The organism is Mycolicibacterium aubagnense (assembly GCF_010730955.1).
Classification (GTDB): Bacteria; Actinomycetota; Actinomycetes; order Mycobacteriales; family Mycobacteriaceae; genus Mycobacterium; species Mycobacterium aubagnense.
Window position 1 is genome coordinate 5,479,945 of sequence record NZ_AP022577.1, and the last position, 56,385, is coordinate 5,536,329.

The 56,385-nt window shown below is 65.6% G+C and carries 53 protein-coding genes and 1 pseudogene (2 of these 54 cut by a window edge); 25 read left to right on the forward strand and 29 right to left on the reverse strand.

Going from position 1 to position 56,385, the window contains the following annotated elements; all coding sequences use genetic code 11:
• Both G6N59_RS26190 and G6N59_RS26195 read left to right on the forward strand, forming a co-directional pair.
• Positions 1-289 carry the 3' portion of a DUF4126 family protein gene (locus G6N59_RS26190; RefSeq protein WP_138229834.1) on the forward strand. 212 nt of this gene lie to the left of the window's left edge, so only the last 289 of its 501 coding nucleotides appear in the window; its start codon lies off the left edge, out of view; its stop codon occupies positions 287-289.
• Positions 279-1,652 carry an FAD-containing oxidoreductase gene (locus tag G6N59_RS26195; protein WP_138229835.1) on the forward strand — a complete coding sequence of 458 codons (1,374 nt, stop codon included), beginning with the start codon at positions 279-281 and terminating at the stop codon, positions 1,650-1,652. The genes G6N59_RS26190 and G6N59_RS26195 overlap by 11 nt, the downstream gene beginning before the upstream one ends.
• On the opposite strand, the gene G6N59_RS26200 is transcribed toward G6N59_RS26195, so the two are convergent.
• From G6N59_RS26200 to G6N59_RS26210, 3 genes are read right to left on the reverse strand one after another with little or no spacing between them, the layout of a single operon-like run.
• Positions 1,636-2,271, reverse strand: coding sequence for a flavodoxin family protein (locus G6N59_RS26200; RefSeq protein WP_138229836.1), 636 nt, complete (start codon positions 2,269-2,271; stop codon positions 1,636-1,638). The genes G6N59_RS26195 and G6N59_RS26200 overlap by 17 nt on opposite strands.
• 9 nt (positions 2,272-2,280) lie before the next feature.
• Entirely contained in the window at positions 2,281-2,808 is a 528-nt protein-coding gene (locus G6N59_RS26205) for an SRPBCC family protein (protein WP_138229837.1), read from the reverse strand.
• Complete coding sequence (locus G6N59_RS26210) at positions 2,795-3,121, reverse strand: ArsR/SmtB family transcription factor (protein WP_138229838.1); 327 nt, start codon at positions 3,119-3,121, stop codon at positions 2,795-2,797. The genes G6N59_RS26205 and G6N59_RS26210 overlap by 14 nt, the downstream gene beginning before the upstream one ends.
• A gap of 142 nt (positions 3,122-3,263) precedes the next feature.
• Here G6N59_RS26210 and G6N59_RS26215 point away from each other — a divergent pair, with 142 nt between their 5' ends.
• Positions 3,264-3,644, forward strand: a complete 381-nt coding sequence (locus G6N59_RS26215) for a DUF6264 family protein (protein ID WP_138229839.1) — start codon at positions 3,264-3,266, stop codon at positions 3,642-3,644.
• 724 nt (positions 3,645-4,368) lie between these two features.
• Here the strand turns inward: G6N59_RS26215 and G6N59_RS26220 are convergent.
• Entirely contained in the window at positions 4,369-4,794 is a 426-nt protein-coding gene (locus G6N59_RS26220) for a helix-turn-helix transcriptional regulator (protein WP_170212381.1), read from the reverse strand.
• A gap of 688 nt (positions 4,795-5,482) precedes the next feature.
• Here G6N59_RS26220 and G6N59_RS26225 point away from each other — a divergent pair.
• The 3 genes from G6N59_RS26225 (at position 5,483) to G6N59_RS26235 (ending at position 7,154) form a co-directional block, all read left to right on the forward strand.
• Entirely contained in the window at positions 5,483-5,653 is a 171-nt protein-coding gene (locus G6N59_RS26225) for a hypothetical protein (RefSeq protein WP_163911780.1), read from the forward strand.
• Between the two features lie 38 nt (positions 5,654-5,691).
• Positions 5,692-6,156 (forward strand): zinc ribbon domain-containing protein, encoded by a 465-nt coding sequence (locus tag G6N59_RS26230; protein ID WP_163911783.1) that lies wholly within the window; start codon positions 5,692-5,694, stop codon positions 6,154-6,156.
• 611 nt (positions 6,157-6,767) lie between these two features.
• The gene (locus G6N59_RS26235) at positions 6,768-7,154 is read left to right on the forward strand and encodes a hypothetical protein (protein ID WP_138229842.1); all 387 of its coding nucleotides are present in this window, start codon (positions 6,768-6,770) and stop codon (positions 7,152-7,154) included.
• Positions 7,155-7,601: 447 nt separating this feature from the next.
• Here the strand turns inward: G6N59_RS26235 and G6N59_RS26240 are convergent, their stop codons facing one another.
• From G6N59_RS26240 to G6N59_RS26255, 4 genes are all read right to left on the reverse strand, one after another.
• Positions 7,602-8,876 carry an MFS transporter gene (locus G6N59_RS26240; protein ID WP_138229843.1) on the reverse strand — a complete coding sequence of 425 codons (1,275 nt, stop codon included), beginning with the start codon at positions 8,874-8,876 and terminating at the stop codon, positions 7,602-7,604.
• A gap of 65 nt (positions 8,877-8,941) precedes the next feature.
• Entirely contained in the window at positions 8,942-10,141 is a 1,200-nt protein-coding gene (locus G6N59_RS26245; protein ID WP_138230061.1) for an acyl-CoA dehydrogenase family protein, read from the reverse strand.
• A 2-nt stretch (positions 10,142-10,143) separates the two neighbouring features.
• Positions 10,144-11,277 carry an LLM class flavin-dependent oxidoreductase gene (locus G6N59_RS26250; RefSeq protein WP_138229844.1) on the reverse strand — a complete coding sequence of 378 codons (1,134 nt, stop codon included), beginning with the start codon at positions 11,275-11,277 and terminating at the stop codon, positions 10,144-10,146.
• Positions 11,278-11,281: 4 nt separating this feature from the next.
• A complete protein-coding gene (locus G6N59_RS26255) occupies positions 11,282-12,496 on the reverse strand; it encodes an acyl-CoA dehydrogenase family protein (protein ID WP_138229845.1) in 1,215 nt (404 codons plus the stop codon).
• Between the two features lie 425 nt (positions 12,497-12,921).
• Here G6N59_RS26255 and G6N59_RS26260 point away from each other — a divergent pair, with 425 nt between their 5' ends.
• Positions 12,922-13,392, forward strand: coding sequence for a hypothetical protein (locus G6N59_RS26260; protein ID WP_234884168.1), 471 nt, complete (start codon positions 12,922-12,924; stop codon positions 13,390-13,392).
• A 185-nt stretch (positions 13,393-13,577) separates the two neighbouring features.
• Positions 13,578-14,804, forward strand: a complete 1,227-nt coding sequence (locus tag G6N59_RS26265; RefSeq protein ID WP_197907894.1) for an NRAMP family divalent metal transporter — start codon at positions 13,578-13,580, stop codon at positions 14,802-14,804.
• 118 nt (positions 14,805-14,922) lie between these two features.
• Here the strand turns inward: G6N59_RS26265 and G6N59_RS30920 are convergent.
• Positions 14,923-15,108: pseudogene (locus G6N59_RS30920) on the reverse strand (DUF5709 domain-containing protein); the annotation flags it as partial.
• Between the two features lie 171 nt (positions 15,109-15,279).
• On the reverse strand, positions 15,280-16,104 hold the full coding sequence (locus G6N59_RS26275) for a hypothetical protein (RefSeq protein ID WP_138229846.1): 825 nt from the start codon (positions 16,102-16,104) through the stop codon (positions 15,280-15,282).
• A gap of 155 nt (positions 16,105-16,259) precedes the next feature.
• On the opposite strand from G6N59_RS26275, the gene G6N59_RS31680 reads away from it, so the two are divergent.
• Complete coding sequence (locus tag G6N59_RS31680) at positions 16,260-16,388, forward strand: hypothetical protein (RefSeq protein ID WP_280109132.1); 129 nt, start codon at positions 16,260-16,262, stop codon at positions 16,386-16,388.
• 667 nt (positions 16,389-17,055) lie between these two features.
• On the opposite strand, the gene G6N59_RS26280 is transcribed toward G6N59_RS31680, so the two are convergent.
• The gene (locus G6N59_RS26280; protein WP_138229847.1) at positions 17,056-17,847 is read right to left on the reverse strand and encodes a thioesterase family protein; all 792 of its coding nucleotides are present in this window, start codon (positions 17,845-17,847) and stop codon (positions 17,056-17,058) included.
• On the reverse strand, positions 17,844-18,680 hold the full coding sequence (locus G6N59_RS26285) for a RecB family exonuclease (protein ID WP_138229848.1): 837 nt from the start codon (positions 18,678-18,680) through the stop codon (positions 17,844-17,846). Before G6N59_RS26285 ends, G6N59_RS26280 begins: the two co-directional genes overlap by 4 nt.
• A gap of 107 nt (positions 18,681-18,787) precedes the next feature.
• Here G6N59_RS26285 and G6N59_RS26290 point away from each other — a divergent pair, with 107 nt between their 5' ends.
• Positions 18,788-19,645 (forward strand): tRNA (adenine-N1)-methyltransferase, encoded by an 858-nt coding sequence (locus tag G6N59_RS26290; protein WP_138229849.1) that lies wholly within the window; start codon positions 18,788-18,790, stop codon positions 19,643-19,645.
• Positions 19,646-19,724: 79 nt separating this feature from the next.
• Here the strand turns inward: G6N59_RS26290 and G6N59_RS26295 are convergent, their stop codons facing one another.
• Positions 19,725-20,252 (reverse strand): lipoprotein LppK, encoded by a 528-nt coding sequence (locus G6N59_RS26295; protein ID WP_138229850.1) that lies wholly within the window; start codon positions 20,250-20,252, stop codon positions 19,725-19,727.
• A gap of 17 nt (positions 20,253-20,269) precedes the next feature.
• Positions 20,270-20,776, reverse strand: coding sequence for an MTB12 family secreted protein (locus G6N59_RS26300; protein ID WP_138229851.1), 507 nt, complete (start codon positions 20,774-20,776; stop codon positions 20,270-20,272).
• Between the two features lie 167 nt (positions 20,777-20,943).
• Here G6N59_RS26300 and arc point away from each other — a divergent pair, with 167 nt between their 5' ends.
• Positions 20,944-22,782, forward strand: coding sequence for a proteasome ATPase (arc, locus tag G6N59_RS26305; protein ID WP_407665911.1), 1,839 nt, complete (start codon positions 20,944-20,946; stop codon positions 22,780-22,782).
• Between the two features lie 55 nt (positions 22,783-22,837).
• On the opposite strand, the gene G6N59_RS26310 is transcribed toward arc, so the two are convergent.
• Complete coding sequence (locus G6N59_RS26310) at positions 22,838-24,022, reverse strand: hypothetical protein (protein WP_138229853.1); 1,185 nt, start codon at positions 24,020-24,022, stop codon at positions 22,838-22,840.
• Positions 24,023-24,135: 113 nt separating this feature from the next.
• Between G6N59_RS26310 and dop the strand changes: the two genes are divergently transcribed.
• The 4 genes from dop (at position 24,136) to prcA (ending at position 27,555) form a co-directional block, all read left to right on the forward strand.
• Positions 24,136-25,644 carry a depupylase/deamidase Dop gene (gene dop, locus G6N59_RS26315; RefSeq protein ID WP_138230064.1) on the forward strand — a complete coding sequence of 503 codons (1,509 nt, stop codon included), beginning with the start codon at positions 24,136-24,138 and terminating at the stop codon, positions 25,642-25,644.
• A gap of 74 nt (positions 25,645-25,718) precedes the next feature.
• Entirely contained in the window at positions 25,719-25,913 is a 195-nt protein-coding gene (locus G6N59_RS26320; protein WP_061001614.1) for a ubiquitin-like protein Pup, read from the forward strand.
• Positions 25,910-26,776 (forward strand): proteasome subunit beta, encoded by an 867-nt coding sequence (gene prcB, locus G6N59_RS26325; RefSeq protein WP_407665786.1) that lies wholly within the window; start codon positions 25,910-25,912, stop codon positions 26,774-26,776. The genes G6N59_RS26320 and prcB overlap by 4 nt, the downstream gene beginning before the upstream one ends.
• Entirely contained in the window at positions 26,776-27,555 is a 780-nt protein-coding gene (gene prcA / locus G6N59_RS26330; RefSeq protein ID WP_138229854.1) for a proteasome subunit alpha, read from the forward strand. The genes prcB and prcA overlap by 1 nt, the downstream gene beginning before the upstream one ends.
• Here prcA and G6N59_RS26335 read toward each other — a convergent pair whose 3' ends face one another.
• Positions 27,556-28,170: a TetR/AcrR family transcriptional regulator C-terminal domain-containing protein gene (locus tag G6N59_RS26335; RefSeq protein ID WP_138229855.1), complete on the reverse strand. Its 615-nt coding sequence runs from the start codon at positions 28,168-28,170 to the stop codon at positions 27,556-27,558.
• A gap of 83 nt (positions 28,171-28,253) precedes the next feature.
• Between G6N59_RS26335 and G6N59_RS26340 the strand changes: the two genes are divergently transcribed.
• Together G6N59_RS26340 and G6N59_RS26345 are read left to right on the forward strand one after the other, a co-directional pair.
• Positions 28,254-29,249, forward strand: a complete 996-nt coding sequence (locus G6N59_RS26340) for a nitrilase-related carbon-nitrogen hydrolase (protein ID WP_138229856.1) — start codon at positions 28,254-28,256, stop codon at positions 29,247-29,249.
• A gap of 11 nt (positions 29,250-29,260) precedes the next feature.
• A complete protein-coding gene (locus G6N59_RS26345; RefSeq protein WP_197907930.1) occupies positions 29,261-30,283 on the forward strand; it encodes an agmatine deiminase family protein in 1,023 nt (340 codons plus the stop codon).
• A gap of 25 nt (positions 30,284-30,308) precedes the next feature.
• Here the strand turns inward: G6N59_RS26345 and G6N59_RS26350 are convergent, their stop codons facing one another.
• The gene (locus tag G6N59_RS26350; RefSeq protein ID WP_138229858.1) at positions 30,309-31,529 is read right to left on the reverse strand and encodes a serine hydrolase domain-containing protein; all 1,221 of its coding nucleotides are present in this window, start codon (positions 31,527-31,529) and stop codon (positions 30,309-30,311) included.
• 92 nt (positions 31,530-31,621) lie between these two features.
• On the opposite strand from G6N59_RS26350, the gene G6N59_RS26355 reads away from it, so the two are divergent.
• Positions 31,622-32,209 carry a TetR/AcrR family transcriptional regulator gene (locus G6N59_RS26355; RefSeq protein ID WP_234884169.1) on the forward strand — a complete coding sequence of 196 codons (588 nt, stop codon included), beginning with the start codon at positions 31,622-31,624 and terminating at the stop codon, positions 32,207-32,209.
• 47 nt (positions 32,210-32,256) lie between these two features.
• Here the strand turns inward: G6N59_RS26355 and G6N59_RS26360 are convergent, their stop codons facing one another.
• The 4 genes from G6N59_RS26360 to G6N59_RS26375 all read right to left on the reverse strand — a co-directional run bounded on the left by G6N59_RS26360 (position 32,257) and on the right by G6N59_RS26375 (position 38,831).
• Positions 32,257-34,824 carry an NAD-glutamate dehydrogenase domain-containing protein gene (locus tag G6N59_RS26360; protein ID WP_138229859.1) on the reverse strand — a complete coding sequence of 856 codons (2,568 nt, stop codon included), beginning with the start codon at positions 34,822-34,824 and terminating at the stop codon, positions 32,257-32,259.
• A gap of 62 nt (positions 34,825-34,886) precedes the next feature.
• Positions 34,887-36,341 carry an NAD-dependent succinate-semialdehyde dehydrogenase gene (locus G6N59_RS26365; protein ID WP_138229860.1) on the reverse strand — a complete coding sequence of 485 codons (1,455 nt, stop codon included), beginning with the start codon at positions 36,339-36,341 and terminating at the stop codon, positions 34,887-34,889.
• Positions 36,338-37,678 carry a 4-aminobutyrate--2-oxoglutarate transaminase gene (gene gabT / locus G6N59_RS26370; protein WP_138229861.1) on the reverse strand — a complete coding sequence of 447 codons (1,341 nt, stop codon included), beginning with the start codon at positions 37,676-37,678 and terminating at the stop codon, positions 36,338-36,340. Before gabT ends, G6N59_RS26365 begins: the two co-directional genes overlap by 4 nt.
• A gap of 139 nt (positions 37,679-37,817) precedes the next feature.
• A complete protein-coding gene (locus G6N59_RS26375) occupies positions 37,818-38,831 on the reverse strand; it encodes a helix-turn-helix transcriptional regulator (protein ID WP_138230067.1) in 1,014 nt (337 codons plus the stop codon).
• Positions 38,832-38,951: 120 nt separating this feature from the next.
• Here G6N59_RS26375 and G6N59_RS26380 point away from each other — a divergent pair, with 120 nt between their 5' ends.
• Positions 38,952-40,973, forward strand: a complete 2,022-nt coding sequence (locus G6N59_RS26380) for a fatty acid desaturase (RefSeq protein ID WP_138229862.1) — start codon at positions 38,952-38,954, stop codon at positions 40,971-40,973.
• A gap of 58 nt (positions 40,974-41,031) precedes the next feature.
• On the opposite strand, the gene G6N59_RS26385 is transcribed toward G6N59_RS26380, so the two are convergent.
• The 4 genes from G6N59_RS26385 to G6N59_RS26400 are packed head-to-tail and all read right to left on the reverse strand — an operon-like array spanning position 41,032 to position 46,852.
• Positions 41,032-42,573, reverse strand: a complete 1,542-nt coding sequence (locus G6N59_RS26385; RefSeq protein WP_138229863.1) for an APC family permease — start codon at positions 42,571-42,573, stop codon at positions 41,032-41,034.
• Positions 42,566-43,417 carry a universal stress protein gene (locus G6N59_RS26390; protein WP_138229864.1) on the reverse strand — a complete coding sequence of 284 codons (852 nt, stop codon included), beginning with the start codon at positions 43,415-43,417 and terminating at the stop codon, positions 42,566-42,568. Before G6N59_RS26390 ends, G6N59_RS26385 begins: the two co-directional genes overlap by 8 nt.
• Before the next feature lie 3 nt (positions 43,418-43,420).
• Positions 43,421-45,364, reverse strand: a complete 1,944-nt coding sequence (locus G6N59_RS26395; RefSeq protein ID WP_138229865.1) for a primary-amine oxidase — start codon at positions 45,362-45,364, stop codon at positions 43,421-43,423.
• A gap of 57 nt (positions 45,365-45,421) precedes the next feature.
• Positions 45,422-46,852, reverse strand: coding sequence for an aminobutyraldehyde dehydrogenase (locus tag G6N59_RS26400; RefSeq protein ID WP_138229866.1), 1,431 nt, complete (start codon positions 46,850-46,852; stop codon positions 45,422-45,424).
• 147 nt (positions 46,853-46,999) lie between these two features.
• Between G6N59_RS26400 and G6N59_RS26405 the strand changes: the two genes are divergently transcribed.
• A complete protein-coding gene (locus G6N59_RS26405; RefSeq protein ID WP_163912139.1) occupies positions 47,000-48,535 on the forward strand; it encodes a PucR family transcriptional regulator in 1,536 nt (511 codons plus the stop codon).
• A 15-nt stretch (positions 48,536-48,550) separates the two neighbouring features.
• On the opposite strand, the gene G6N59_RS26410 is transcribed toward G6N59_RS26405, so the two are convergent.
• Both G6N59_RS26410 and G6N59_RS26415 read right to left on the reverse strand, forming a co-directional pair.
• A complete protein-coding gene (locus G6N59_RS26410; protein WP_163911786.1) occupies positions 48,551-51,391 on the reverse strand; it encodes an MMPL/RND family transporter in 2,841 nt (946 codons plus the stop codon).
• A complete protein-coding gene (locus G6N59_RS26415; protein WP_138229869.1) occupies positions 51,388-51,831 on the reverse strand; it encodes an MmpS family transport accessory protein in 444 nt (147 codons plus the stop codon). Before G6N59_RS26415 ends, G6N59_RS26410 begins: the two co-directional genes overlap by 4 nt.
• 238 nt (positions 51,832-52,069) lie before the next feature.
• Here G6N59_RS26415 and G6N59_RS30635 point away from each other — a divergent pair, with 238 nt between their 5' ends.
• Together G6N59_RS30635 and G6N59_RS26420 are read left to right on the forward strand one after the other, a co-directional pair.
• Positions 52,070-52,225 carry a DUF8730 family Cys-rich protein gene (locus G6N59_RS30635; protein ID WP_170212377.1) on the forward strand — a complete coding sequence of 52 codons (156 nt, stop codon included), beginning with the start codon at positions 52,070-52,072 and terminating at the stop codon, positions 52,223-52,225.
• A gap of 104 nt (positions 52,226-52,329) precedes the next feature.
• Positions 52,330-52,599, forward strand: coding sequence for a metal-sensitive transcriptional regulator (locus G6N59_RS26420; RefSeq protein ID WP_163911789.1), 270 nt, complete (start codon positions 52,330-52,332; stop codon positions 52,597-52,599).
• Positions 52,600-52,605: 6 nt separating this feature from the next.
• Here the strand turns inward: G6N59_RS26420 and G6N59_RS26425 are convergent, their stop codons facing one another.
• On the reverse strand, positions 52,606-53,277 hold the full coding sequence (locus G6N59_RS26425; RefSeq protein WP_138230069.1) for a cupin domain-containing protein: 672 nt from the start codon (positions 53,275-53,277) through the stop codon (positions 52,606-52,608).
• Between the two features lie 245 nt (positions 53,278-53,522).
• Between G6N59_RS26425 and G6N59_RS26430 the strand changes: the two genes are divergently transcribed.
• The gene (locus G6N59_RS26430) at positions 53,523-53,729 is read left to right on the forward strand and encodes a hypothetical protein (protein WP_138229870.1); all 207 of its coding nucleotides are present in this window, start codon (positions 53,523-53,525) and stop codon (positions 53,727-53,729) included.
• Positions 53,730-53,788: 59 nt separating this feature from the next.
• Here the strand turns inward: G6N59_RS26430 and G6N59_RS26435 are convergent, their stop codons facing one another.
• Positions 53,789-54,625, reverse strand: a complete 837-nt coding sequence (locus G6N59_RS26435; protein ID WP_138229871.1) for an alpha/beta hydrolase — start codon at positions 54,623-54,625, stop codon at positions 53,789-53,791.
• A 111-nt stretch (positions 54,626-54,736) separates the two neighbouring features.
• Between G6N59_RS26435 and G6N59_RS26440 the strand changes: the two genes are divergently transcribed.
• Entirely contained in the window at positions 54,737-55,303 is a 567-nt protein-coding gene (locus G6N59_RS26440) for a TetR/AcrR family transcriptional regulator (protein ID WP_138229872.1), read from the forward strand.
• A gap of 53 nt (positions 55,304-55,356) precedes the next feature.
• Positions 55,357-56,385 carry the 5' portion of a Pup--protein ligase gene (gene pafA, locus G6N59_RS26445; protein ID WP_138229873.1) on the forward strand. 330 nt of this gene lie beyond the right edge of the window, so the window shows 1,029 of its 1,359 coding nt (coding positions 1-1,029); its start codon is at positions 55,357-55,359; the stop codon falls past the right edge of the window.

Genomic DNA, 56,385 nt, shown 5'->3' on the forward strand with positions numbered 1-56,385 from the left:
GACACCGCCCCGGACCGTGCCGGCCCAGTTCGGGGCTCGGCTATTCACCGGCGCGTTCGCGGGTGCGGTCATCGGCGCCGGCTGGCACCACACTTTCATCGGCACGGGTGCCGGAATGATCGGCGCGGTTATCGGGACTATGGCCGGTTTCCACGCTCGCCGAATCCTGGTGGCGCGCAATGGTGGACACGACCTGCCGGTGGCGATTGCGGAGGACGTCATCGCGGTCGCCGGCGGCTTCGCGGTAGCAGCCTTCACCCTGAGTGCGATCGGTCCGTATGTCGGCTGAGATCAAGGCATTCGACGCCATCATTGTCGGCGCAGGGCAGGCCGGGCCGCCGCTGGCCGGCAGGCTGGTCGACGCCGGCCACACCGTCGCCGTTGTCGAGCGAAAGCTCGTCGGCGGCACCTGCGTGAACTACGGCTGTATCCCGACCAAGACGCTGGTCGCGAGTGCATATGCCGCACACCTGGCCCGTCGTGGTGCCGAATACGGCATCAGCACTGGCGACGTGACCGTCGACATCGCAAAAGTCATGGGCCGCAAGGATGGGATCGTCACCGCGGACCGCGAGGGCGTCGAAAGCTGGCTCGAAGGCATGGACGGCTGCACGCTGGTCCGCGGACACGCACGTTTTCTCGACCCGCACACACTCCAGGTCGGCGACCAGAAGCTCACCGCCGAACGGATATTCCTCAACACCGGCGGGCGTGCGACCGCCCCCGACATCCCCGGACTCGCCGACGTCGAGTACCTGACCAATGTCGGCATCCTCGAACTCGACACGGTGCCAGACCATCTGGTGATCATCGGCGGAAGTTACATCGGTCTCGAGTTCGCGCAGATGTTCCGCCGGTTCGGCGCCGAGGTCACGGTGGTCGAACGCGGACCGCGGCTGGCCTCGCGCGAGGACGACGACGTCTGCGCCGCGATCAAAGACATCCTCGAACGTGAGGGCATCACAATCCACCTGGACGCCAACGACATCCGGGTATCGCGCGACGGCGACGGCGTGGCAGTCAGCACCGGTAGCGCCGTTGTGTCCGGATCGCACCTACTGGTCGCCGTCGGGCGCGTGCCCAACACCGACGACCTCGGCCTCGAAAAGATCGGGGTGGCAACGGACTCCAGGGGATACGTCACCGTCGACGATCAGCTTCGGACCACCGTCGACCACATCTGGGCCATGGGGGACTGCAACGGCAAGGGCGCGTTCACCCACACGTCGTACAACGACTTCGAGATCGTCGCGGCGAATCTGCTCGACAATGAACCGCGCCGGGTCAGCGACCGCATTCCGACCTACGCGCTGTACATCGATCCGCCGCTGGGCCGGGCCGGGATGACCGAGGCTCAGGTCCGGGCGTCAGGACGAAAAGCGTTGGTGGGTAAGCGTCCGATGACGCGCGTCGGCCGGGCGGTCGAAAAAGGGGAGACCCAGGGCTTCATGAAGGTCGTGGTGGACGCCGAGACCAACCAGATTCTCGGCGCGTCCATTCTCGGCGTCGGCGGCGACGAGGTGGTGCACTGCATCCTCGACCTGATGGCCGCGAAAGCCCCATACACCACCATGACGCACACCGTGCACATCCACCCGACGGTCGCCGAGCTGGTGCCCACCATGCTCGAGGGGCTCAGGCCCCTGCCGTAACTGCTTCCGTAATAGCCTGCGCCGCAGCGCGTCCGGCGACCAGTTGTTGGGTGACCTCGGCGACCCGCCGGCCCAGGTGCTCGCACGTCGCGACATCGGAGGGGTGCACTTCGTCGGGGTTCGCGTCGACGTCCGTTGCTGCCGCAGCGCCCAACCAGAAGCCCAACCGGTTGAGGTCACTCTCACTGGCAGCGGAGTGATTCCACCCGGGGCCCAGGCCCAAATTCACCCAGTGCATGTGATGCTGTGCGGCGAAAATTGCCAGTGAGACAAGCGAATTGAGTTTGTCGCCACTCTTGGAACCCGAGTTGGTGAAGCCTGCTGCGACCTTGTCGCCCCACGTGCCCTGCTGGCAGCGCCGGCCCGTCTGCTCGGCGAACATCTGGAACCCCGCCGACACATTGCCCATGTAGGTGGCGGTTCCGAAGATGATCGCGTCGGCCGCATCGAGGGTCTGCCAGTCGTCGTCTGTGAGATCGCCCAACCGGATGGGGGTGACGACCGCGCCCGTGGCCCGGGCTCCAGCCGCGACTGCCTCGGCCAGAACCGCGGTGTGTCCGAATCCGGATTGGTAGGCGATCACCACCGACGGGGCGGCGTGAAAAACATTGTCCGACATCATGTTCTCCTAAGCGTTCGGGTTTGTGGGCGGGGCGTCGAGCGGGCTGTGTCCGGCGATCTCTGCATATCGCTCCAGCCAGCCGGGGAGTGGCGTGCCGTCAAGTAGTGCCTGCAGCCGGTCCAGGAAAGCCTGCGTGCCGGGCCGGAATCCGTTGGCGTTGGGCACGCCGAGGCCGCGATGCGTCATCCGGAGCAGCGTGCCGCTGCCGTCGGCGGTGAGTTCGTAACGGACGACGCCGGGTTCGACGATCTGCTGGTGCCATTCGTGCTCGAATACGTGCGGCGGATCCCAGACGAGGATGCGACCCGTCATGCGCTTCATCTCCGGCGGCACGGGCGGCCCGGAGGCGACCGTCTCGATCGAGCCGCCCACGCGGCCGTCGATTGCGGTCTTGCCCATCCAGATGTCACGATGCGCGGGCTCGGTGATCGCGGCCCATACCCGCTCGACGGGATGGCGCAGGCGCCGTTCGAATGTCAGTGTCGCGCGGTCGCCCTCGACGGTGACGACGCCCTCGAGTTCAGCGGCTGCCATGTTCCTCCTCGAATGTCGAATCCAGATGACGCTCAATGGCGTCCAGATGGCTGGTCCAGTACCGGCGGTAGCGTTCGATCCACTGGTCCATCGCGACGAGGCCGTCGGCCCGCAGCGCGTAGATACGTCGTTGGGCGTCGGGCCGCACCTCGACCAGCCCGACCTCGCGCAACACCCGGAGGTGGCGGGAGACCGTCGGTTGGGTCAGTCCGGGGAGGGTGGCGACGAGTTCACCTGCCGTGCGTTCACCTTCGGCGAGTACGTCGAGCAGCGCGCGCCGGTTCGGTTCGGCGACCGCTTCGAAGACGTCCATGAGGCCAGTATGCCTACTCATCTATATAGATGCAAACACATATTGTAGTTGCGGTCGTTGTCGGCGAACCGGCCGCCTTGACCGACGCTCGACGGTCATAATTGGCAGTGTCAAGATCAACGGGGGATCGTTGAGAGCACCGATGGAAACCAGCCCCACGCCCGCACCGGCGCCCCAGGCGGCGGTCAGCACGCGAGCGCGCACCGCTGACGGCGTCGCCATCGTGGTGCTGATCGTCATTCAGCTCGCCGGTGCCGTCGCAGCGCTGCTCAGCTGCATCGTGTTGCCGATGAGCATCGACAACTGCACCTACCAGGCCTGCGGTGACGAGAAATGGATCGCCTGGGCCATCTGGATGCAGATCGCGGCCGTCGCGGTCGCGGGCGCGCTCACCGCTGCGGGACTGATCATGTTGGTGCGCAGGAGGATCGGCTTCTGGCTGCCATTGCTCGGTTGTGTTATTCAGTGGGCGGTCATCGTTGGCGCGTGGCATTTGGCCGCGCAATCGGGGCCGCTCCATTGAACATCCGCCCCAGTAGGGACAGGTAACGGCGCTGAAAGTAGCGGACGGAAGCGTCCGCGTGCAATCAGTATCATCGGCCCAGGGGAGGGTAAAGGGGCGGGGCATGGGTAGAGTCCCGGTGCATTTCCCTAGGTGGCCAACCTGACGTCGATGACGAGCACGGCGAGGCCCGCGAGCATCAACCACCGTGGTCGACGCGCCGAGTGGGAATGTGTGTCTGCATCTCGTTGTCAGTCGTTCGGCCCCAACGGTTTTCGATGATCACACGCGCAGTCAGCGTCGTTGACCCCACAGTATTCGCCGAATCGGCTCAGGGGCACGCCGCGTCTTTTCGATGAGGCGGCCGAACGCCGCACCGATCAACTCGAACGGGCCGGAACCCAACGCGGCGTACACACTCAATATCCGCCGCGTCTGCGGATGCGCCAACTCGCCAGACGATGGATCTTCTCGATCAGCTTGGCCAGACATTCCCCCAGCAGCATCAGGCCCCATCTGGGTCACCCTAATGGACCACACCAGCGATGCGTCCGCTGAATCACGCGGCTACGTGGCTACCGGAAGCATCACAAATCCCGCGACCCAGTGATCGCGACCGAACGACCGTGAGTAAACGCCCACCCGCACAACACATTCAGGGCGTCGTCAACGGCGACGACTGTGTGAATGTCACCTCGGCGACAGCACGGATACCGATGTCGGCCAGCGCGCGATCGCCAGACGTCTATTCAGCGGCGCTGTGCCCGGACTCTGCGGACTTCAGGATGTCCTCGCGGACATCGGGCGGCAGACTGAGCAACGCCGTGGTGATCTGGCGGACCTGCGGGTCGTGTGCCATTTCCAGCCAACACAATTCGGCCTCCAAGTACCTGGTGTAGGCGCTGCTGGAGTCGGTGAAATAGGCGACGGACACGCCGAAGAAATCGGCGAGCGGACGCAGCGTATCTAGGCGCGGATGGCTGCGGCTGCCGGCGCGCAACTGGGACAGGTACGGCGCAGACATCTCAATCCCGCGGGCGCGCAGGGCATTAATAACCTCAAAGTTGCGCAGCGGTCCGCGGCCGGGCGGACGGACCGTGTCAAACAACCGGTTCAGACGCGCTGCCACGGAGCCGGGCTCGATTGGCCCCGTCGCGCGGCGACGTCGCATTCGGTAGGTGCCGCGGACCTGGTCGGTGTGATCTGAGGCCTGCGTGTCACCGCCTGAGTTGCGGATGTCGGCCATCGCTTCGGGTACCACATCGGCAAGCCAATCCAGGCCAATCATGTTGGTATCTCGGCGATCACGACTCGGTCGAACAGACATGGTCACGCGGCAGTTCCCCCCTTGATCTGTCGCCCTCCCCAGAGCGACTGCACACCGCACCCAACTGGTGCGTGCATAGGAATGTTTACACAGATTCGGCATTCTGTTCATGTGGTGTGTTTCACCGCGTTGGCACGGATGTTGGGACGTTCGGCTCTAGCTTCCGGTTGGTGGGCAACTGACGTTCTGCTCCGGCGGCTGCCGAGAGCCCGGTCGTGCCTGGTGCAATCGCAGGTGCGGGGAGGGCGGATGCGCCGCCGGTTTCCGGTGTCGACCGCGCGGCAGGAGTTGACGAGCGAGTCCGCTCATGTGATTGTTTGCTTTATCGCGCGAAGTGTAGGCGAGCCGGGGGGCTTGCGGCCTGTGTTCGCAAGGGGGATTGCACATGCTGTGCTGCATTGGGCCGTCGTGTCGTCTTGCGGCGCCATCGGCCGTGTTCGCTGTATCTGCGCCGTTGCGCGTATTTGCCGCGGGTGTGGCGGCCACTGACGCGCAGCCGATGGTCGCCGGTAGCGGCGGTATAGCGGTGGTAGTGACCGACGCCGAACTTCCACACGTCATGTCGACGCGTCGGCGCCTGCTGCTCGCCATACCGAGCGGGCTGGTCCTTGCCGCGGTCACGGCCGGCGCCCTCGCTGTTGACTGGCCCGAGCGGATGTTCAGCGAATCCAAGCAGGTTCTCGACATCTGTGGCAAAAACTGAAACGCATTACGCAGCAAAGAAAGTGAAGAGGAATGCCTATGATCGCCCGAGTCGGGTTGCTGCTCGCGCTGGCAGGCGCCACGGGAATCCTTTTCGGCGCGTTGATGATTCCGTTTACCTCCGGCGGATGGTTCCTCATCGCGGCCGCTGCCAGCATCGCCAGCAGTGCTCTATGGGTCAGTCGCGGACGCGCCGATCTGGCGGTATTGCCTGTGGCGGTGTGTGTCTTCGTCAGCGTTCAGATCGTTTACGGCATTGCCCTTGAGGGCCGGTCGTGGCGGAACTGGTCGTTCGCTGACAAGCCGCTGGTCGTCGCGGGGGCAGCATTGGTTGTCGCACTGATCGGTTCACTGCTGCTGTGCAAACGACCGTCGGCCGCGGGCGAGAGATCGGCGGAGCGCGCCACGGACGGCTGCCCAAAGTGCACCCGAATGGTCGCCGCCGGTGCCCGGCTATGCGGCTACTGCGGTTTCGCGGTGGGGCGCTACCGTTCGGGCAGCTGAACCGATTCCTTCCACACTCGTGCAGGTTTGTCCGCGGCGATCCATGTGTGCCGCCGATACTCGCTGACCGTCACGGCGGGTCCACAGAACCCACTAGACAGCATCATCTTCGGCTTCGGACAGGTCCTTCCTTGGGCACTCGTGGTCGCGGTCCCGGTGGGACTCTGGCCGGTGATCCGCGGTGTGTACGCACAACGTGAACAACGAGCTGTTCCCGGCCTGCAGCGCGTCGGAACCAGTCGGCGCGCATCGCCGCCAGAATGGCTTCGGTCGAGCCGCCACCACAACAGCCCCCATGGACGCGAGCATCCGACCGCCCTCAGCAACCTGACGGCGAAATGTCAGTATCGACGCCAGCTGACCTCGCGGCGAAGGTACGTGCTGGTACCGGCGCGTTAGTGTGCCCTGGATCACGCGATGTGGACGTTCGGTTCCCGCCCTCGGCAACGACTAACCATACAAAGCGGTGGTACCACCACGACGGTTCGCGAAAACTCCGGAACTTTCCAGATGAACTCACCGCTCACGAGATGACCCACCGAGTGAATGTTGCTGACTGCCGTCGAGCCCGTCACGGCAGACGAACAGCGCTCGAAGCGCAAGGAGTACCAATGATTTCGTTGACCAGCGAGGCCGACGTCGCGTGGGAATTGGTGGAATCCATCGGTTCTCGCCTGACACCTGCAGAACTCAACAACGCATACGTCAACCTTGGCATCAGCGAGTTCGGCGGCGTAATCGAGTCGTTGATAGCCATCGTCGAGCGCGAACAACTCACGGTTCCCGATGCCCTCATGGAAAAGCTGGACGCCTGGCGTGCACTGCACCACCCCGACGGCCCCATCTCCGAGCGGCTCGTCCGCCAACTCGAAGGCTGCCGGCGGATAGGCCGGCCTGGCACCGCCAGCGAGCAAACGTCGCGCATTGAACCATGCACAGATTCGACGGTCGGGCAGCGCCGCCCCGGTGTAGGCATACCATCTCGAGAGGGGAACTAGAGCAACATGTTTAGTCGCATACTGTCGCTCGCCGGTACCGCTGCGGTCCTCGGCGCGCTGCTATCCACCGCAACCCCAATCCATCTAGGAGCTGTGGACCGGGCCGGATCCCCAATCCCATGCGGGAACGGCTTTCACCCGCGCCTCGAAGTCGCTCAAGAACAAGACCGACTCAACTTCGAACAGCACACCAGCGGCGGACCCATGTTCGTGACGAGCAACTATGTCGAGCAGTGCCAATCGATACTGTCTGACCGTCAATCGACCGCGCTACCGGTAGGCGTTGGCGGCACTGTGGCTTTGATCGCTGCCGTTGTCCTGCGGCGTTACCGTCGCATTCCCTTCGGGCAGCAACCTGCCGTGGCGCCGGTGCTGCCGTCGATCACCCGAGAGGGCGCATTGTTGTAGCCGCGCGATGTGTCATCGAAATTGGGATCTGCGGCGCACTCAGACGCGCAGCGCCTCGTCGGCGAGGTCGTCGAGCTCCTTGCCCTTGGTCTCGGGACCCAACAGGTAGCCGACGACGGTGAGCAGCCATATGGCGGACAGCGCCAGGTAGGGCGTCTGTACGCCGTAATGGCCGATGGCCCAACCGACGACGGTCGGCGCGGCGATCGACACAATGCGGCCGCCCCCGACGGCGACACCAAATCCAGTGCCACGCAGCACGGTTGGGAACAACTCGGAGATGTACGTGTCCCCGACGCCCCACAGCCATCCGAGGGTGGCGATGGATATTGCTCCGTAGACCTGGTATTCGGCCAGCGAGTCCGAAGTGGCCGCCAGGACAGAGGAACCGGCCGCGATGACGGCGCCGAGGACCGCCGATGGACGGCGACCGAATTTGTCAGCCAACGCCGTGCCGACGAACACGAAGACGACTTGCAGCAGAAAGAACACCAGGGCGTAGCGAATCGCATCGGTCGTCGATGCGTGAAATCGCTTGACGATGTACGTCGTGAGAAACAGGGTGGAGCCCCAGTAGCCAACCGCGTTCGCCGTGTAGATCAACCAGCCCACGATCAGGCGCCGGCGTACCCCGGGTAGTTTCCAGAGCTTCGCCCTCGGGGTGCCGTACTGCTTTCGCTTTTCGTTGACCTCGGTATAGCGCGGCGATTCGGTAATGCCTTGGCGGACAAGGAACAAGATGACCGCGGGGACGATTGCGACGATGAAGGCCGATTGCCAGCCGAATCGTGGCACCAGCACAAGTGCAACCGCCGCAGCGAGGACGTAGCCGAGCGAGAACAACGAGAAGATCACCCCGCCCACGCCGATCGCCCGGGTCTTGGTCGGCCAGACCTCGGCGGTGTAGGGCGCGCCGACCGCCAGTTCGCCGGCGCCGCCCACGCCGGTGAGGAAGCGCAGGCCGGTGAATGTCGCCAGGTTCGTGGTGATGCCGGCCAATGCCGTGGTGATGCCGTAGAGCAGGATCGACGCACCCAGCGTGGCCTTGCGGCCCCACCGGTCGGCGGCGAAACCGAAACCGATTGTCCCGATGGTGTAGCCGACCAGGAAGATCGATCCGATATAGCCGGCCTGAGCCTCGGTGATCTGGAGGGTCTTCTTGATCTCGGGCAGCACCAAGCCGTAGATGTTCACGGCGTAGGAGTCAAAGCCGTACCCAAGTCCAGCCGTTACCGCCACGAACACCGCCGGCTTGAACGGCTGCGATTTCAGCGAGGGTGAAACGGCTTGCGCCTCTTCCAGATTCGCGGCCATATGGCGACGCTATCGGGTACCGATCAGCGTCCGGATATTCAGAATCCGCAGGATCGCAAGTGCCGTCAGATCTGCCCGTGATTCGGCGGTGCCACGCGGGAAAGCTCCCACGCACCGATGTGGTGGTACTTCCAGTCGACGGGATCGTGCACGCTGTGAGTGCGGGCGTTGCGCCAGTGTCGGTCGAGGCCATGACGACGGTCGGTTCCGCTTGCCCCGGTCAGCGCGAACACCTGGCTGGCGACCTCGACGGCGACGTCACTGGCGAAGGCTTTGGCCTGGGCAACCGCTATCGAGCCGTGCGCGGCAGCGTCGGGATCACTGACTTCGAGACCGATGTCTTCGAGTTCTACTGCAGCCCAGCGTAATAACTGAGTTGCTGCACGAGCGCGGGTGGCAAGTTGGCCGAATCGCAGCAAGATGTGCGGATCGTCGCTTGCCGTGTTGGCCCGTCCGTAACGCACCGCCTCGAAGAACGGGCGGCTGCGGGTGCGGACGAACTCGCCGGCGTCGGCCAGGGCGCCCTCCGCGATACCGGCTTCGATGGCTGCGTGGACCAGCTGGGCACGTGCGCCGAGCAGTTGCGGCTTCTCGAATGCCGACCAATAGGGCACGACCAGTTCGACGTCGATCGTGACGCCATCCAGAGTGGTGGTCCCACTCACGGTCGAGCGTTGCCCCATGGCGGCCCAGTCTTCGTCGATGGTCACACCTGGTGCGTCACGTTTGACGAACGCCAGCACGAGACGGTCGGCTGGATCCAGCGCGCTGACTGCCAGCCAATGAGACGTGATGGCACCGGTGCAGTAGTACTTTGTGCCATCGACCCGCCAGCGCGCGCCGTCTTTGGCCAGGCGCGTTTTGAGTTCCTGGGCGTGATGACCACCGCGTTCGGCGAGCACCGGAGCGATGCGCGCCCCTTTGGCGACGGCGGGCAGGATGCGGTCTCGCTGCAGGGGCGTGCCGAGCAGCCGCAGGATGTCCACGGCGAGGTAATGCCCCTGTGGCACCTGGGCAAGGGCCGGATCGGCTGCCGCCACGATCCGGATGACCTCGGCCAGCGTTTTGGGCCCCAGCCCATCTCCGCCATTGTCGACGGGCACAGTGATTGCCGGCAGCCTCAGCTCGTCGAAGTCGGAAACCTCGGCGCGGGGCACGGCGCCGGATCGATCACGTTCGGCCGCAGCGGGTTTCACCGCTGTCGCGAATTCTTCTGCGACAGCGACGATGTGCGCGTGCGTCCGGGGCGCCGAGGTTCGCACCATGCTCAAGAGCGCCGATCAGCAAGCAGTCCACGTTCCGCGAGAATGGGGACGACGCCCTCGCCGAAGGTGTAGGCCTCTTCCAGATGTGGATATCCGGACAGGATGAATTCGTCGAGACCCAGCTCGTGATACTCGGCGATGCGGTCGGCAACCTGCTCATGACTGCCCACCAACGCGGTGCCGGCGCCGCCACGAACCAGTCCGATACCGGCCCACAAGTTGGGGGACACCTCCAAGTTGTCAGTCCGGCCGCCGTGTAGGGCCGACATCCGCCGCTGGCCCTCCGACTGCGAATTGCGTTGAATCTGCTGAGCGCGACTGATGCTCTCGGCATCTAGACCTGCCAGCAGCTTGTCTGCCTGCGCCCACGCCTCCGCTTCGGTGGGGCGGCTGATGACGTGCAAGCGGATCCCGAACCGCAGCTCTCCCGCGGCCAACCGCGCCCTCCCCAGATTCTTGACCTGGTGGCGCACCGCATCGAGCTTCTCGGCGACCTGGGCAGGTGGCTCACCCCACGTCAGGTACACGTCGGCATGTTCGGCGGCCACCTCGAGAGCTTCGGCCGAAGACCCGCCGAGGTAGATGTCAGGAAAGGTGTCGGCAGGAATGATGGTCGCGTTCTCCACCGACAGGTGTTTGCCGGTAAAAGTCACCGGATCACCGGCCCACAGCTGCCGGAAGATCGTGAGGAACTCGGCGGCCCGCTCATAGCGCTCCGCTTTGCCGAGATAGTCGCCGAAGCGGCGCTGCTCGACATCATCGCCGCCCGTAACAACGTTGAGCAGCAATCGATTCCGCGAAATCCGCTGGTACGTGGCGGCGGCCTGGGCGACCAGGGTCGGCGCCTGCAAGCCCGGTCGGAATGCGACCAGGTACTTGAACCGCTCGGTCCGCTGCGTCAGTGCCGCCGTGAACACCCAGGCGTCTTCACACCAGCTACTGGTGGGGGTCAATGCCCCGGTGAACCCGAGCCGCTCCGCAGCACCGGCCACCAGGCTGAGGTAATCGAGGTCCGGCGCGCGGTCCGCGCCGAAGGCAGCCGCCCGGCTGCCTGCCGCGCCGACCGCGTTGCCGAGACTCAGGTCGCTGCGTGAATCACCATTGGTGGGCAGGAACCAGTGCAAAGTGATCGCCATCGGTCTACCGGTACAGCGAGAACTCGGGGCGACGACCGTTGAGGGTCCAGTCACCGACCTCTTTGGCCTTGTACGCCACCGGATCATGCACCGTGTGGGTGCGCAAGTTGCGCCAGTGCCGGTCAAATCCGTATTTGGTCGACGTGGCGCGTGCGCCCTGGATTTCGAACAGTCGGCTGGCGGTTTCCAAGCCGACCTTCGTGGAAAGGTACTTGGCTTCGTAGATGGCCACGGCGGCTTCCGCGCGCTGGTCTTCGGACAGGGCCGGCCCGAAGTCCAGCGCGGCTTGCAGGGCATCGCCGGCCCGGTCGGCCAGCAGTGCGGCAGCCCGCACCTGGCTGACGAGCTCGCCGACGGTCTGCAGGACGTAGGGGTCGTCGGTGGCCCGCTCGACTCCCGAGGATTCCCACGCAGAGCCGTGGGTCCGGGTCCAATCGAACGCCTCGGCCAGGGCCCCTTCAGCGGTACCGAGGTAGAAATTCACGAAAGCCAACTGCCAGTGGGGCGTCACCAGAGTCTGGTACGGCGTGGGATCCGAACCGGCGAACGGTTCTTCGCCGAGCACTTCGTCATGCTCGATCCGAGCGTCGACGACGCGGACACCGCCCGAGTCCGTCAGACGCTGACCGATGTTGTCCCAGTCATCAAGGAAGGTGAATCCCTGACGGCCGCCACGCACGTCGAGCGACAGAAACACCAGACCGCCGTCGAGTGAAGCCGTGACGGACAGCTGATCGCCGGTACTCGCGCCGCTGGCGAACGTGCGGCTGCCGTTCAGCCGGAACCCGTTGCCGTCGCGGGTCAAAACCAGATCGGAGCCTCCGCGAGGATTTTGAATTCCACCCCAGAACAGCTTTTCGGCTGCGTTTTTCCGGGAGAGCGCGTCAGCTTGAGCGGGCGTCCCGAAGAGCGACGCGATCCGGGTCTGGGCGTAGTGGTAGCCGATGAGATGGGCGATCGACGTGTCACCGCGGGCGATCCGTCTCGTCACCTGGACCGCCTGTGCGTAATTGAAGCCCGAACCGCCGTATTCGACCGGCTCCTGCACCTGCAGCAGATCGTTGCGGCGCAGTAGCTCGATCTCGTCACGCGGCGCGGCGTTCGCCCGGTCCCGCGCGGCGGCGGTCTCGCGCAGCTCGTCGGCGACCCGGTCTGCGGTAGCCAACACGTCGGCGACGACACCGTCGGCAGCAGGGGCGGTCGTAGTCAGAACAGTCATGGCTCAACTCCCGGAGACGTAACGCGGCCACAAGCCAAAGGGCAGTGGCGAATTCAGGCGGTTCGCTCAGGAATATAGAGACGAAAAACGCCACGCGGTGTGGCCCTGGATTCGGTGTGAGCGCGCGGAAGAGGCCTGACCACCGGCGGTGGCGTCGATTCCGCTAAAGATCATTCTGATTCCAACGAGGTGGTCAGTCTAGGCGGGACGGGCAGCGGTTCGCGGCGGCGACACAGGCCAGAACGGTGTCGCCGCAACCGACTTCGATTCCCGCGATCGTCTGACGATCGGCGAACGATTGGGGACTTCGGTCCCTACTGGACTGTTGTCGCCACGCGATGAGATGGCCATACGAGAGGTTGGCCGCCCTGTCATGCTGGGGCATGTCATCGTCTTGGCAACGGGTCCCTTCGACGGAGGTAGCCATGAGCATCACACCGCACATCCAGTCGCGGACGCGTCTGTTCGCCCGCGTATTGGGTCCGTATCTGTTCATCGCGGCACTGACCATGATCGGTCGAACCGCCTACATGCGTTCGATGATCGACGCGTTCACAGCGGATGTCGTATGGCCGTGGGTCGCCGGTGCGTTTGTTCTGCCGATGGGCCTTGTCGTCATCGTCCTGCATCCCTATTGGCGTGGACCGGCCGCCGCCATCGTGTCGCTGCTCGGCTGGCTGAGCATCGTCAAGGGCATCGCGCTGATGGCCTTCCCGCAGGCCTATCTGTCCATGGGCCACTCTGCGCTCAGTGCCGCTGCGTGGTGGCAGGCAGGCTCGGCGTTGGTCGCAGTGGTCGGCCTGTACCTGACGTACGTCGGGTGGGCTCCCGTCCGCAGCCATCCGGATTCGCACCAATCCGCGGGCGCTGCACCTGAGATGCCCCGCGCTGCGTGAATCCCGACCGCCTGCGGCCAGGCCTCGACTCGCCGGCTGCCGACCTTGCCGCAGAGATGACAAATGAGAGTCAGACCGAGAAAAAGCAGTCATTGCCCGTCGCGGCTGCGATGACGTCTCGCGGGCCGCGTGCGTCACTGCGTGCCCGGGCGTCTGCGGCGTGGCGGGTCCTTGGTCCGGGGTTCGTGACGGGATCGTCCGACGATGATCCGTCCGGTATCCAGACATACAGCCAGACCGGGGCGCAGTTCGGCTACTCCCAGCTATGGGTGGCTGCCTGGACATATCCGTTCATGGTGGCGATCCAGGAGATTTGTGGCCGAATCGGAATGGTCACCGGCCATGGCCTGGCGTCGGTGCTTCGCGAACATTATTCGCGTCGGGTGCTTTTCGTCGCTGTGTCCCTGCTCATGGTCGCCAACATCGTCAACGTTGGTGCCGACCTGGGAGCGATGGCGGCCACTGGTCAGATGCTCGTGCACGTCCCATTCCTGGCTTGGCTCGCGGTAATCGTGGGCGTCTCACTCCTGCTGCAGATTTTCGTCCCGTACCCCGCGTATGCCCGATTCCTGAAGTATGCGAGCCTGAGCCTGCTCGCATATGTCATGGCGGCCTTCGTCATTCATCATCCTTGGTGGCCCACGGTGGCGGTGAGCACATTCGTTCCGCATGTCGAGTGGTCGCGCGACTACGTGCTCAACATCGTCGCCGTCCTGGGCACCACGATCACGCCCTACTGCTTCTTCTGGCAGGCCGACCAGGAGGCAGAAGAGGATTACGCCCGTGGCCGAATGCAGTTCTACGGCAAGGGTGTTCCGGTGGTGCACGACAGGGACATTCGCAACATGAGGGTCGACACCACGGTCGGCATGGGCTTTTCGAATTTCGTGCAGTTCTTCATCATCCTGACGTGCGCCTCCACCCTTCATCAAGCGGGCGTGTTCAGTGTTGACACACCGGATCAGGCCGCCGCCGCACTACGGCCACTTGCCGGCGACTTTGCGTTCCTGCTATTCGCGATCGGCATCATCGGGGTCGGCTTTCTCGCCGTGCCCACCTTGACGGGCTCGGCGTCCTACGCGCTGTCGGAGGCGCTGGGCTGGAAAGCCGGGCTCGGGTACACCTTCCGCGAAGCCCGGGCTTTCTACCTCGTGATCGCGTTGGCCACGATTGTCGGTGTCGCTCTGAATTTCATCGGGATTCCGCCGTTCCGGATGTTGTACTACGCCGCCGCGGTCAACGGGGTACTGGCTCCTCCGCTGATGGCGCTGATCACGTTGGTCGGCAACAACCGATCGATCATGGGTGAGCACGTCAACAAACGCTTTGCCAACGTCATGGGCTGGGCGATGGTGATGATCATGGGGGTGTGCGCCGTGGCGTTGCTCGGCTCGCTCGTGACCGGTGCGTGACGGCGCCGTTCACCGGGATTGGGGCGCATCTGCTGTTCTCGCGGACCCGATGTGGAGTGATTTCGATTGTCCAGCAGGCTTCCGTTGTCCTCCTGCGGCCAATCGCAGCGGATCGGAACTACGAGCGTGGCAGCACGTCGTCGTCGATGATATGAACGGCGGCTTCCTCAGCGGAAGCTGCGCCACCGCTGATGCCGACATCCTCAGCGATCAGCTCTGCCTCGGTGTCTTCGCCAAACCCCAAGTCCGGTGCGACAAGTCGACCTGCTCGCGCGCTGCCGACCTCTCTTCGTTGCGGAAATTCCGCTCCTCACGCAGCTTGATAATTCACCGCGGCGAGCACCCGATCTAGGGCCATTCGGCCTTGGGACGGATCCGCAGCGCAGGCGCCGGCTCGGGGGTCCACGCAGGCGTGCCCCCCTTAACCCCTGCGATACGCGTCAGCGAACCCCGTCGGTACTCGCGTGCTGCCGGGTTACCTGTCGATTGCCGGCGTACGAACCGTTGGCTCAGCCTCAGCGGTCAGCTCGATCGCGGCGAGTGTGAACTGTTCCGCCAGTTCTTCGATGGTATTGGCCGAAAACCGGCTGGATGCGTACCACCAGTCCAGTTGCAGTAGTCCATCGCCACGGTAGGCACGTAACTCCAGTAGATGAGCCGGCCCCGGGTGAGCCCCATTGATGGGCGTCATGCCGTAGCTGAAAAACACTTCCGACACGTGGTCCGGATCGGCGATCGCCTGGCCGAATGCGTCGCAAACACCGCGCAGCATTTCCGTGGCCGAAACCGTTTCGTACGACACGCACTGCAGCGGGATTCGGCGCACAACGGCCAGGGCGCCGCCTGCGCGTTCGTCTGCCGCGGCCACGTCGAGGACGATCTGGCCCGGGCCGATCACCCGGTCGATCGCACGTCCGAGGGCGGCGATGAGGAGTATTTCGACCTCCAGTGTGAGGTACCGGCTGGCGCCGTCGACCTCATCGGTGATCACTTGGGACATCGGAGCCTCGATCCGGGACATGCCGAACGGGAGACCGGCCGAATCATCATCACCGAAGTCGTAGTCAGCAACGCGCAACAGCGTCGGGCTGGTGGACGGAAGAACGACGCCCGTTCTGGTGGAATATGCGAGATTCATAGCTATATCAGCTTTCGTTAAGTTCTGCTCTTTCTGCTTCGATCGGTAACGAACCGGCGGATCGGGCTCCTGGTCAATCGTCCAGGACCTGAGCGTGGTCGGGTTCATCTCCAGGCCGGCGACTGGGTCGGCGGTCGGCGGCCCATCGGCACCGTTGGTCATTCAGATGCCTTCGTTGTGAATACGCCTGAACTCGATAGCTGAGCGACTCGCGTAAGGCCCCACGTTGGGGGACTTAAGTCACCGAATGCCAAGGTGGGCTACATATATGCCGAGCCATGGGCCCGCCGACCGCGGTGTGGGTGCACACAGATCATTTGCCGAGGGGTGATCGGGCGGCGCCTTCCGGCGCCTACGTCAGCGGTCAGATGATCGGCCGGGCGGTGCCGCTGGAAGGTGGCGACGTCGTCGTGGTCGGCGGGCCTCGGGAGGCGAACGTGGCATGACCGTGCGGGTAAATCCGTTATGTCGCAGCAGATTTGGTTGAGGCTTTGGCACGCATGACTTTCACCAATCCGGTTACCGCGGTGATCAGCCCGGTTGCCGCAACGAGTAACGTCGCGACGGCGCTGACCATGGCGGGCCAACCAATTGCGCTAGGCGCACTCGCGGCCGGGCCAGGTTGAGCACCGGTGAGTGGTGGGGCGGCCACCGTCGTTGGCGCCTGCACGGTGACGGTGACGGGGGATTGCGGCGCAGGCGCGGTCACGGTGATGGGCTTCTGAGGCTCCCCGGCATCGGGTCGGACCGTTATTTGGGTCTCGGGTGGCGTCCCGAGCGACTTGTTGGGGTCACGCGGAACAATTGTGATGCGCGGCTCGAGAGGAGGTGGGACCGACGTGCTCGGCGGGTGGGGTAACGACGTGGTCTTGCTTCCTGAGTGCGATGCGATGATTACCCCGAATAGGATCACGGCCAATGCGGTCAGCGAGAGTCCGACCGCAATCCACAAGCGACCCCGGCTTTGATCGGCAGGCTTCGACCCCTCCACACCCTCCACGCCTACAGCATGAGCGCCTTCGGCGTGACTTGGGGCCGGTCTGCACAATTTCCTATACCGGCGTATTTGTGAAGTGCTCAGGCGCGTGCCGTGTGTTGTCTCGGCACGTGTGGTCAGCGCCGCTGCACCAACAGCGTCTGCGCCGAGGTTCCGATGAACCCCTGCTTGTCGAACAGCTCGGCCGTCGTCGACCCGAGGCCGTCCGGACCGATCGAGCCGCGGGCCCGTAGACAGAATTCCGGGCCCACCGGGGTGCGGTGCAGGTGCACCGTGGTGTCGGTGTTCATGAACACGAACTCATTCGGATCCAGCTCGGCGCCAACGCCATTCGCGGAATCGACGACCATCGCCAGCCGCTGCAGATCGGTCATCTCCTCGTCGTCCACCAGCGAGATCAATGGTCGCATCCACACCACGGAGGCGTTGGCGTCGTCGGGTTGCGGCACCCAGGTGACGGTCTCCAGATAGCCGGGCCGGCCCTGCCAGTGATGCCGGAACCCGGTATCGGGCACCTGGGTCATGGGCGGGTAACGGTCCAGTACGGCGTCGCGGGTGTCGCTGGGGGCGATCAGCCACGTCGACATCCGCGCTACCGCCCGCTCGGAACCATCAGGCTGGGCGGCCGTCATCTCCGCGGTCATCATGCAGATCCGTGATCCGGGCCGCGACACCCACGCCCGAACCGCAACGGGCGCAACGGGAATGGCGCCGAGAATGTCCAGGGTCAGCCGGCCCACCTGCATGCCGCTGCCGGCGGCCAGCTCTTCGATCGACTTGGTCAGCAGCGCCAGCGGCGGCGAACCGTGCTGGATGTTCGCATCCCAGTTACTGCCGGTGCCCTCGGTCGATTCGAAGCGCTGCAGATCGCCGTCGGCGCCCCGCCGACGGTAGTAGCAGTCGATCATGCGGCCCCGAAATTCTCGGGCCAGCCGGGATAGGGCGGGGGAGAGCCACCGAAGGCGGGGCACAGCTGTTGGTGCGTGCACCAGGAACACAGCTTCGATGGGTTGGGCCGGAAGTCGCCCGTCTCGCCTGACTTCTGGATGGCTTGCCAGATGGCCATCAGCGTCTTCTCGAACCTCTCCAACTCGGCAAGATCAGGGCTGTAGTCGAGCACCTGACCGTCGGCCAGATACAGCAACCGCAGCCTCGCGGGCACCACTCCGCGCAGGCGGAGCAGCGCCACCGCGTAGAACTTCATCTGGAACATCGCCTTGAACTCGGCCAGCGCCCGGGCTTCAGGTGGCGCCTTGCCGGTCTTGTAGTCGACCACCCGCAGTTCGCCGGTCGGCGCCACGTCGATCCGGTCGACGAATCCGCGCAGCAGCGTACCGTCGGACAGCTCGACCTCGACGCGTTGTTCGCAGCTGTGCGGGTCGAAACGCGTCGGGTCCTCGAGCCGGTAGTACCCCGACAACAACGTACGAGCCTCGTCGAGGAGCGCCTCCCGTCGCTCGGGCGCGATCTCTTCGGCGAGCTCGGGCTTCTCGGCGAGCACCGCATCCCACGCCGGCGTCACCAGCGACAACGCGGTCTCCGGTACCCGGTCGGTGGCGGGCAGCGCGTACAGCTGTTCCAACGCGGCGTGCACCACCGAACCGCGCAACTGCGCGGTCGACGGCGGCTCCGGCAGCCGGTCGATGGCCCGGAACCGGTAGAGCAGCGGGCACTGTTTGAAGTCACCGGCCCGCGACGGCGAGAGTGCCGGCCGTCGGACAGGGGCGGTGGGGGTAGTCATGCGAGCAGCTTAGGTCGCGGCAGCGACAAATCGGCTCAGCCGGGCCGTCCGCAGAATTCGCGAACCCCGGCCGTCTGCCGGAACGGGTCGGCTGGCAGGCTGACCCGGTGCGAATCACCGGACCCTTCACCGTCGGCGACCGCGTCCAACTGACCGACGCCAAAGGCCGGCACTACACGATGGTGCTGGCGACCGGTGGGGAATTCCACACCCATCGCGGCATCGTCGCCCATGATTCGGTGATCGACCAGCCTGAGGGCAGCGTCGTGAAATCCACCAACGGCGACCCGTTCCTGGTGCTGCGCCCGCTGCTGATCGACTACGTCCTGTCGATGCCGCGCGGTGCGCAGGTGATCTACCCGAAGGACGCGGCGCAGATCGTGCACGAAGGCGACATCTTCCCGGGCGCAAGGGTTTTGGAAGCCGGCGCCGGCTCCGGTGCGCTGACCTGTTCGCTGCTGCGGGCTGTTGGCCCCGGCGGTTCTGTGACGTCCTACGAGGTGCGCGACGACCATGCCGTGCATGCCGTGCGCAATGTCGAGACCTTCTTCGGCGAGCGGCCCGAGAACTGGAACCTGGTCATCGCCGACCTCAACGACTATGACGGTGCGCCGGGGGCGAGCGAAGCGACGGGGGGTGGCCAGGTCGATCGCGTTGTGCTCGACATGCTGGCGCCGTGGGATGTGTTGGAGACGGTCTCGAAGGCGCTCGTGCCGGGCGGCGTCCTGATCGTCTATGTCGCGACCGTCACGCAGCTGTCGAAGACGGTCGAGGCGCTGCGTGAGCAGCAGTGCTGGACCGAACCGCGGTCGTGGGAATCGTTGCAGCGCGGCTGGGACGTCGTCGGCCTGGCGGTGCGTCCGCAGCATTCGATGCGCGGCCACACGGCGTTCCTGATCAGCGCGCGCCGACTGGCACCGGGCGCAGTGACGCCGCAGCCGCTGCGGCGTAAGCGCAATATCTAGTCCGCACTGCTGACCGGACCCCGCCGGACCGACAACAACTCGATCTCAAACCGGCCGCCATCCGACCCACATCGACAGCTCAGTGACCCGGGGGTGTCGCGGCGTCAGGGCCGCCCGGCTGCCCCAGCTTCAGCAGCATGTTCGCGGTCTGCCGATTCAGCTGCCAGGAGTCGCGAATGGGGCTGAACTCCATGGGGAACGTGAACTTGTTGTCCGGTGCGGCGACGGAACTCATCGTGATCGTGGCGATGATGTCGCCCGGCTGCCCGGCCGACCACAGCAGGTCCGTCGCCGTCACGTTCATCGGATTGAAGCCGTTGTCGTGCAGTGCCCTGGTGAAGTTGTCCAACCCGGTCTGATCCTCGGCGGTGCCGTATTGGATCAGCCCGATCTTTTGTGCCGAAGGCACCGCGGGGTCGGCGATCTTGTACAGCACGGCCGTAAGCGCGTCGGGCGACGGCAGCGGCGCTGCCGCGGGCGACTTGGCGTCGGTGGTGAGCAGGGAACGGGGCATCGGGTCGGCGGGCGGCTCGACGTGTTCACTGCACCCGGCCAACCCGATCGCCGCCGCGATGATGGCGATGAAGGTCCCTCGGGTCGGCTTCACCGGGCTGCTCCTGATGCCTACTTCACCGACGACAGCAGGGCCATGGCCGACCCCTTGGAGAGTTGCCAGCCGGTGGGGCTGGGGCCGGCGACGAAGGTCAGCGGCTCAGACGCGGTGGCGCCGGTGGCGGCAGTGGCTGTCACGTTGGCCGTCGCGGTGCCGTCTCCGAGGTCGTCGATGTCGGCAACGGCGAAGCTCATGGGGAACACGCCTTGCTTGACAGCGTTGCTGTACGCCCGGTCGGCGGTGATGGCCTCAAGGCGGCCGACGCCGCCCTGGATGTAGCTGCCCTTGGAACCGGCGAAGCTCCCGGCGGCCGTCAACCCGGTGAGCGTCGACACCAGTGACGTCTGCAGGCCCGGCGCGGGCGCCTGCGGCAGCGGCACCTGGCGAACGACCGGCGCGACCGCCGCCCGCGTCCCAGTGGTCGGGATGGCCGTCTGCGAAGCCACAGTCGTACCGACGGCTGCCGCACCGACGAGGGCGGTGGCTGCGATGCCGGTGACGAGGGATTTGACGATCACTGCGGTCCTTTCGATGAGCCCGACTTGCGTATGAGGTTAACAGCGCGGTCAGAGCAACACCCGTGTGTCGCGAATCCTTCGACGCCCATGAATGGCAGATCGCCGGTAGCGTTGAGGTATCCGCCGCACCAACTTCCGGTGTGGGAAAGGAGCGCAAGATGTCTGAAATGGATCGCCCGGACGCCTTCGGCAACCCGGGCACACCTCATCAGAACCCCATGTCCAGCACCGATGCCGCCGAGTTGGCGCGGCTTCGTAGCGAAACGGCGGCGCTGCGCGAGCAGCTGACGAACTCGGCCGCGGCGCACCGCGGGCCGCGTGACGTGCAGCAGCTCGAAGCCCGCATCGATTCGCTCACGACTCGCAACGGCAAGCTGATGGACACCCTCAAAGAGGCGCGGCAGCAGTTGCTGGCGCTCCGCGAGGAGGTCGATCGGCTCGGGCAGCCGCCCAGCGGTTACGGCGTCTTGCTCCTGACTCACGACGACGACACCGTCGACGTGTTCACCTCCGGTCGCAAGATGCGGCTGTCGGTGTCGCCGAACATCGACGTGTCCGAGCTCAAGCAGGGCCAGACAGTCCGCCTCAACGAGGCGCTGACGGTGGTCGAGGCGGGCTCGTTCGAGGCGGTCGGCGAGATCAGCACCCTCCGCGAAATCCTGAACGACGGTAAGCGCGCCCTCGTCGTCGGTCATGCCGACGAGGAACGCATCGTCTGGCTCGCCGAGCCGTTGATTGCGCTCGAATACCTCGACCCCGAGATCGTCGAGCTGCTGGACGACACCGACGACTTGTTGGACGAGCGGGCGCGCAAGCTGCGGCCCGGTGACTCGCTGCTGGTCGACAGCAAGGCCGGCTACGCCTTCGAACGGATCCCGAAGGCCGAGGTCGAGGACCTGGTCCTCGAAGAGGTACCCGACGTCGCGTACAGCGACATCGGTGGCCTGACGCGGCAGATCGAGCTGATCCGCGACGCGGTGGAGCTGCCGTTCCTGCACAAGGATCTGTACAGGGAGTATTCGCTACGGCCGCCGAAGGGCGTCCTGCTGTACGGCCCTCCTGGTTGCGGCAAGACGCTCATCGCCAAGGCTGTCGCCAACTCGCTGGCCAAGAAGATGGCCGAAATTCGCGGCGACGACGCCCGCGAGGCCAAGAGCTACTTCCTGAACATCAAGGGTCCCGAGCTGCTGAACAAGTTCGTCGGCGAGACCGAGCGGCATATCCGGCTCATCTTCCAGCGGGCGCGCGAGAAGGCTTCCGAGGGCACTCCGGTGATCGTGTTCTTCGACGAGATGGACTCGATCTTCCGCACCCGTGGCACCGGTGTCAGCTCCGACGTCGAGACCACCGTTGTGCCGCAGCTGCTTTCGGAGATCGACGGTGTCGAGGGCCTGGAGAACGTCATCGTCATCGGCGCCTCCAACCGCGAGGACATGATCGACCCGGCGATCCTGCGGCCCGGCCGCCTGGACGTCAAGATCAAGATCGAGCGGCCGGACGCCGAAGCAGCGCAGGACATCTTCAGCAAGTACCTCACCGAGGACCTGCCGGTGCATGAGGACGACCTGCGCGAGTTCAACGGCGATCGCGGGTTGACCATCAAGACCATGATCGAAAAGGTCGTCGACCGGATGTACGCCGAGATCGATGACAACCGCTTCCTCGAGGTCACCTACGCCAACGGTGACAAGGAGGTCATGTACTTCAAGGACTTCAACTCCGGCGCCATGATCCAGAACGTGGTGGACCGGGCCAAGAAGTACGCGATCAAGTCGGTGCTGGAAACCGGGCAGCGCGGCCTCCGTATCCAGCACCTGCTGGACTCGATCGTCGACGAGTTCGCGGAGAACGAGGACTTGCCGAACACCACCAATCCCGATGACTGGGCGCGGATTTCGGGCAAGAAGGGCGAGCGGATCGTGTACATCCGCACCCTGGTCACCGGCAAGTCGTCGAGCGCCAGCCGCGCGATCGACACGGAATCCAACCTGGGGCAGTACCTGTAGTCACGACCAGGGTGAGGGCCGTCCGCGCGAAACTTCGGAATCGCGCGCACAGCCCTCACCCTCGTTCGCGGTCGGCGAGATACCGGTCGCGGGCGTCGAGCCGGCGGCGCAGGCTGTCGATCTGGGGGTCGACGAACTCGGCCCGGTATTCGGCGTCGGTGGTGGTGCGCGCGGTGACGTACATGAAGGTCAGCGCACCCAGAAACAGCGCGGTCTGAATCAGCGCTTCCGGCACCGGCAGCGTCATGCCGAAGACGGTGCCGTCGAGCGAGCCGTTGTTGCGCGTCCACTCCGCCAACAATTTCGGGCTGATGAGGATCAGGCCGAGCACCAGGAAGATGAACGCGACCACCAGGGCAACGATCAGCAGTTGCAGCACTTGGGACATGGCCAGTACGAACACCACGTTGACCCGCTCGATGCGGGACAACGGGATTCGATGGGCGGGCCGGGGCATGCTCTGGAACGGGGTGCCGGCCAGGATCGCGTTCTCGGCCTCGGGCGCGTCCGGTTGGGCGGCCGTCAGGATCGGCCGAACCCGGTCGATGGTGGTCGTGATGAGGAATGCCACGGCGATCAGGGCCAGGAAGCCCAGTGCGGACCACAGGCGTGCTCTGCTGACGATCGCCGCCATGAGCCAGACGTAGGTGTTGAAGAACACCAGAACGGTCAGCAGCATGATCGGCAGGGCTCTCACGAATAGACTGCCGACGAGTGTCAGATTGTGGGTCGTGACGTCCAGGGCCCAGCCCACGATGGAGCCGATGCCGGTCGCTGTGCAGACCAGGATGACGGCGATGACCACGCCTACGTACACGACGTTGCCGGTGACCTTTGGTCCCGGACCGCCGAGCAGCGCGCCGACGGCGCACACCGCCACCGACACCGCGGCCGCTGCGGCCCGCGTGTGCCACGACGAGATGCGCGACACCAGCCAGCCGGCCAGCGCGGCCACCGGCGCCACCAGCAGGAGCAACGCCAGGACGAACCACTCGGTCCGCGTGGGTTGACCTTCGATGTTGATGGTGTGTTGGCCGGTGACGGCGGTGACGAGGACCGAGTTCGCCATGAAGACCGCGAACGCGGCCAGCGCCGGTGCCGACCGTTGCCACAGCCGCCGCACGAGTGCTCCTGGGCGCAACACCGCGGGCAGGCCCCGCCGCAGAAACCAGGTTTCGGCGGCGACCCGCTCGCTCGGCGATGGCCTGTCCCGTCGCTTCGCTCGCCCAGATGTGGTCATGCGCCCCATGGTGCAACATGGACACCCGGCTGTGTGGCTGGACGGGCTTCTCGCCGGGGCTCGGCTCCGGCCTCTCGGGCCCACGCATCGCCACTCCGTCTACGCTGTGCGGCATGCAACGGATCATCGGAACAGAGGTCGAATACGGCATTTCATCGCCGTCTGATCCGACCGCGAACCCGATCCTCACATCCACCCAGGCGGTGCTGGCGTACGCGGCGGCCAGTGGCATCCAGCGGGCCAAGCGCACGCGGTGGGACTACGAAGTCGAGTCCCCGCTGCGCGACGCCCGTGGTTTCGACCTGAGCCGCTCCACGGGACCGGCACCGATCGTGGACGCCGACGAGATCGGCGCCGCCAACATGATCCTCACCAACGGCGCCCGGCTGTACGTCGACCACGCCCACCCGGAGTACTCCGCTCCCGAGGTCACCGACCCGATGGACGCGGTCATCTGGGACAAGGCCGGCGAGCGGGTCATGGAAGCCGCCGCCCGGTATGTGGCCAGCGTGCCCGGGGCGGCGAGGCTGCAGTTGTACAAGAACAACGTCGACGGCAAGGGTGCGTCGTACGGCACGCACGAGAACTATCTGATGAGTCGGCAGACGCCGTTCAACTCGGTGATCGCCGGGCTGACGCCGTTCTTCGTGTCCCGCCAGGTCGTCACCGGTTCGGGCCGCGTCGGCATCGGGCAGTCGGGGGATGAGCCGGGTTTCCAGCTGACTCAGCGCGCCGACTACATCGAGGTCGAGGTCGGCCTGGAGACGACGCTCAAGCGCGGCATCATCAACACTCGCGACGAGCCGCATGCCGACGCCGACAAATACCGCCGGCTGCACGTCATCATCGGTGACGCCAACCTGGCCGAGACGTCGACGTATCTGAAGGTGGGCACCACGTCGCTGGTGCTCGACCTGATCGAGTTCGGGGCCGCCGAGGGCATCGAGCTGTCCGACCTGGCGCTGGCTCGTCCCGTGCACGCGGTGCACGTCATCAGCCGGGATCCGTCGCTGCGTGCGACTGTGGCACTGGCGGACGGCCGCGAACTCACCGGCCTTGCGCTGCAACGCATCTACCTGGACCGGGTGGCCAAGTTGCAGGAGCGGCGCGACCCGGACCCGCGCGCCAACCACGTCATCGAGACCTGGGCGCATGTCCTGGATCTGCTGGAGCGCGATCCGATGGAATGTGCCGAAATCCTGGACTGGCCGGCCAAGCTGCGCCTGCTGGAGGGGTTCCGGCAGCGTGAGAACCTCAGCTGGAACGCCCCGCGCCTACACCTGGTGGACCTCCAGTACTCCGACGTGCGGCTGGACAAGGGTCTGTACAACCGGCTGGTGGCGCGCGGCTCGATGAAGCGGTTGGTCACTGAACAGCAGGTGCTCGACGCGGTGGACAACCCGCCCACCGACACCAGGGCGTACTTCCGTGGCGAGTGCCTGCGCCGGTTCGGTGCGGACATCGCCGCGGCCAGCTGGGATTCGGTGATTTTCGACCTCGGCGGCGAGTCGCTGGTGCGGATTCCGACGCTGGAACCGCTGCGCGGAAGCAAGGCACATGTCGGCGCGTTGCTCGATTCGGTGGACAGTGCGGCCGAGTTGGTGGAACAGCTCACGACGTAATGGCTTGTGTTCCCGGGGAACCCGGGCGCGGACCGGTAGTGTGAAGTTAGTAATCGAGCAATCAGGAGGCTGCGATGGCTCAGGAACAGACCAAGCGCGGCGGTGGCGGCGGCGAGGACGACGACGTCTCCGGCCCGTCTGCCGCAGGTCAGGAACGTCGCGAGAAGCTCGCTGAGGACACCGACGACCTGCTCGATGAGATCGATGACGTGCTGGAAGAGAACGCAGAGGACTTTGTGCGCGCGTACGTCCAAAAGGGCGGCCAGTGACGCCAGCGTTCGGGCCTTTCTCTGATCGACTGGATGTCACCTCACCGCACCTGAACCTGTCCTCGTTTTCGGACTTTCTCAGCCGGCAGGCACCTCACCTGCTGCCGGCCGCGGACCTGCGGAGCAACTGGGCTTCAGCGGGTGAGGTTCGGTCCGGTTCCGATCTGCCGCACGGTACGACGATCGTTGCGATCAAGTACCCCGGCGGTGTGCTGATCGCGGGAGACCGGCGGGCCACTCAGGGCAACATGATCGCCAGTCGCGACGTGCAGAAGGTGCACATCGCCGATGACTACACGGCGACCGGTATTGCCGGTACCGCGGCCATCGCGGTGGAGTTCGCGCGGTTGTACGCGGTCGAGCTGGAGCACTACGAGAAGGTCGAAGGTGTGCCGCTGACCTTCCGCGGCAAAGTGAACCGGCTGGCGACCATGGTGCGTGGCAATCTCGGCGCCGCGATGCAGGGTTTCGTCGCACTGCCGCTGCTGGTGGGCTACGACCTGGATGACTCCGACCCGGGCAATGCCGGTCGCATTGTCTCCTTCGACGCCGCGGGCGGCTGGAACTTCGAAGAAGAGGGCTACCAGTCGGTGGGTTCGGGGTCGCTGTTCGCAAAGTCGTCGATCAAGAAGCTGTATTCGCATGTGAGCGATGCCGATTCGGCGCTGAAGGTCGCCATCGAGGCGCTCTACGACGCTGCCGACGACGACTCGGCCACCGGCGGACCGGATCTGACGCGCGGCATCTACCCGACCGCGGTGCTCATCGGCGCCGACGGTGCCGAAGAGGTCACGGAGGAGCGCATCGCCGCGCTGGCCCGGGAAGTCATCGCCAACCGGACCCGCGCGGGAGGTAATGCCTGATGAGCTTTCCGTATTTCATCTCGCCCGAACAGGCGATGCGGGAACGTTCCGAGCTTGCACGTAAAGGCATTGCGCGGGGTCGCAGCGTGGTCGTGCTGGCCTATGAGGGTGGCGTGCTGTTCGTGGCGGAGAACCCGTCGCGGTCGCTGCAGAAGGTCAGTGAGCTGTATGACCGGGTCGGTTTCGCGGCCGTCGGCCGGTTCAACGAGTTCGACAACCTGCGTCGCGGTGGTATCCAGTTCGCCGACACCCGGGGCTATGCCTACGACCGGCGCGATGTCACCGGTCGCCAGTTGGCCAACGTCTACGCCCAGACGCTCGGCACCATCTTCACCGAGCAGGCCAAGCCCTACGAGGTCGAGCTGTGTGTCGCCGAAGTGGCGCACCACGGCGAGACGAAAGCCCCTGAGCTGTACCGGATCACGTATGACGGCTCGATCGCCGACGAGCCGCATTTCGTCGTGATGGGCGGTACCACCGAGCCGATCATCACCGCACTCAACGACTCCTACGAGGAGAACTTGAGCCTGGCCGACGCGGTGAAGATTGCCGTCGACGCGCTGCATGCCGGTGCCGGCGCGGACCGCGTACTGGGCGCGGCCACGCTCGAGGTGGCGATCCTCGACGCCAAGAGGCCGCGCCGCGCGTTCCGCCGGATCACCGGCGCCGCGCTGGATGCGGTGCTGCCGAAGGCCGAGGCGGAAGCCACGGACGAGGGCACAGCCGCCGCTGACGAGAGCAAACCGGACGCCAAACCCGAAGGCGACGCGGCCGAGTAATCACTCGGACGACAAGACGGCTTTCAGTCCACGCAACAGCACCGCGATGCCGAATTCGAAGGCGTCGTCGGCGCGTTCGGGTTTGGTGCTGCCGGTGGCGAGTGCGGCGGCGAACTCCGGGCTGACTTCGGCGCCGGGCTGCCAGGGTTCGTCGGGCGCGGCGACATCGAGTGCTGAGCCCAACACGAACGCGTCGATCAGGGTGATGGCGCGCAAGGTGTCCGCGGGATCGAATCCCGCGCGGCCGAACGCGACGGCCAGGACGTTGTACATGGTGAGGGCGTGGTCGCTGTTTACCGCGTGCGAGGTCAGCAGGGGAATGAGCCGCGGGTAACGCGCGTAGCTCTGGCGGTAGGACCGCATGATGTCGGCGACGACGTCCGTCCACGGGCGGAGTGGGTCGTCGGCGGGCAGCGCGACGTCGGACATCGCCCGTTCGCGTAGCAGCTCGACGATCTGTTCGCGCCCGGCGACGTGGTTGTACAGCGACGACGGGCTGACCTTGAGGGCCCGAGCCAGTTCCGGGACGGTGAAGCCGCCCGTCTTGTTGACCAAATCCATTGCTGCGCCGGCGATGCGATCCGCGGAAAGCAGCGGTTTGGAGGGGCGGCCCATGGAATCTTTCTACTACCTCTTTACAAGCGCGGGTAAGTCGGGCCACAATAAAACGAATCAAATTCGTTTTAGGAGTCCCGCTGATGATCACCCTGACCGCAACGGCGCCCGAGTCGCTGTCCCGCAGTATCGAGTCGACGCGACCGCCGGTGCGGGTCGGTCTGGTGCAGCACCGCTGGCGTCCCGAGGCTGACGAGCTCGCCAAGGTGCTGCGAGACGGCATCGATCGGGCGGCCGGAGCAGGTGCCACGCTGGTCTGTCTGCCGGAGATCACGCTGCTGCGGTACCCCGCCGATACCCCTGCCGGCCCCAACCCCGGCGACACCGCCGAAGACCTGCTCGCGGGGCCGACGTTCGCGCTGGCCGCCGAGGCGGCTCAGGCCAACGGCGTCTTCGTGCACGCTTCGTTGTATGAAAAGGCACCGGCGGCAGACGGTTTGGGCTTCAACACGGCGATCCTGGTGTCCCCGTCGGGCGACTTGGTCGGCCGGACCCGCAAGATGCACATCCCGATCTCGGCCGGTTACTACGAGGACACCTATTTTCGTCCTGGTCCAGGGCCGTCCTCCGCCGCGGGCAACCCGTACCCGGTCTACGACCCGGAGGGGCTCGGCGCCAAGCTGGGCCTGCCGACGTGCTGGGACGAATGGTTCCCCGAGGTCGCCCGCAACTACTCGCTCGGCGGTGCCGAGATCGTCGTCTATCCGACGGCCATCGGCTCCGAGCCCGTCTTTCCCGCCTTCGACACCCAGCCGCTGTGGCAACAGGTCATCGTCGCCAACGGCATCAACAGCGGCCTGTTCATGGTGGTGCCCAACAGAATTGGCAACGAGGGCACCGTGACGTTCTACGGCTCATCCTTCATCTCTGACCCGTACGGCCGGGTGCTGGTGCAGGCGCCGCGCAACGAGGAGGCCGTGCTGGTCGCCGACCTGGACCTGGACCAGCGTCGCGACTGGCTGGAGCTGTTCCCGTTCCTGCTGACCCGGCGTCCGGAGAGCTACGCCGCGCTGACCGCACCGGTCGACGTGCAGCGCCCGTACGGCGCCGGCCACGAGGCCACGGCGGTCGTGAAGTGACCAGCTATGTGATGCCGGCGGAGAGTGCACCGCAGGACCGGGTGTGGATGGCGTTCCCGTCGGCAGGTTATTCGTTGGGGGACACCGAAACCGAACAGCACGAAGCCCGCTCGACATGGGCCGCCGTGGTACACGCGGTGCTGGAATTCGAACCGGTCACCATGGTCGTGGACCCCGCCGAAATGGCGGTCGCCCGCCGCTATCTGTCCGCCGATGTCGACATCGTCGAGGCGCCGCTGAACGACGCCTGGATGCGCGACATCGGCCCGACCTTCGTGCACGCCGACGATGGGTCGGTGGCCGCGGTGGACTGGGTGTTCAACGGCTGGGGCGCCCAGGACTGGGCACGCTGGGATCGGGACTCGAAAATCGGTGCCGCGGTGGCCGGTTGGGCCGGGGTTCCGGTGGTCACCTCGAATCTGGTCAACGAGGGCGGCGGCATCCAGGTCGATGGGCAGGGCACGGTACTGGTCACCGAGACCGTCCAACTGGACCCCGGCCGCAATCCCGGCGCCACCAAGGCTGATGTCGAGGCCGAGCTGGCCCGCACCATCGGCGCCAACCATGCCGTCTGGCTGCCGCGCGGCCTGACCCGTGACTCAGAGCGCTTCGGCACCCGTGGACACGTCGACATCGTCGCTGCCATCACCGCGCCCGGGCGCCTGCTGCTGCACGCGCAGCGCTCCGACGCGCATCCGGATCACCTGGTGTGCAAAGAGATTCGCGAAGCGCTCGCCGACACCTGTGATGCCGCGGGCCGGCCGTGGGACATTGTCGAACTTCCCGCGCCGGACGTGCTCACCGACGCCGAGGGCTACGTCGACTACAGCTACATCAACCATCTGGTGGTCAACGGTGGCGTCATCGCGTGTGCGTTCGGCGATCCGCGCGACGCTGACGCGGCCGCGATCCTGGCCGAGCAGTACCCGGGGCGCCGGGTGGTCAGCCTCGATGCACGTCCACTGTTCGAACGTGGCGGTGGCATCCACTGCATCACCCAGCACCAGCCGTCGGCCACGCGCGGCGTCGCTTGATCTCCGACCTGGCAGGGGCCGACTGTCAGTCGATGCCCTCCGCGATGGCACGGATGAACTCGACATTCTCGAGATCGCGATTGGTTTCTTCGGAGGTCGACGTGCCGTAGCGGCGGTTGGCGGAGAGCTTGACGATGGTGGTTGCCCTGGCGGGGTTGACGTACACCAACTGGTTGAGCACGCCGATGGCGCTGAAATCGCCCTTGCCGCCGGCGGGTATCCACCACTGGTACCCGTAGCCCAGATCGATGCTGTGGCCGGCGATGATGGGTCGGCCGGCTTCGCGGATCGGCGAGTCGATGGTTGTCGAGGCCCGCACCCAGTCCGCCGAGACGATTTGCCGCCCGTGCCACATTCCGCTGTTGCGATACAACTCGCCGAGCCTGGCATAGTCACGAGTGGTGAGATTGAGCCCCCCATAGGACATTTCGGTACCGAGTAGATCGGTTGCCCAGAAGCTCGGCGACTCGAAACCGAGCGGTTCGACAAGTTTGTCGGTCATGTATTCCGATACGCTTCGGCCAGTGGCATGTGCGATGAGCGCACCGAGGATCTGCGTCTCGCCGGAGTTGTAGCGACATACGGTGCCCGGTGCGCTTTCCGTCGACATCCTGGCAACGAAACCGTCCAATCCGCCACGCCGACCCATCATCGCCTGAATGAGCTGGTGGATGTCTGAGGACGGATCGTTGTAGTCCTCGTTCCATCGGGCGCCCGAGGACATCTGCAACACATTGCGGATCGAGACACCGTCGTAGGCCGACCCTGGGTCGACGGGCACGTAGTCACTGATCGCGGCATCGATGTCGGCGATGTGCCCTTCGTCCACCGCGATCCCGACAAGGGCGGAGATGAAACTCTTGGCCACTGACATCGACAACCAGTTGACCGTCGGGCCGCCGGTGAGGAAATAGCGCTCGTAGCGGACTTGTCCGTCCACGATCACCAGAAGGGCGGCAGTGTCGGTGTCGACAAGGAGCTGCTCGGTGGACTTCGTCCTGCCCTCGAACGAGTATGTCGCCGGTAGCGAGGTGGGCGGTCCGACCGGCCAGGTGACGGGCCGAGTCGACGCGGGCATTCTCCGCACGGGCATCAGCTCGTCGATCCGGACAAGGTGCTCGTGCTGCGGCGCACCGGTGAACAGACCGATATCGGCCAGTGACGCGGGACGGCGTGGAGTGAACACTTTGCGCGCCAGATAGCGCAGTGTGAATGCCGTCAGCGCGGCGGAACGACGTGTCGCCATGGGAACCTCCGATTTATGCGTACCATTCGGTACTAGTACCACACGGTACGCACAAATCGGGAGGTTGTATAGATTGGCAGGAGAGGCAACCGATGGACAGCGAGTCACCACGTATGGATGGGCGAACGGCACGATTTCAGCACCGCCGTCCCGAGCTGCTCGACGCCGCGGCTGAGTACGTGCTCGACAATGGTCTGGCGGATTTGTCGTTGCGGCGGCTTGCGGAGGCGCTCGGTGTCACCCATGCGACGTTGCTCAGACACTTCTCGTCGAAAGACGAGTTGGTGCTCGAAGTGGCGGAGCACATTCGCGCCGACTTCCAGGCGCGCTTGGCCGGCGATCTGGACCTCAAGCCCGGGCATTCCGTCGCCGATGTGGCGCGGGCGTTGTGGTCGCGCCTGTGCGAGCCACGTGAGCAGCGTCAATTCCGGTTGTTGTTCGAACTCTTCGGCAGCCGAAGTCTGGGCGACCAGCGGCTCATCGAATCGATGATCCACGGTTGGGTCGAGCTGATGACTGACCGCATCCTCGTCGCAGGTGGCTGGAGTCAACAGGATGCGCAGGCGCTGGCTACCCTCCTGCTGGCGCAGTTTCGTGGCTTGCAACTCGATTTGATGCTGACCGGCGAACGCGCGCGAGTCGATGCCGCACTTGAGATTTCATTGCGTCACCTCGAATAGCCGCACCAAAAGCAGGGCTGCACACCGCTCGGTAGTATCTGAGGAGCTCAGGAAGAGCTGACCGCCATCAACCGACTGACGGCCGCGCTCACCCGGTCACGGTTGCCCGCGCCGGTGCGCACGATCCACGACGTCAGGTGCTCGAGCAGCTCCCGGATCTCCAGCAGGGCCTGAATGCGCTCGCTCTCATCGGTTTTTCCGGTCAGTACCTCGGACCACAGGGCGTCGAGATCGAGGATGTCGCGCACCGTCGCGTACGCCATCGCCACGTCGGACGTGCTGACCGAAAGACGTTCCTGCATGCGGTAGATGGTGCCCGGGCCGACCCGGTTGATCAGCTCACCGGCCACCGAGGTCGCGACGATCTCGCGGCGAAGTGGGTGGTTCGCGATCTCTGCTCGTGCCTGCTCGGCAATGGTGGCCGGAAAGTACTGCTCCAGGCGGCCGACGAACATCTCGTGATCCGGCACGTCGGAAGCCAACAGCTCCTGCGACACCAGGTTCTTGGATTGCGCCAGCAGCACAGCGATTTCGGGTCGCGTCAGTCCGAGTCCGATGGCGCGACGGCGATCCAGTTCCTGCTTCGACGGCAGCCCCTCGACATCGGGATCGACGCCGGCCACCTCCTTGAGGTTGCCGATGAGCCTGATGTGCCGGTCCAACAGAGAGCCGGCCTCGGCCGCAGCCATGCTGATCGCCAGGATCTGGTCGGCGTTGTCGGTGAGCACCCGCGCAGCGACGTCGTCCGTCGCTTCCGCGAGCAGCGTATTGCGAAGGGCCGTATCGATGTTGCCGGAGTCCAGCGCGATCTTCAGATTGACTTCGAGGTCGGAAGTGGCGACTCCTGCGGCGTTGTCGATGAAGTCGGCGTTGACCCGGCCGCCGTTCAGGGCGAACGCGATACGCGCCTGCTGGGTCAGACCGAGGTTGCCGCCCTCACCGATCACCTTGCAGCGCAACTGTGATGCGGTGATGCGCACGCGGTCGTTGGTCTTGTCCTGGGCGTCGGCGTCGGTCTCGTCGTCGGCGCGCACGTAGGTGCCGACGCCACCGTTCCACAGCAGGTCGACCGGTGCGCGCAATACGGCGTTGATCAGCTCGTCGGGAGTGCATTCGGCGGCCGTGATGCCCAGCCTGGCCCGGGTCTGATCCGACAGCGGAATCGACTTCGCGGCCCGGGACCACACGCCACCACCCGACGAGATCAGCGCCGGGTTGTAGTCCTGCCAGCTGGACCGGGGGAGGGCGAAGAGCCGTGCCCGCTCCTGATATGACGCTGCGGGGTCTGGGTTCGGGTCGAGGAAGATGTGCCGGTGGTCGAAGGCTGCGACCAGCTTGATGTTGCGGGACAACAGCATTCCATTGCCGAATACGTCACCGGACATGTCGCCGATGCCGGCGACGGTGAATGGCTCGACGTCGATGTCATGACCGGCTTCGGCGAAGTGCCGGCGTACCGACAGCCACGCGCCGCGGGCGGTGATACCCATGGCCTTGTGGTCGTATCCGGCCGATCCGCCCGAGGCGAAGGCGTCGCCGAGCCAGAAGCCGTATTCAGCGGCAATGGCATTGGCCAGGTCCGAGAACGTGGCGGTGCCCTTGTCGGCGGCCACGACGAGGTAGGCATCCTCCCCGTCGGGGCACACGGTGCGGTCGGGATGGCGGACGGCGCCGTCCACGATGTTGTCGGTGACATCGAGCAGACCGCGGATGAAGGTGCGGTAGCCCTCAGCGGGATCGACAGTGGCCGCACGCAAGACGAAGGCACCCTTGGCCCCCGTCGGCACGATCGGGGCGTTCTTGACGGCCTGCGTCTTCATCAAGCCCAGCACCTCGGTGCGGAAGTCCTCGGCGCGGTTGGACCAGCGGAGCCCACCACGGGCGATGGCGCCACTGCGCAGGTGCACGCCCTCGACGGCGTCGGAGTGCACGAAGATCTCGCGATAGGGGACAACGGGTCCGGTGATCGACAGCCGCGACGAGTCGATCTTGAACGATACGTAGTCCTTGGGGCGGCCGTCGGGCCCGACCTGGAACCAGTTGGTGCGCAACGTCGCACCGACGAATGCGTGCAGAGCCCGTCGGATCCGGTCGTCATCCAATGAGGTCGCGGCATCCACCAGACCGCTGACCTCGCGATCCGCCTGCTCGACGTCCGCGGCGGCGTCCGGGTTGAACCGGGCGTCGAACAGCGCCAGCAGCGCGTTGACGAATTCGGGCGCGGCAACCAGGGATTCGACGATGTAGTCCTCCGAGAGCCCCAGCCCCGTCTGCCGGACGAACCGGCACGCGGCGCGGACCAGTACCGCCCGGCGCCAGTCGATGCCGGCCGCGGCGATGAGCATCGCGAACCGGTCGACGTTCCAGCGCCCCGCGATGGCGGCCTCGCATGCCTGCGCGACCAGGTCGCGTGTCGATTCAGAGAGCGAGAGGTCGCCGAACTCGTAGCAGTGCCCCGCGTCTTCGGAGTGGTGGTAGGAGGCGACGCGCAGGCCGAAGGACTCGAACATGGCGCAGACATCGGCCAGGAGCGGCGGATGCCCGGGCCACTGGATGCGGGCGTGGTTGTTCAGCCCGTCGGCGTCGAAAGACACCCGGGCAGCGGAATTCTGCATGGGAGAACTACTCCGGTCTATTTACTTGGAGGTCTGCGTGTTGGGCAGAGGGGCGACGGAATCTATTGCAGCGCGATGTACTTGGTCTCGAGGTATTCCTCGATGCCCTCGCTGCCGGCTTCACGACCGATTCCGGATTCCTTGATGCCGCCGAACGGCGCGGCCACATCGGAGATCACGCCACGGTTGACGCCCACCATGCCGGCCTCGACCGCCTCGGCGACCCGCAGCGCACGGTCCAGGCCCTGCGTGTAGACGTACGCCGCCAGGCCGTATTCGGTGTCGTTCGCGGCATCGATGCCGGCCTGCTCGCCGTCGAATCCGATGATCGCGGCGACCGGCCCGAAGATCTCCTCGCGCAACAGGCGCGCATCGGCCGTCACGTCGGCGAGCACCGTCGGCGGGTAGAAGAAGCCTTCGCCGGGGGCGGGTTTGCCACCGGTGGCCACCGTGGCGCCCTTGCTGACGGCGTCCTGGACGAGCTCGTCGACCGTGGCGCGCTGCTTGGCGGTGATGAGCGGACCGACCTGGCTACCGCTTTGGTCGCCGGGGCCGGTGTTCAGCGCCGCCATGCGGGCGGCGAGTTTTTCGGTGAACTCGGCGCGCACCGCGTTGTCGACGTGGATGCGGTTGGCAGCCGTACAGGCCTCACCCATGTTGCGCATCTTGGCGGCCATGGCACCGTCGACTGCGGCGTCGAGATCGGCATCATCGAACACCACGAACGGAGCATTGCCACCGAGTTCCATCGAGGTGCGCAACACCCGATCGGCGGACTGCGCCAACAGCTTTCGTCCGACACCGGTGGAACCGGTGAAAGTCAGCTTGCGTAGTCGCGGGTCCGCCAGCAGCGGTCCGGTCAGGCCGGCGGCGTCGGTGGTCGGCAGGATGGACAGCACACCGGCAGGCAGGCCGGCGTCGGCGAACACCTGGCCCAGCAGGAGCATGGTCAGCGGAGTCTCGGCCGCGGGCTTGACGATCATGGTGCAGCCGGCCGCCAGGGCCGGCCCGATCTTGCGGGTGCCCATCGCCAGCGGGAAATTCCACGGCGTGATCGCCAGGGTGGGGCCGACGGGCTGCTTGGTCACCAGGATGCGGCCGTTGCCGGTTGGGGACTGCGTGTAGCGGCCGTTGATCCGGACCGCTTCTTCGGCGAACCAGCGCAGGAACTCGCCGCCGTAGTTCACCTCACCCTGACTCTCCGCCAGCGGCTTTCCCATCTCCAGTGTCATGGTCAGGGCGAAGTCGTCGCGGCGTTCCATCACCAGTTCCCACGCGCGCCGCAGGATTTCGGCGCGCTCGCGGGCCGGGGTGGCGGCCCATGAGGACTGTGCGGCAACCGCTTCGCCGAGGGCGCGGGCGCCGTCGGCGGGCGAGGCGTCGGCGACCTCGATGAGCACGGCGTCCGTCGCCGGGTCGTGCACGGCGAACCGCGCTCCCGTGGATGCGGGCACCTGCAGGCCACCGAGCCACAGTTCGGTGGGCATGGACTCGAGCAGCGTGGCGCGGTCGATCATCGGGCCGCCGCCATTTCGCGCACGATGTCACCCAGCACTGCGATGCCCTCGTCGAGCAGTTCGTCACTGATCACCAACGGCGGGAGCAGCCGGATGATGTTGCCGTACGAGCCGCAGGTCAGGACGATGACGCCGCGCTTGAATGCCTCTGCCGCAATGGCTTTCGTAAGTACTGGATCGGGCTCATTCGTTCCCGGTTTGACGATCTCGATGGCCAGCATGCCGCCGCGGCCACGGACGTCGCCGATGACTCCGGTGTCGCTCAGCGCCTGCAGCTTCGGCAATACCGAGGCTTCGATGGCGCGGGCCCGGACGGGCAGGTCCATCTCGGCCATGGCGTCGAGCGTGGCCAGTGCCGCGGCGCAGGCGACGGGGTTGCCGCCGTAGGTGCCGCCCAGGCCGCCGGGATGTACGGCATCGAGCAGGTCGGCGCGGCCGGTGATGGCGGCCAGCGGCATGCCGCCCGCGATGCCCTTGGCCATGGTGATGATGTCGGGGACGATGCCGTCGTGCTCGGAGGCAAACCACGCGCCGGTCCGGGCAAAGCCCGTCTGCACCTCGTCGGCGATGAACACGACGCCGTTGGCCTTGCACCAATCAACAAGAGTGGCAAGGAATCCCGGCGCGGGCACGATGAAGCCGCCCTCGCCCTGAACGGGTTCGATGATCACGGCCGCGAGAGAAGCGGCGCCGATCTGGGTCTCGATGCGGCTGATGGCGGCCCTGGCCGCGGCTTCGCCGGTGAGCCCGTCGCGGTAGGGGTACGACGCCGGCATCCGGTAGATCTCCGGCGCGAACGGACCGAACTGGGTCTTGTAGGGCATGGCCTTGGCGGTCAGCGCCATCGTCATGTTGGTGCGGCCGTGGTAGGCGTGGTCGAAGGCGACCACGGCCTGGCGGCCGGTGGCCAGCCGCGCCACCTTGACTGCGTTCTCGACGGCTTCGGAGCCCGAGTTGAAGAATGCGGTGCGCTTCTCGTGGTCGCCGGGGGTCATGGCATTGAGCCGCTCGGCCAGTTCCACGTAGCCCTCGTAGGGGGTGATCATGAAGCAGGTGTGGGTGAACCGGGCTGCCTGCTGCGCGACCGCGGCGGCGACAGCGGGATGCGATGCGCCGACACTCGTGACGGCGATGCCCGAGCCCAGGTCGATGAGAGAGTTGCCGTCGATGTCGACGATCACACCGCCGTCGGCGTCCGCCGCGTAGACCGGGGCGGAGGAGCTCACGCCGCCGGCGACCGCGGCCTGCCGCCGCGCCGACATTTCGGCCGATCGGGGACCGGGCAGCGCGGTGACGATGTTGCGCTTCTGCGCCAGTCGATAGGTGATGTCGGTCATCGGTTGCTCCTGGTGATCGAACGGCTTGTGCACTGCTGATTCTTGGCCGTTCGAGCCGCGATGGCCATGTCCAGGTTGTCGATTTGGAGTGGCCGCGGCGCTCCATTTTGTCGCATCCGTGGCGCGCCGCCGGGAACGGCTACCGCGACCTGCGGAAGTAGCTCGGCGCGGTGCCTTCCCAGCGCTTGAACGCGTGGGTGAAGTTGGCCGTTTCGGCATACCCCAGATAGCGGGAAATCTCCTCCACCGACAGGTCCTGCTGGAGCAGTTCGACGGCCAATTGGCGGCGGACCTCATCGAGCAACGCGCGGTAGGAGGTGCCTTCAGTGGCCAGGCGACGGCGCAGGGTGCGGGGATCGACGTGCAGTTCGTCGGCGATGGTCTGCATGGGCGGCAGTTCACCGGGGTTGTGCAGCAGCCGGCTGCGGACCTGCCCTGCGACGCCGACGCGAGACAGCCTGCGTTCGAGCACGTCTCGGCATTGTTGTTCGAGCTTGCGCGCCGTGTTCGCGTCGGCGAGTGGCGACGGCATGTTCAGAACTTCATGGGTGGCGGCGACGCGGTTCGTGCGCTGGCCGTGACGTACCGCGGACTGAGGGAGCTGCCACAGCTCGGCGAGCTTTGCGGCGCGGTCGGCATCGAGTGTTGTCTCCGCCCACGCAGGTGTCAGCGCCAGGTTCGCGCCCTGGGTCGCGGCGACGAATCCGGCGAGGTCGCGCTCGACGATGAACGGTCTGACATCCGTGGGCAATTCACTGTCATCGCCCACCAGGTAGCCGTATTCGTCGTCGGTCTCCACCGAGAACCGCAGGTGGGTGGGGGAGAGCGCGAGATAGGGCAGGATCAGCTCTACGCCCTGTCGCAGGGTGGGGCCGGCCAGGATCAGAAAGCCGAGCAAGCCGGCCCGCCCGAGTGTGGAGTGCAATCCCACCTCGATGCCGACGCCCGGCCTGTCACCAAGTCCCGCAATGAGATTGCGGATGACGTCGAATTCCTGGTGCGCCCAGATTTCGGCGTTCTCGTCATCGAGGCCGGCTTCGGTCAGTCCGCTACCCGCGAGACATTCCGTGAGCGTCATCCCATGTGCGATGCCGCCCTGCACCATGATGCGGACGCCTTCGGTGCCCCGCGGCACCGCCCAGACCGGGGTCATTCCCACTGTCCGAAAATACCAAATCGACGTCCCGTTGGAACATTCAATCGGTTGGCCGGCGTCCGTAGCGTTTTCTCCGAGACGCAACCGACGGTGGTTGCCCGGAAGACGGAGTGTCGAATGTCGCCAGTTGAAGTGGTCGATCGGGCGGACAGTCAAACCGCCGCGCGAACGGCGCTGCCGGATCCGGGCGAGCAGGTACCCAAGTTGGCGTGGCCGACGGTCGCGCTGTTTCTTGCGGGCGCAGTGGCATTCGCCGCGTCCACCGTCGCATACCTTGTCGGCGCCGTGCCGACATGGGTTCCCATTGTGGTCAACGCGGTGGTGTCCTTCACGATGTTCACCGTCGCTCACGACGCCATCCACTACGCCATCAGTTCCACCCGTTGGGTCAACGGATTGGTCGGACGGTTGGCGGTGCCGTTCGTCCAACCAATGATCTCGTTCCCCTCGTTCGGGTTCATTCACATCGAGCACCACCGGCATTCGAACGACGACGAGAACGATCCGGACACCTTCGCCTCCCATGGGCCGGCGTGGCAGCTGCCGCTTCGGTGGGCATTGCTCGACGTGTCCTACGGCGGTTATCTGATCCGCAAGTTACGTGGTCGCCCGAAGGCGGAGGTCGTCGAAACCTTGGCGTGCGTGACCATTTCGGTGGCCGGATTGATCGTCGCGTCGATGTCGGGCCACTTTTGGACGCTGGCCGTCGTCTTCATCATCCCGCAACGGATCGCGGTTGTGGTCCTGGCGTGGTGGTTCGACTGGATGCCGCACCACGGCCTGGAGGACACCCAACGCAGCGACCGCTACCGGGCGACCCGAACCCGCGTCGGCATGGAGTGGCTCTACACGCCGTTGATGCTGTCGCAGAACTACCACCTGGTGCACCACCTGCATCCGTCGGTGCCCTTCTACCGGTACACCAAGACCTGGCGCCGCAACGAGGAGGCGTACCTGGACCGGGGCGCCGCGATTTCCACCGTGTTCGGGCAGGAGCTCAACTCCGACCAGTTCCGGGAGTGGAAGCAACTGAACGGCAACCTCGGTCGACTGCTGCCGGTGCGGATGCCGGCCCGCTCGAGTTCCCCGCATGCGGTGTTCCACCGGATTCCGGTGGCCGCGGTCGACCCGATCACCGCCGACAGCACATTGGTGACCTTTGCCGTTCCCGAGGCGCTGCAGGATCAGTTCCGCTTTGAACCGGGCCAGCACGTCTCGGTGCGCACCGACCTGGGCGGTGAAGGGGTGCGCCGCAGCTACTCGATCTGTGCGCCGGCCACCCGGGCGCAGTTGAGGATCGCGGTGAAACACATTCCCGGCGGGGTGTTCTCGGGATATGTCGCCGATCAGCTCAAGGCCGGCGACGTCCTCGACGTGATGACTCCGGCCGGCAGCTTCAGTTCCCGGCTGCATCCGCTGCATCGCAAGCATTACGTGGGTCTGGTGGCGGGCAGCGGCATCACCCCGGTGCTGTCGATCCTGGCGACCGTCATGGAGATCGAAACCGAGAGTCGCTTCACCCTCATCTACGGCAACCGCACCAGAGAGTCGACGATGTTCCATGCCGAGCTCGACCGTCTCGAATCCCGTTATGCCGACCGCCTCGAAATCCGGCATGTGTTGTCGAGCGAACCGCGGCACATCGCGGAGCTGTCGGGGCGCATCGATGCGGACCGCCTGACCGGCTGGCTCACGACCGACCTTCGTCCCGACACGGTGGACGAGTGGTTCCTGTGTGGCCCCGCTGCGATGTCGACCGGTGCGCGCGAGACGTTGATGGGCCGTGGTGTCGACCCGGAGCGGATCCATCTGGAGTTGTTCACCGGCTTCGGCCGCACCGACGCGCCCGCACGCGACTACCAGGCCGCAACTGTCACCTTCCAATTGTCCGGAAAGAAGCAGGCTTTCGGCCTCCAGGCCGGCGAAACGATCTTGGAAGGCGCACTCCAAACGGGCAGCAGCGCGCCCTACTCATGCATGGGCGGCGCGTGCGGTACCTGTCGAGCCAAGTTGCTCGACGGCACCGTCGAGATGGAGCAGAACTTCGCCCTCGGCCGCGATGACCTCGAAGCCGGCTACATCCTCACCTGTCAGTCGCATCCGACCAGCGCGGCGGTGTCGGTCGACTACGACGCGTGAACAGTTCACACCAACGCGCCCCGTCATGCCGAAGCATGACGGGGCGCGTCGAACCGACTCAGGGGAGTGGCGGCGTATCCATGGTGAGCGTCTCGCCCCGGAAGTACGCCGGCTGGGACGTGCGCATCACGAGCATCAGCACCGCGCCGAAGATCAGGATGCCAAAGCCCAGGTAGAACACCAGGCCGATACCGCCGATCTCTGCGCCGCTGCCGCTGGCCGTCGGATCCATGCTGACAAGCACCGATTTGACGAAGACGGACAGCAGCATGATGCCGCCGAGCAGAGGGAAGACCAGCTTGTATACGACGTTGTGTGCGTTGAGGAACAGTTCCTTGCGGAAGAACCACACACAGGCGAATGCTGTGATGCCGTAGTACCAGCAGATCATGATGCCAAGGGCGGCAATGGTATCCAGCAAGGTGCGCTCGGAGAGCAGTGTCACGATGGTGTAGAAGGCGGCGGTGACGACACCGGCGACGACGGTGCTGAACACCGGCGACAGCGTGCGCGGACTGACGCTGGCGAACCGCTTGGGGAAGGCGCCGTAGGTGCCCATCGCGAGCATGGTGCGGGCGGCCGGCAGGACCGTGGTCTGCAGGCTGGCGATCGACGAGGCGAACACCGCCAGCAGGAGCAGCGGGCCGCCCCAGTCACCGAGCACCGGGTAGGCCAGCGCGCCGAAGACGTTGGCCGCGTTGTCCTTGTTGCCCAGTCCGAGGCCGGTGTCACCGATTCCGGCGTACATCATCACGGCGACCGCCACGAGGAGGTACGTCAGCAGGATCGACAGGACGCAGAGCAAGCCCGCGCGACCGGGCACCTTGGTCGGGTCCTTGCATTCCTCGCCGAGGGTCAGGCAGGTGTCCCAGCCCCAGAACGCGAAGATCGACCCGATGAGACCGATCACGAAGGCGCTCATCGTCAGTCCGGTGAACGGGTCGAACCAGTCGATGTCGAAGGTGAGGTGTCCCTCGACGCCGCCCGACCGCACGATCGCGACGATCGAGAACGTGATCAGCACGATCATCTGGAAGCCAACCAGCACGTACTGAACCTTCTCGCTGGTCGTGATGCCGCGACAGGAGATGTAGGTGGCGATGGCCAGCAGCGCAACGGTGGACCCGATGTTGACCCAGACATTGTCGGCCGAGAGGGTGGCGAGCTTTTCGTTGTGGAACACCTTGCCCAGGAACTCGTAGCCGAACTGGACACCGATCGACGCCAGATTGGACAGCACGATGATGGTGGCGATCACCATGCCCCAGCCGCACATCCACCCGACATACGGCCCGAAAGCCTTGGTGGACCAGGTGAACGACGCGCCGCAGTCGGGTGCCCGCGAGTTCAGTTCGCGATACGCGTAGGCGGTCAGGAACATGGGGATGAAGCCGGCGATCAGGATGGCCGGCATCTTCAGCCCCACCGCCGCGACGATCAGCCCGATGCTGGCGGTGAGCGTGTAGCCCGGTGCCACGGTGGAGATACCGAGGATGGCCCCGGTGAACGTGCCGATTCTGCCTGCGGCGAGGCCCTTGGCGACGAGGCCTTCTTCCCGCTCTATACGAGCGAGGTCGGAATCGGCCAGTTGTTCAGTCATTATCAGCCCCTTCATCTTTCGGAACGACGATCATGGGGACCTGCAGTACGCGAAGCATCTTTGCCGCGGTCGATCCCAGGAAGAGCCGGCGGGGCTGTGCGAGCCGACTGGACCCGACCATGATCACGTCGCCGTCATGCCAGCCGAGCTTGGTGACGGCGTCTTCGACAGTGGGTCCGGAGGCGACGCGCGAGGTAACCGGAATATCTTCCGGCAGAGCTGATCTCGCCTGATCCAGGGCGTTGTGGGCGTGTTGCTGCGCCAGCTCCAGATCGTCGGAGTTGTCGACGGCGACGAGCGATACCAGGCGCAGCGGTGTCTGGGTGTCTCGGCAGAGCCGCAAAGCGGACTTCAGCAGTGCGTCGGCGCCGGGCCGGGTGCCGACCGCGCAGGTGACTTCCCGAATCCGCTCGTTGCGCGTCAGGCGCGCGCCGCGCGGTGCGATGACCACGGGAATCGGAGACGCATGGACCAGGTCGTTGACCACCGATCCCAGCGAAAACGAACTGGCGATGCCACCGCCCGCGCCGCCGACCACCAGTGCTTCGGCCCCGACGTCCTCGGCTGCCGCGATCAAGCCGCTGGTGCTGGAGTCGTCGAAGCTCAGGTGTGTGGTCACCGTGATGTCACTGCGGATCCCGGCCGCAGCGGCGGCAAGCCAGCCCTCCGCTTCGCGCAGCAGCACGTTTCCGGGGATGGCGGCCAGCGCCGGCCGCTCGCTGGGCAGCACCATGCAGAGGTCGATCTCTGCGCCGAGCGTGTGGGCGAGCTGTTCGCCGACGGCCACGGCGTCGTTACCGCCTGGTGTGGCGAGGTACGCGACGGCAATACGCGGGGTGCTCACGGGTCAGCTCTCCTCACATCCGGTGGGCAGGTGGCAGGCCTTCGGCGGCGTCGGCGCCACGTCGATCGACGGGTTGCGGTCGAAGAAGCCGACCGGCTTGAGCCAGAAGCTGACCGTGTCCGCCGGCATGATCGGCCAGTCTTCCGGCCTCGTGATGTGGTGGATGCCGAACACGTACCACAGCACCACGTCGGTGTTCTCGATCGAGCGGTTGGCCTCGGTCCACATCGGCAGGCCCGTGTCTTGCTTGCTCTGCGTGACGAATTCACCTGCGGGCCAACGCTCCTCGGGAGAGTTGGGGGTGACCCACACGGTGTGCTCGATGGCCCGGCAACGCGCCAAGATCGGCGAGTTCGGATCGAACATGGCGGGGAAGGCGCCGCCGGGCACCAGCTTGTAGGCCGGCGCGGTGCCGATGCCGTTGCGGACGTTGTCGTTGACGACCTTCCACGCCCGCTGGGTCTGGAAGTTCATGTCCTGCTTGCCCTCGGCCTCGGTGCGCAGCGGGGTGTTGCGCTGCCGCAGCGACAGTCCGTACGGGTTGTCCGGCCCCATCGGTTCGATCTCGGTCTCGCTGGCGTACACCGTGTTCTCGGTGCCGTCGACGTCGAGGTCGAGTCGGGCGACCAGGAAGTGCTGGTGGTAGGGCGCGTAGGTGCGGTTGTCGACCAGCGTGCCGTGCGGGTGGGCCTGGCCCTCGGGGAAGTTGCTCACCACCATGATTCCCGTTGCGCGGACCTCACATTCGATGTTGCCGTCCTGGTAGAAGCGCCAGTAGGTGAGGTACTCGTAGTTGGCGACGGTGACGTGGAACGACACGGTGAGCCGGCGCATGCGGCGCACTTCGGCACCGCCGTGGTGGTCGACGTGCTTCCACAGCACGGCGTTGTCTTCCTCGTGGATGCAGATGGCGTTCTTGATGGTGTACGGCTCGCCCTTGCTGTTGTGTAGCACGGCGTCCAGATACCGGATCTCGCCGAGACAGTCACAGCCCAGCTCCAGCGAGGTCGTCATGAAGCCGATGCCCCACTCGCCGATGTCGAAAGCCGTTCGGCGGTAATGGTCCACGCAGTGGTCGCGGTAGGGCACCATCATCTCGGCGAACGACATGCGGTTGGCCACCGACCGCACGTTGCCGTTGTCGTTGTAGCTGACCGCGTGCAGCGTCATGCCCTCGCGGTAGTTGAACCCGACGCGCAGCGACCAGTTCTGCCATTTCAGCAGGTTGCCCTCGAGCGTGAACGAAACCCCTTCGGGCTGAGTGATGTTCAGTGGCTGCAATGGTTCCCGGGTGCTCGCTTTGCGGATGCGCTCGGGAATGTGCTGCGGCACATACTCGCCCATCATATCCGGGCGATCGACGGTGAAGGTGTCCTCGATCTCCAGCAGTTCCATGGTGTTCATGTCGATGACACAGTGGAATCCGTTGACCGGACCGGCGTAAGGGTTGGCACCGTCGGCGGCTCGCACCCAGGTGTCGGTCCAGCCCAGGCGGCGGTCCTTGTACTGCTCCGGCATCACGACGTCGCCGTAGGTCCAGGTGTCCATGAACACCAGGTCCATGTCGGTGATGCCGTGTTTGGCCAGGGCCGCAATGACGTCCGGGTGCCGGCGCAGCACCTCGTCGGCCTCTTCCCATTCATCGACGGTGAAGTTGGGCTGCACCCCCGGGATGTGGTCCCACGACAGCACCGACTCGGCCGAGAGCGACACCACGCTCTTGTAGGTGCGGTTGTTCGACGTGTCGAGCACCGTGGCCAGCGCGCGCCGGTCCGGAACCGTGCCGGCGGCATCGAAGGCGGCGACCTCTGCCTTGGCCGGTTCCACCATCTCGACGGAGGTGTACCGCCAGCCGTCCCCGACACCGTGCGCGGTCGCGAGAATCTCGGCGACCTTGGCGAATTCGGGTGCGGTCAGCGGGTCGAGGGGATGGAAGGTGTCGGTCATCGGTGCAGCTCCTGTCGGCGAGGGGTCGAGTCGGTGGGAAAGGAAAGGGCGAACGGATCAGTCGTGGGCACTCATGACGTGCTTGATCCGCGTGTAGTCCTCCACCCCGTAGATCGACAGGTCCTTGCCATAGCCGGAGTACTTGAATCCGCCGTGCGGCATCTCCGCCACCAGCGGGATGTGGCAGTTCACCCACACCGCACCGAAATCGAGTGCGCGGCTGAACTTTTCAGCGGTAGCGTGGTCTTTGGTCCACACGCTCGACGCCAGGGCGTACCGGACGCCGTTGGCAAGGTCGATGGCCTGGTCGTCGGAGCTGAACGGCTGCACCGTCAGGATGGGCCCGAAGGTCTCGTCCTGCACGATGGAATCGTCCTGTCGTACCCCGGTGATGACGGTGGGCTCGAAATAGAAGCCCTTGTCGCCCGATTGCTTTCCGCCCGTGACGATGGTGGCGTGCGCCGGAAGTGCGGCGATCTTCTGGCTGACCGCGGTGAAGTGGTTGACGTTGTTCAGTGGCCCGTAGAACGCGTCGGCGTCATCGGGGAGCCCGGGCCGCAGGGTTTGTGCGGCCTCGACGAGGGCGTCGACGAACTGGTCGTGGATCGACTCGTGCACGAGTACGCGCGTGGCCGCGGTGCAGTCCTGGCCGGCGTTGAAGAACGCGGCCTGGGCGATTCCGGTTGCGGCCTTGGCGATGTCGACGTCGCCGAACACCACCGCGGGTGCCTTGCCGCCGAGTTCGAGGTGGCTGCGCTTGAGCTGCTGGGCGGCTGCCGACGCTACCGCGACACCGGCCCGCACCGAACCCGTGATGGACACCAGGCCGAGGGCCGGGTGGTCGACCAGTTCGGCGCCGGTGCCGCCGGTGCCGAGGATGACGTTGAACACGCCGTCGGGCAGGATGCCCTTGCTGATCCGGGCCAGCACCAGCGTGCTCTCGGGAGTGGTGTCGCTGGGCTTGAGGACGACGGTGTTGCCGGTGGCCAGGGCCGGGCCGATCTTCCAGATCGCCATCATGAACGGGTAATTCCACGGGGTCACCTGACCGACGACGCCGATCGGCTCGCGCCGCACATAGGACGTGAAGCCTTCCATGTACTCACCGGCGGACAGTCCTTCGACCATGCGGGCGGCCCCGGCGAAGAAGCGAACCTGATCGGCGCTCACCGCGACCTCCTCGGCCGCGATCATCGCCTTGAGCTGGCCGGTGTTGCGGCATTGCGCTTCGACGATCTCGTCACTGTGGGCCTCGATGGCGTCGGCGAGCTTGAGGAGCGCCTGTTGCCGCACGCTGGGCGTGGTCTTGCCCCAGGTGACGAACGCTCGCTCGGCGGCGGCCACCGCGGCGTCCACATCGGTGCGGTTGGACACGGGTGCCCGTCCGACCACTGAGCCGTCCACCGGGCTGATCAGGTCGATGGTCTCCGACGACGCCGAATCGACGAACTGGCCGTCGATGTAGTTCTGTAGAAGTCCGTCGGGCATCTCGTACCGTCGCTCTCTTGCTGGGAAGGTCGTCACGTCTCTGGCGGCCTTAGTGTGCGCCAGGACACATCCCTCAGCATCGGACAATTCGGGGATTTTTGGTGCAATTTTTCGACATTCTGTACATTCATGTCGGTGACGGTTCCGGTGCGATGGGTACTGGACCAAGCTGATCTGCGGATCCGGCTGCGCGGCGGTGCGGGCGGCCTCGACAGCGAGATCAGTTTGGTACTGACCACGGAGTTGGCCGACCCGGCCAAGTGGCTGTCCGGTGGTGAACTGGTGCTCACCACCGGGATCGGTCTGCCACCGGGCGCTGCCGACCGGCGGCGTTATCTCCAACTCCTGCACGAAAGTGGCGTTGCCGGAGTCGGATTCGGTATCGGTCTGACCTTCGACGAGGTGCCCGATGAATTGGTATCCGCCGCAGTGGAGCTGGGGTTACCGCTGTTGGAGATTCCCTTGCGGACACCCTTCGCGGCGATCGTCCAGCGGGTCGGTTCGCGGATCGCGGCGCTGCAGTATGACGCGGTGCTGCGGGCATCCCGGGCGCAGCCGCGGATCACCCGGGCGGTCGTCAGCGGCGGCCCTCAAGAGGTCGCCGCCGAACTGGGCCGGGCGTTGCGGGCCAGCGTCGTGGTGCTCGATCCGTCGGGCACGGTGATCGCATCCCACCCCCGCAATCTCAACGTCACCACCGTCAACCTGGTGCGTGATGCGATCGAGCCCGGGGCTGCCTCGGCCGTCGCGGTGCTGGCGGAGGGCGTCACCGTCGCGCAGCAGTCCATCCGCGTAGGGGGCCGTTCGCACGGGGTTCTCGGGGTGGTCAGTGAGACGGCCCTGAGTCCGGTCGATCAGGTGCTGTTGGGGCACGCGAACTCCTTGCTCGCGTTGGATTTCGAGAAGCCGGTGCGGTTGAAGGAGGCGCAGCAGCGACTCAATGAGCAGGCGCTGGGCCTCATTCTCACCGGTGTGTCCAACCTGGAGCCGGCCTGGGCGCAACTGTCTCACGCGGCCGATCACCGGGGCCGGATCAGGGCGCTGGTCGTGCAGGCCGATTCGGACTCGGGCGCCGAAGCCGATACCGCACAACTACTGAAGAAGGTGAGCGCGGCGATCCTGGTTCAGCTGGACCAGGCCGCTCAGCCCACATTCGTGCATTGTGCCGACACGTGGCTGGCGGTGTTGTTGCCGGGAGCGGAGGCCGAGGAGTTTGCCGCCGCGCTGGCCGCCCGGATCGATCCGTCGCTGCGCCGGACCATCCGCATGGGGCTCAGCGGAATTCTGCCGCTGGCCAAACTGGCCGAGGCCGTCGACAACGCCCGGCTGGCGGCGTCGGTGGCCGAATGCGGCCGTCCTCCGCTCGAATTCTCCGCGATGGCAGGCAGCACGCTGCTGGCGTTCGGCGAGAGCCGGGACGTGCTGATCGCGCTCGGTGCGGCGGTGCTCACTCCCGTCCTCGACCACGACGCCGAGTTCGGTACGGGGTTGCTCACGTCGTTGCGTGCGTACCTGGAAGCCAACGGCCACTGGGAATCTGCGGCCGCGGCGGTCGGCGTACACCGGCACACGATGCGCAAGCGCATCGAAACCGCAGAGGCCCTGCTTGGTTGCGATCTGGCGGTCGCCCGGGTCCGCGCCGAACTGCTGTTGGCAATCTTGGCGCGGACACCGGGCGGCTGAGCCCCGGCTGATTGGTCAGCCCACGGGCACAGCGGATTGTTGTTCGGACGACACAGCGGGTTTGGCGCCGGGCCGCAGCGGCCACCAGAACCACCGGCCCAGCAGCGCGGCTATCGACGGCGTCATCAATGACCGAACGATCAGCGTGTCGAACAACAAGCCGAGCCCGATGGTCGTACCGGCCTGACCGATCGAGCTCAGGTCGCTCGCGGCCATCGACATCATGGTGAAGGCGAACACCAGACCAGCGGTGGTGACCACGCTGCCGGTTCCACCCATCGAGCGGATGATGCCGGTCCGCAGCCCCGCGCCGATTTCTTCCTGGAACCGGGAGACCAGCAGCAGGTTGTAGTCGGAGCCGACCGCCAACAGAATGATCAGGCCGAAAACAGGTGCGATCCAGTTCAATTCGAGACCCAGCAGGTACTGCCACACCAGTACCGACAATCCGAACGCCGCGCCCAGCGACAGCAGCACGGTGCCGACGATCACCAGCGACGCGACCAGTGCCCGGGTGATGAGCAACATCACGACGAAGATCAGCGTCAAAGCGGCAGCCCCGACGATCAACAGGTCGTACTGAGAGCCCGACTGGATGTCTCGGTAGATCGCAGCGGTGCCGGCGAGATAGAACTTGGCGTCGGTGAGTGACGATCCCTTCACGGATTGATGTGCCGCGTCGAGCGTCGGCATGACCGCTTCGATGCCGTCCGGGGTTGCCGGGTCTTTGGCGTGCGTGATGATGAAGCGTGCGGCCTTGCCGTCCGGGGAGAGGAAGAGCCGCAGGCCCCGCTGAAAGTCCGGATTCTCAAACGCTTCTGGCGGCAGGTAGAAGTAGTCTCCACTGCGGGACGCATCGAAGGCCTGGCCCATGGCGCCGGCGGTGTCGGTCATGGCGGACATCTGGGTGATCAGGCCGGAGAAGCTGCTGTGCAGCGTGAGAAGCGTGCCGCGCATGGACTCCACCGTGGCGATCAGCGGCGGAAACTGCGCCTTCATCTGGGGCAGCAGTGCCACAGTGCGGTCCATGTCGGCGCCCAGCGTGGTCATGTCCGAACTGAACGTGTCCACGTTGTCGATCGCGTCGAAGACCGATCTGGTTGCCGCACAGACAGGTATGTCGGTGCAGTGCTGCTCCCAGTAGAAGTAGTTGCGCAGCGGCCTGGCGAAATCATCGAAGTCGGCCAGATGGTCACGGAGTTCGTTCACTGTCGCGTGCATCTGGTGGACGTCGGCGGCCAGGTGCTGTGTCGAGCCGCTCATCTGGTCGACCAGGGTCTGCAGACGCTTCATCGGCGCGATCAGACCGCCGAGATCGTCACTCATCTTCAGGATGTCGCCCATCCGGTCCTTCATGATCTGCAGGTTCTGCTGGATCGGAATCGATTGGGCGCTGACCTGGAAGGGGATCGACGTGTGCTCGGTCGGGCCGCCGAATGGCCGAGTGATGCTCTGCACCATCGCAATTCCCGGCAGCTTGAAGATGTCCTTGGCCAGCTTGTCCAGGATGATCATGTCACCGCTGTTGCGCATGTCGTGATCGGACTCGACCATCAGGATGTCGGGATTCATTGTGGCAGCGCTGAAATGGCGCTCGGCGGCCTCGTATCCGACGTTCGACGGAAGACCGCGGGGAATGTAGAAGCGATCGTTGAAGCTCAGCTTCATGGTGGGCATGAACATGATTCCGACGAGGGCGACCAAGAGGGACGCCACGAAGACCGGCGCCGGCCACCGGACCGTGGCGGTGCCGATCCGCCGCCAGCCCTTGGTCTTGGTCATCCGTTTCGGCTCGAGCAGGCCGCGGCGGGTGGCGACGGCCACGACTGCCGGCGCGACGGTCAGTGCGCCCGCGACGACCACGACCAGTCCGAGCGCGGACGGAATGCCCAACGCCTTGAAGTAGGACAGCCGCGCCAGATGCAGGCACAGCGTGGCGCCGGCGATGGTCAGTCCGGAACCCAAGATGATGTGAGCGGTACCGCGAAACATGGTGTAGTAGGCCGTTTCCGGGTCCTGCCCGGCTTGGCGTGCTTCGTGGTATCGGCCCACCAGGAAGATCGCATAGTCGGTGCCCGCGGCGATGGCCAGCGACGACAACATGGCGACAACGAACGTCGAGAAGCTCAGCAGGTTGTGGTTTCCCAGCAGCGCGACCAAGCCTCTGGCGGTGCCCATCTCGAAGCCGACCATGACCAGCACCAGCACCACGGTGGCCGCGGAACGGTAAGCCAGGGCCAGCATGGCGATGATGACCACGCCGGTCACGCCCATCATCACGAGCATGCTCTTGTCGGCGGCTTCGTTCATGTCGGTGGTCAGCGGCGCGGGGCCGGTGACGTAGACCTTCAGACCCGGGGGAGGCGTCGCTCGGTCGACGATCTCGCGCACCCGATCGACCGACTCATTGCCCAGCGTGCTGCCCTGGTCACCGGCGAGATTCAACTGCACATAGGCGGCTTTGCCGTCGCGGCTCTGCACACCTGCCGCGGTGAGCGGATCCCCCCAGATGTCCTGGACGTGCTGCACGTGCTTGGCATCCGCCCGCAGCGCCTGCACCAGGCCGTCGTAGTAGCCGCGCGCTTCGGCGCCGAGTTTCTGGTCGCCTTCCAGGACGATCATCGCGATGCTGTCGGAATCCGACTCGTGGTACGTCGCGCCGATCTTCTTGGCAGCGATCAACGCCGGGGCATCCTGCGGCGACATCGTGACCGCATGGTCGCGCGCCACCGACTCGATCTGCGGCACAAGCACATTCATGGCGACGGTCAGCAGCAGCCAGCCGATGATGATGGGCCAGGCGAACCGCCGGATGAAGCGCATGTACGCCGGCCGCGTGGTGTGGTCGCCGCTCATGCGTTCTTGACCAGACACGAGGTTTGGGCGTGCTGGTCGGCCGAGTGCCCGGTCACGACATGTTCTTGGCGGGCCTCGCCGTCGACCGTGATCCGGCACCCGAGCCGGCCGCTGTCGCCTTGTGCCACCACACTCGCGATCGTGGCCGGAGCGGTCGTGTCGACCGTGACGGTCCACGGCAGGCCGTGGAAACTCGTCTGCACGGGCTGTGCGTTCTGATCGAGGTAGTTGACACTGCCTGCGGTGTCACTGGGCCCGAAAACCTCATAGACCACGCGCTTGACGTGCGTGGGCTCGAGTGGTTCGGCGCTGCCGGCGGTCGCGGTGAAGATGGGCTCGGAGCCGAAAGCGCCACGCAGTTGCGTGACCGCCGCGGCGCCGAGCGCGACGGCCACCACCACCACCGCGGGCACCCAAATTCTCGCCAGGACGGTTGGCATCGTCGTATCCCTTCGCTGGTGGGCTGCATGTCCGTGGGCAGGGGCAAGGGTGTCGGTCGCACAACGGCCGCGCCCTTACATACCCCACTGGGTATGTCCAACGGGGTTAACGTACCATACCCCCTAGGGTATTGTGGTGCTCGTGACGTAGGCGCAACCAACCTTGACCAATACCCCATGGGGTATGTATAAACGAAGGAAAACGGTCTGCGGACCCGCTTTCTTGAGAGGTTCAAACATGTGTCAACCGAAACGTTGTTCGGTGTGCGGCAAGACCACCTGGTCGGGTTGTGGCATGCACGTGGACACCGTCAAGGCGGCAGTGCCCGCCGACCAGTGGTGTGACGGCCACCCCAAAACCGACCGGCCGTCCCGTCTGAAGTTCTGGCGGTAGGAAATTGCGGGTGCTGTGGAAATGCGGCGCCGTGCCGGCGGGCGCTGATACCCTGTGGGGTATAGCGGACAGCTAGCTGGGGTGTGATGAAAGGTAGGTGCGACGTGGTCGGTGATGAAGAGGCCATGGCCGCGGTGCTGGCCCGGTTGCGCCGGGCGCAGGGCCAGCTGGCCGGAGTCATCTCGATGATCGAGCAGGGCCGCGAGTGCAAGGACGTCGTCACGCAGCTCGCGGCGGTCTCGAAGGCGCTGGACCGCGCCGGATTCAAGATCGTTGCGACCGGGCTGCGCGAATGCCTCACCGGGAACGCCGCGGACGGCCGTTCGCCGATGACCGAGGCCGAGCTGGAGAAGCTGTTCCTGTCGCTGGCCTGAGGCGGCTCAGTTGGTGGGCCGCTTGATGATGGTCAGCGACTGGTCGATCTTCTTGAACTTGGTGAAAGTATCAGCGGGCACGCCGAAAACGACGCTGAGAACGTCGGGTGGCAGCTTGCTGATGGACGCGCCGATGCCGATGTCGTCCTCGCCTTCCTGTGTGCTGGCATTGAAGACGATCAATAGGTCGAGTTCTTCGGTGCCCTTGTTCTCGAAGTAGTGCAGCGAGCCCTGCGGCGCGAACACCACATCACCGACGGTGGCTTCGAAATGCTCGGAGTGCCCCTGAGGATCGAGCACGGTCCACGTCGCCACGCCGCGGGTGATCACGTTGATCTCCCAGGCGCTCGGATGCCAGTGCGGTTCACGGATGCCTCCGGGTTCCAGCGTGACCATCACTACGCTCGCTTCCTGTCCCATCAATATCGGCCAATCTCCTTCGGAGACTTGGCGCAACGTCCCGCCGTGGAACTTGCTGGGCGGTAGCGCACCGAGGCGGAACACGTGCGGCTGCGCCGTGTCCAATTCGGCCGGGATGCGGGGATTGCCGAACCGGGCGGCGTCATCGGTCATGGTGGCTTCCCCGGTGTTGGTGCGCGGCAATGGTGATGCGAACGCGCGGTCCGCGCCCGCGCCGGCAAGGGCCGCAACGCCGACTGCACCCGCGCCGCCGAGCATCGTCCGTCGATTGATCAAGATGTGGCTCCCCTCCTGATGCCCACCACTGTGGGTCCGGCCCGTCTGGCCGACGTGTTTCAGCGTGGTGTCCGGCGGCCGGTTCGTCGTCATGGCTGGCGCCCAAACGCGTCTACCGGCTGGCTGCAATGCGAAACGGAGGCCTGCGGGAACGACTTTTGCCTGGTCAGAGGTGATGCTGAAGTCAGTCCGAAAACGGATGACAACGTCGACAGAAAGCGCCGATCATGAAGAATCCGATCAAGTTCATCGCCCCCGGACTGGCCGTGGCCGGCATTGCCGGCGCCCTGCTGCTGGCCCCGATCGCCAGCGCCGACACCGACCCGCTGGTGCCGAACGGGACTGACCCGCACACGTCTTATGTGCTGGGCGAGCACTTCTCCAACCACGACGAAGCCAACCAGAGTGCGGGTTATCTGGACACGTCGTTCTGACCGCCTACGACTCGGCCTGGTTCCGCCCGTCCCCGATCTGGGGGCGGGCGGAATTCGTGTCAGAAGCGTCGGACGAAGTTCAGTGCCATGTCGGCCACCTCGCGCCAACCGCTGTCGACGATCAGCGAGTGTCCGCGTCCCGGGATTTCGACGATCTCGGTGACGTTCGGGTTCTTCTTCTGCCGCTTGTAGGAGGCGTTGGCGATGGCCCACGGCACGGTGTTGTCCTTTTCGCCGGAGATGATCAGCAGCGGACCACGTTCGGGGTTCTTGGTGTTCACCTTGGCCTCGGTGGCGGGGTTGAAGTTGGCGGTCGCGGCCTGGAACAGCGGCACGCCGGAGCCGGCGACCGAGTACTTCTCGTACAGGCTGTTCGACTCTTCTTCGGAGACCGCGTTGCCGAACCCGAACCGGAACTGCTTGGGGGTCAAGGCGACTGCGCGGCCATGGTTGAACGGGTTGCCGAGCACGGGGAAGGCCGAGCGCAGCGCGGAGATCGGCAGCGGCAGCACGCCGCGGAACGGCGCGGGATCGATGGCGACTGCTACCTCGGCGAGCCCCAGCCCTGCCAGTTTCTGGGTGATCAAACCGCCGAAAGAGTGGCCGATCACGATAGGCTTGCGATCGAGCGCGCCGATGACGTCGGCGTAATGCTGGGTGATCTCGCCGACACTCTTGCGCGCGAACACCGACGGATCGCGACGGGCTTCGGCCACCGTCGCCGGGTCGTCCGGCCAACCGGGGGCCAGGGTGACGAAGCCGCGCTCCTCGAACATCGTCCGCCAGTTGTCCCAGCTGTTCGGCAACAACCACAAGCCGTGCACGAAAACGACGGGCTGCTGTCCGGAGTTGTTGGCGCGATCGATGTCGGCCTGTTCGTTCGGGGTGATGGTCATGGCGTCTCCTTGAAGTAGATAGAACGGTCGTTCTGTCTCTGTAACCACCGCGGATCGCGACGTGTTCCCCAATTCAGAAAGAACGTTCTAGCTCGGGGGTACGCTTGGGGTATGGATACCGCCGAAACGGCCCTTCGCCCGCGCGAGCGCTTGCTCCGCGTCGCGGCCGCGCTGTTCTATCGCGAAGGAATCCATACCGTCGGTGTCGACCGGATCCTCGCCGAAGCGGGCGTCACGCGCGCCACCATGTACCGGCACTTCAAGGGCAAGGAAGGTCTCGTCGAGGCGTATCTGGGGCTCGAAGACGAGACCATCCGCGGTTACTTCCGCGACGCCGCCGCCAATGCCGGACCTGACACCGACATGCTGGAGTTGGTGATCGACGGCATCGCCGAAGACATCGCGCGCTACCACACCCGGGGTTGTCCGTTCATCAACGCCGCAGCTGAGTACCCCGCGCCGGACAGCCCGGTACGGCAACTCATCGCCCGGCACCGCAACTGGTTTCGCGGTGCGCTGCGGGAAGCGGCCGGCGGACGGGACAATCCTGACCAGGTCGCGGCATCGCTGGTGTTGCTGCGGGACGCCGCGCTGGTGGGTGGCTATCTCGACGGAATCGAGACGACCAGGACAGCCTTCGTGCGAGCCGCGCGACAGGCCGCCGGTATCTCTCGGTGATGCCCGGCCTGTTGCCCACCTAATACTTCTTCCCAACCCGTAAGCTCGATTGTGTGCAGCGACGGATCATGGGAATCGAGACCGAGTTTGGCGTGACCTGCACGTTTCATGGTCACCGCCGGCTCAGCCCTGACGAGGTGGCGCGGTATCTGTTCCGGCGAGTGGTGTCGTGGGGGCGCAGCTCCAACGTCTTCCTGCGAAATGGCGCGCGCCTGTACCTCGACGTGGGCAGCCACCCCGAGTACGCGACCGCCGAATGCGACAACCTCGTGCAGCTCGTCACCCACGACCGCGCGGGCGAGCGCGTGCTGGAAGACCTGTTGGTCGACGCCGAGCAGCGGCTGGCCGACGAGGGTATCGGCGGCGACATCTACCTGTTCAAGAACAACACCGACTCGGCCGGCAACTCCTACGGCTGCCACGAGAACTACCTGATCGTGCGGGCCGGCGAGTTCTCCCGGATCTCCGATGTGCTGCTGCCGTTCCTGGTCACCCGGCAGTTGATCTGCGGTGCCGGCAAGGTGCTGCAGACCCCGAAGGCCGCCACGTTCTGTCTGAGCCAGCGCGCCGAGCACATCTGGGAGGGCGTCTCCAGCGCCACGACGCGGTCCCGGCCGATCATCAACACCCGCGACGAGCCGCACGCCGACGCCGAGAAATACCGCCGGCTGCACGTCATCGTCGGCGACTCCAACATGTGCGAGGCCACCACCATGCTCAAGGTGGGCAGTGCCTCGCTGGTGTTGGAGATGATCGAGGCGGGCGTCCCGTTCCGGGACTTCTCGCTGGACAACCCGATTCGGGCCATCCGCGAGGTCAGTCACGACCTGACCGGACGCCGCGCCGTGCGACTGGCCGGTGGGCGGCAGGCCTCGGCGCTGGACATCCAGCGCGAATACCACGCGCGCGCTCTGGATTACCTGCAGACCCGGGAGCCCGACGTGCAGCTCGAGCAGGTCGTCGACCTGTGGGGCCGCCAGCTCGACGCCGTCGAGAGCCAGGACTTCGCCAAGGTCGACACCGAGATCGACTGGGTGATCAAGCGGAAGTTGTTCCAGCGCTACCAGGATCGCTACAGCATG

Bases quoted from the DNA above. Each gene is read 5' to 3' on its own strand.
- G6N59_RS26195 (WP_138229835.1), top strand. From the start codon at position 279: ATGTCGGCTGAGATCAAGGCATTCGACGCCATCATTGTCGGCGCAGGG.
- G6N59_RS26200 (WP_138229836.1), bottom strand. From the start codon at position 2,271: ATGTCGGACAATGTTTTTCACGCCGCCCCGTCGGTGGTGATCGCCTAC.
- G6N59_RS26205 (WP_138229837.1), bottom strand. From the start codon at position 2,808: ATGGCAGCCGCTGAACTCGAGGGCGTCGTCACCGTCGAGGGCGACCGC.
- G6N59_RS26210 (WP_138229838.1), bottom strand. From the start codon at position 3,121: ATGGACGTCTTCGAAGCGGTCGCCGAACCGAACCGGCGCGCGCTGCTC.
- G6N59_RS26215 (WP_138229839.1), top strand. From the start codon at position 3,264: ATGGAAACCAGCCCCACGCCCGCACCGGCGCCCCAGGCGGCGGTCAGC.
- G6N59_RS26220 (WP_170212381.1), bottom strand. From the start codon at position 4,794: ATGCGACGTCGCCGCGCGACGGGGCCAATCGAGCCCGGCTCCGTGGCA.
- G6N59_RS26230 (WP_163911783.1), top strand. From the start codon at position 5,692: ATGATCGCCCGAGTCGGGTTGCTGCTCGCGCTGGCAGGCGCCACGGGA.
- G6N59_RS26235 (WP_138229842.1), top strand. From the start codon at position 6,768: ATGATTTCGTTGACCAGCGAGGCCGACGTCGCGTGGGAATTGGTGGAA.
- G6N59_RS26240 (WP_138229843.1), bottom strand. From the start codon at position 8,876: ATGGCCGCGAATCTGGAAGAGGCGCAAGCCGTTTCACCCTCGCTGAAA.
- G6N59_RS26245 (WP_138230061.1), bottom strand. From the start codon at position 10,141: ATGGTGCGAACCTCGGCGCCCCGGACGCACGCGCACATCGTCGCTGTC.
- G6N59_RS26250 (WP_138229844.1), bottom strand. From the start codon at position 11,277: ATGGCGATCACTTTGCACTGGTTCCTGCCCACCAATGGTGATTCACGC.
- G6N59_RS26255 (WP_138229845.1), bottom strand. From the start codon at position 12,496: ATGACTGTTCTGACTACGACCGCCCCTGCTGCCGACGGTGTCGTCGCC.
- G6N59_RS26260 (WP_234884168.1), top strand. From the start codon at position 12,922: ATGAGCATCACACCGCACATCCAGTCGCGGACGCGTCTGTTCGCCCGC.
- G6N59_RS26275 (WP_138229846.1), bottom strand. From the start codon at position 16,104: ATGACCAACGGTGCCGATGGGCCGCCGACCGCCGACCCAGTCGCCGGC.
- G6N59_RS26280 (WP_138229847.1), bottom strand. From the start codon at position 17,847: ATGATCGACTGCTACTACCGTCGGCGGGGCGCCGACGGCGATCTGCAG.
- G6N59_RS26285 (WP_138229848.1), bottom strand. From the start codon at position 18,680: ATGACTACCCCCACCGCCCCTGTCCGACGGCCGGCACTCTCGCCGTCG.
- arc (WP_407665911.1), top strand. From the start codon at position 20,944: ATGGATCGCCCGGACGCCTTCGGCAACCCGGGCACACCTCATCAGAAC.
- G6N59_RS26310 (WP_138229853.1), bottom strand. From the start codon at position 24,022: ATGACCACATCTGGGCGAGCGAAGCGACGGGACAGGCCATCGCCGAGC.
- dop (WP_138230064.1), top strand. From the start codon at position 24,136: ATGCAACGGATCATCGGAACAGAGGTCGAATACGGCATTTCATCGCCG.
- G6N59_RS26320 (WP_061001614.1), top strand. From the start codon at position 25,719: ATGGCTCAGGAACAGACCAAGCGCGGCGGTGGCGGCGGCGAGGACGAC.
- prcA (WP_138229854.1), top strand. From the start codon at position 26,776: ATGAGCTTTCCGTATTTCATCTCGCCCGAACAGGCGATGCGGGAACGT.
- G6N59_RS26335 (WP_138229855.1), bottom strand. From the start codon at position 28,170: ATGGGCCGCCCCTCCAAACCGCTGCTTTCCGCGGATCGCATCGCCGGC.
- G6N59_RS26340 (WP_138229856.1), top strand. From the start codon at position 28,254: ATGATCACCCTGACCGCAACGGCGCCCGAGTCGCTGTCCCGCAGTATC.
- G6N59_RS26345 (WP_197907930.1), top strand. From the start codon at position 29,261: ATGCCGGCGGAGAGTGCACCGCAGGACCGGGTGTGGATGGCGTTCCCG.
- G6N59_RS26350 (WP_138229858.1), bottom strand. From the start codon at position 31,529: ATGGCGACACGTCGTTCCGCCGCGCTGACGGCATTCACACTGCGCTAT.
- G6N59_RS26355 (WP_234884169.1), top strand. From the start codon at position 31,622: ATGGACAGCGAGTCACCACGTATGGATGGGCGAACGGCACGATTTCAG.
- G6N59_RS26360 (WP_138229859.1), bottom strand. From the start codon at position 34,824: ATGCAGAATTCCGCTGCCCGGGTGTCTTTCGACGCCGACGGGCTGAAC.
- G6N59_RS26365 (WP_138229860.1), bottom strand. From the start codon at position 36,341: ATGATCGACCGCGCCACGCTGCTCGAGTCCATGCCCACCGAACTGTGG.
- gabT (WP_138229861.1), bottom strand. From the start codon at position 37,678: ATGACCGACATCACCTATCGACTGGCGCAGAAGCGCAACATCGTCACC.
- G6N59_RS26375 (WP_138230067.1), bottom strand. From the start codon at position 38,831: ATGACCCCGGTCTGGGCGGTGCCGCGGGGCACCGAAGGCGTCCGCATC.
- G6N59_RS26380 (WP_138229862.1), top strand. From the start codon at position 38,952: ATGTCGCCAGTTGAAGTGGTCGATCGGGCGGACAGTCAAACCGCCGCG.
- G6N59_RS26385 (WP_138229863.1), bottom strand. From the start codon at position 42,573: ATGACTGAACAACTGGCCGATTCCGACCTCGCTCGTATAGAGCGGGAA.
- G6N59_RS26395 (WP_138229865.1), bottom strand. From the start codon at position 45,364: ATGACCGACACCTTCCATCCCCTCGACCCGCTGACCGCACCCGAATTC.
- G6N59_RS26400 (WP_138229866.1), bottom strand. From the start codon at position 46,852: ATGCCCGACGGACTTCTACAGAACTACATCGACGGCCAGTTCGTCGAT.
- G6N59_RS26410 (WP_163911786.1), bottom strand. From the start codon at position 51,391: ATGAGCGGCGACCACACCACGCGGCCGGCGTACATGCGCTTCATCCGG.
- G6N59_RS26415 (WP_138229869.1), bottom strand. From the start codon at position 51,831: ATGCCAACCGTCCTGGCGAGAATTTGGGTGCCCGCGGTGGTGGTGGTG.
- G6N59_RS30635 (WP_170212377.1), top strand. From the start codon at position 52,070: ATGTGTCAACCGAAACGTTGTTCGGTGTGCGGCAAGACCACCTGGTCG.
- G6N59_RS26425 (WP_138230069.1), bottom strand. From the start codon at position 53,277: ATGCTCGGCGGCGCGGGTGCAGTCGGCGTTGCGGCCCTTGCCGGCGCG.
- G6N59_RS26430 (WP_138229870.1), top strand. From the start codon at position 53,523: ATGAAGAATCCGATCAAGTTCATCGCCCCCGGACTGGCCGTGGCCGGC.
- G6N59_RS26435 (WP_138229871.1), bottom strand. From the start codon at position 54,625: ATGACCATCACCCCGAACGAACAGGCCGACATCGATCGCGCCAACAAC.
- G6N59_RS26440 (WP_138229872.1), top strand. From the start codon at position 54,737: ATGGATACCGCCGAAACGGCCCTTCGCCCGCGCGAGCGCTTGCTCCGC.